Source organism: Streptomyces niphimycinicus (assembly GCF_018883605.1).
GTDB classification, from domain to species: Bacteria; Actinomycetota; Actinomycetes; order Streptomycetales; family Streptomycetaceae; genus Streptomyces; species Streptomyces niphimycinicus.
Window position 1 is genome coordinate 1 of record NZ_JAHLEM010000010.1, and the last position, 55,713, is coordinate 55,713.

Here is a 55,713-nt window from a genome sequence, read left to right on the forward strand (position 1 = left end):
GCGGGTACCGACATCCCGCTGGGCAGCCCGATCGCGGGCCGCACCGACGAGGCGCTGGACGACCTCGTGGGCTTCTTCGTCAACACCCTGGTGCTGCGCACGGACACCTCGGGCAACCCGACCTTCCGGGAGCTGCTGGCCCGCGTCCGGGACACCGATCTGGCCGCCTACGCCCACCAGGACATGCCGTTCGAACGGCTGGTGGAGGTCCTCAACCCGCCCCGCTCGCTCTCCCGCCACCCGCTCTTCCAGATCGCCCTGGCCTTCCAGAACCCCACCGTGGTCGGCCAGGAGGTCACCGGCCTCACCGTGGCCGCGGAACCGCTCGGCAACGCGGGAGCCAAGTTCGACCTGTCGATCAGCCTCGGCGACCGGCGTGACGAGGACGGTGGCCACCAGGGCATCGAGGGCCATGTCGTCTACAGCGCCGACCTGTTCGACGCGGACACCGTCACCACCCTCGTCGCCCGGCTGATCCGGCTGCTGGAGGCGGCCGTCGCCGACCCGGACCAGCCGATCGGCCGGATCGGGCTGCTCGACCCCGCCGAGCGGACCCGCATGGTGGTCACCTGGAACGACACCGCCACCGATGTCCCCGAGGTGACCCAGCCCGAGCTGTTCCAGGCCCAGGTGGCCCGCACCCCCGACGCGCCCGCGCTGGTCTTCGGCGCCGAGGAGCTGTCGTACGCCGAGCTCAACGCCCGCGCCAACCGGCTGGCCCGCCTGCTCATCGACCGCGGTGTGAGCCCGGAGCGGTTCGTCGCCGTCGCCCTGCCCCGATCGGCACACCTGGTGGTGGCCCTGCTCGCGGTGCTCAAGGCCGGCGGCGCCTATGTGCCGGTGGACCCGGCCTACCCGGCCGAGCGGATCGGGTTCATGCTCTCCGACACCGGCCCGGCGCTGCTGCTCACCGACGCCGACACCGCCGCCACGCTGCCGCAGGACACCGAGGACATCCCGCACCTCCTGCTGGACGACCCCGCCACCGGCGCGCACCTCGCCCGCTTCGACGCCACCGACCCCGACGACGGCGACCGGCTCGCACCGCTGCGCCTGGCCAACCCCGCCTATGTCATCTACACCTCGGGCTCGACCGGACGGCCCAAGGGCGTCGTCATCCAGCACACCTCGCTCACCGACTACCTGGTCTTCGCCGGGGGCGACTACGACGGGGTGCGCGGCACCGCGCTGCTGCACTCCTCGATCTCCTTCGACCTGTCGGTGACCGCCACCCATGTGCCGCTCACCGTGGGCGGCACCGTCCAGGTCGTCAGCGACCTCCAGGACCCGGACCCGGGGACCGCCGAGGCGCTGCGCACCCGCCCGTGCACCTTCCTCAAGGCCACGCCCAGCCATCTACCGGTCCTCACCACGCTGCCCGAGCAGTTCGCGCCCACCGCCGAACTGCTCCTCGGCGGTGAGCTGCTGCTGGGCGAGCGGGTCGACGCCTGGCGCGCCGACCACCCCGGCACCACCGTCCTCAACATGTACGGGCCCACCGAGACCACGGTCAATTGCAGCCAGTACCGCATCGCACCGGACACCCCGATTCCGCCGGGACCGCTGCCCATCGGCGGCCCGATGCCCAACACCCGGTTCCATGTGCTCGACGACCGCCTGGAGCTGGTGCCGCCGGGCGCGGCCGGAGAGCTGTACGTGGCGGGCGACTGCCTGGCCCGCGGCTATCTGGGCCGCCCCGATATGACGGCCGCCCGGTTCGTCCCCGATCCGTTCGGCGCCCCCGGCTCCCGGATGTACCGCACGGGAGATGTGGTGCGCTGGAACCCGGACGGCACGCTGTCCTTCCTGCGCCGGGTGGACGACCAGGTCAAGCTGCGCGGCTTCCGGATCGAGCTGGGCGAGGTCGAGGCCGTGGTCGACCGCCACCCCGCCGTCGCCGGATCCGCGGTGATCGTGCGCGAGGACCGCCCCGGCGACCAGCGCCTGGTCGCCTATGTGGTGCCCGCGCCCGGCGCCGGGCTCCCGGTCCCCGCCGAGCTGCGCCGCCACGCCGCCGCCGACCTCCCCGAGTACATGGTCCCGAACGCCTTCGTCCCGCTGGACGTACTGCCGCTGACCCCCAACCGCAAACTGGACCGCAGGGCCCTGCCCGCTCCCGAGTCCTCCGCGGTCTCCGGCGGCCGGGCGCCCCGCACCCGCCAGGAGCGGCTGCTGTGCGAGCTGTTCGCCGAGGTCCTCGGGATGGACCGGGTCTCCGTCGACGACGGCTTCTTCGACCTCGGCGGCCACTCCCTGCTGGCCACCCGGCTCATCGGCCGGGTGCGCGCCACCTTCGGGGTGGACATCGCCATCCGCACCCTCTTCGAGGCACCCACGGTGGCGGAGCTGACCGAGCGGCTCGGCACCGGGGAGGACGACGGCCAGGGCGCCTACGGAGCGTTTGATGGCCTGCTGCCGCTGCGCCGCAAGGGCGGCCGTCCGCCGCTGTTCTGCGTCCACCCGGCCAGTGGCTTCAGTTGGTCCTACGCCGGGCTGATGCGCCACCTCGGCCCCGACTACCCGATCTACGGCCTCCAGTCGCGTGGCATCGCCGAACCCGGTGAACTGCCCACCGGCATCCAGGAGATCGCCGCCGACTACCTGAAGCAGGTGCGCACCGTCCAGCCCACCGGCCCCTACCTGCTGCTCGGCTGGTCCTTCGGCGGACTGGTGGCGCACGCGATGGCCGAACAGCTCCAGCGGGCCGGTGAGCGGGTCGCCCTGCTGGCCATGCTCGACTCCTTCCCCCGGCTCCCCGCGAGCCACGGCGGCACCGTGCGGGCCGGGGAGGAGGACGCCGTCCTGTCCCAGCGGGAGTTCCTCGGCGGAATGCTCGACCTGGCCGGCTACGAGCGGGCCCAGTGGGACGGGGAGCCGCTGGAGTACGGCCGGGTGGCGGAGATCCTCCGCGGCCAGGGCGGCATCCTCGGCAGCCTGGAGGAGCGGCACGTGGCGGCCCTGTACGAGGTGTTCGAGAACAATTCACGGCTCGCACGGGGTCATGTACCCGGAACCTACGTGGGAGACCTGATCTTCTTCGAGGCGACGCTCGGCAAGCCGGGGGACGCCCCCGGGCCCGAGGTGTGGGCGCCCTTCCTGGAGGGCTCCATCGAACGCCACCCCGTCGAGTCCACCCACGACGACATGACCCAGCCGGAGCCGCTGGCCGGGATCGGCCGGATCCTCGCCGCCCGGCTCCGCGACTTCACCTGAGACCCCTCCACAGACCCTCCACGGACCCCTCCACGGACCTGTCCACGGAAGAGAGACGAGACGCGAGATGAGCAACCCCTTCGACGACGCGGACGCCATGTATCTGGTGCTGGTCAACGACGAGGGCCAGTACTCCCTGTGGCCGGTCTTCGCCGAGGTCCCGGCGGGCTGGACCGGCGTCCACGGCCCCGACGGGCGCCAGGCATGCCTGGATCACATCAACGAGAACTGGACCGACATGCGCCCCAAGAGCCTTGTCGAGGCCATGGACGCGGCCGCCTCCTGACGGCACGGCCCACGAACCACCCCCCTCGCACCACAAGAACACCCACCCGAGAAACACACCGAGAAACACACCCGAAGGAGCACACCATGTCCGAAGCGCGTGAGCAGCACCTGGACGAGCTGCGCGAGATCGTCGCCGAGGTGCTCGAGGTCGAGCCGGAGGAGATCACCGAGACCGGTTCTTTCGTGGAGGAGCACGAGGCGGACTCGCTGCGGGCGATCGAGATCCTCGCCCGGATCGAGAAGAAGTACAAGATCGACATCCCGCAGTCCGAGCTGCCGCAGATGGAGAACCTCAAGGCGGTCTACGACGTCGTGGCCAACCAGGCCGGCTGGCAGGACTGACCCCTTCGCACACCACGGCGACGACGACGTCACGAGGGAAGAAAGCGGATCACCGACATGAATGCTCCAGCTTCCCGGGACACCGGGGGACGGCAGATGGCCTGGGCCGGATACACGGCCGCGGTACTGGCCATCGTCTTCGGCCTGTTCAGCTTCTACTGGGCCGCCGGGGGCACCTTCGGCATCGACACCCTGGGCGGCGCGATCCAGCGGATGGCGGAGCGCCGGGACTCCGGCTTCCTCGCGGTCGTCTGGATCACCGGCGCGCTCAAGGTCTTGGGCGGTCTGTTCTCGTTGTCGCTCGTGCGGCCGTGGGGCCGCGTCGTCCCCCGCCCGCTGATGCTTCTCGCGGGCTGGGGCGGCGCGGTGCTGCTGACCGTCTACGGCGCCTTGCAGGTCGGCAGCCTGCTGCTGGTGGCGTTCGGCGTGCTCACCCCGTCCGACCCCGTCGAGTGGAAGCCGCTGCTGTGGCGCCTGTTCGTCTGGGACATGTCGTTCCTGGTGTGGGGAATCCTGCTCTTCCTCGCCACCCGGACCTATGTCATGAACCATCCGCGGCGCCCGGAAAGGCGCGGAGGAAATTGATGTACGACAGCGCGCAGGACCTGGTCTTCGACCATGTCTTCCTGCGGATCGATGGACTCGTCCCCGATATCCGGCTCCTGCTCAAGATCGAGGGTTTCAATCCGGCCGGTTCGATCAAACTGAAGACCGCCATCGGACTCGTCGAGGACGCCGAGCGGTGGAATCTGCTCAGACCCGGCGGCCACATCATCGAATCGTCCTCGGGCAACCTGGGAGTGGCGCTCGCCTCCGTGTGCGCCGCCAGGGGATACCGCTTCACCTGCGTCACCGACCCGAACACCTCACCCCAGAACGCGGCCCTGATCCGGGCCTTCGGGGCGACGCTGGTGGTCGTCGACAAGAAGGACGCCAACGGCGGCTATCTACAGTCGAGGATCGACCACATCCACGACCGGCTGCGGGAGGACCCCTCCCTGTTCTGGCCGAACCAGTACGCGAACGAGGCCAACCCCCGGATCCACCGGGAGCGCACCGCCGCCGCCATCCTCGAGGAGGTCCCCGAGGTCGACCACCTGTTCATCGGCGCCGGCACCACCGGCACCCTGATGGGCTGCGCGGCCTACTTCCGCGAACGCTCCCCGCACACCCGGATCGTCGCGGTGGACACCGCGGGATCCGTCACCTTCGGCTTCCCGCCCGGCAAGCGGCATCTGCCCGGGCTGGGCACCAGCCGCAAGCCCGAACTGTGCGACCCGCGGCTCGTCGACGACATCGTCATCGTCCCCGAGGCCGAGGCGATCCGCATGTGCCGCACCATCGCCAGAAGCCGGGGCATCGCCACCGGCGGCTCCACCGGCTCGGTCCTGGCGGCCGTGGCGCGCAGGGGCCCGTCGCTGCCGCCCGGATCCACCGTCGTGGCCATCGCCCCCGACACCGGGGACCGCTATCTCAACACCATCTACAACGACGCCTGGGTCGAGGAACGCTTCGGACACCAGGTCCTGGCCCCGGCGGGCGCGGACGACCATCCGGACGCCGACGGCTCACTGCTCCTGAAAGGCTGACATGTTCGACTTCCATGTCGTCAGCGGCAAAACCGCCCGCCGGGTGATCGGCCGCTCCCGGTCGAAGATCGTTGACCAGGTACGGGACACCTACCTCACCCATGACCTGGGTGACTCGGTCAATCCCAACAGCTACTTCCTGCGCTTCCCCGACAAGCCCGACAGCCGCATCATCGCCCTGCCCGCCTATCTGGGCGGTGAGCACTCGGTCGCCGGCATCAAGTGGATCGCCAGCTTCCCCGCCAATATCGAGCGCTCGGTGCCGCGCGCCTCGGCGGTCCTGCTGCTCAACGACTACGAGACCGGCTATCCGTTCGCCTGCCTCGAAGCCGCCCAGATCAGCGCCGCCCGCACCGCGGCCTCCGCCGTGCTCGCCGCCGAGACGCTGCACGGCTCCCGGACCGCCCGGCGGCTCCTGGTGATCGGCGCGGGCATCATCGCCCGCAACATCCTGGAGTTCTTCACCGACCGCGACTGGCAGTTCGACGAGGTGCTGGTGCACGACCGGGACCCGCGCTACGCCGAATCGCTCACCGAGCATGTGTCCGGCGTCCTCGGCCACCGCGCGAGCGTCGCCCCCGACCGGGACAAGGCCATCGCGGAGGCCGATCTGGTGGTGCTCGCCACCACGGCAGGAGAGCCCTACATCACCCGGCCGGGCACCTTCGCCCCCGGTCAGATCGTCCTCAACATCTCCCTGCGGGACATCGACCCGGAGATCATCGTGGGCGCCTGCAACATCCTGGACGACATCGACCACTGCCTCACGGCCAACACCTCGCCGCATCTGGCCGAGCAGAAGTTCGGCCACCGGGAGTTCATCAACGGCACCCTCGCGGATGTGCTCCGCGGCCGCCGGAAGGTGGCCACCGACCGGCCCGTGATCTTCTCGCCCTTCGGCCTCGGCGTGCTGGACCTCGCCGTGGGCGCGTTCGTGCACCGGGCCGCCCTCGAGGCGAACGAGGCCACCGCCATCGAAGGATTCTTCGGCGAGACCACCCGCTGGTGACCGCCACCTGTTGGTGACCGCCACCTGTTGGTGACCGCCACCTGTTGGTGACCGCCACCTGTTGGTGACCGCCACCTGTTGGTGACCGCCACCTGTTGGTGACCGCCACCTGTTGGTGACCGCCACCTGTTGGTGAGTGCCACCGGCTTGTGACCCGCCCTCCTCCCACCACCCACCGGCCCATATCCGGCCCCGAAGCATGAGGTAATTCCCATGTCCACACAACGCCGTGCCCTTGTCACCGGGGGATCGCGCGGTATCGGCGCGAGTGTCGCCCTCCGCCTCGCCCAGGACGGAATGGACGTCGCGTTCTGTTACCGCAGTGAGAAGGAGCGCGCCGAGGAGACCGCCGAGCGGATCCGCGAGCTGGGGGTGCGCTGCTTCCACGCGCCCTGTGACGTCGCGGACTTCGAGGCCGTGCAGTCCTTCATCAAGGAGGCCGAGGCCGACCTCGGCCCCATCGACACCCTCGTCAACTCGGCCGGCATCGTCCGCGACAACCCCCTCGTGCTGATGCCGGTGGAGGACTGGGACGCGGTCATCGACGCCAGCCTGACCGGTGTCTTCAACTTCTGCCGGTCGATGGCGTTCGGCTTCATGAAGCGCAAGCAGGGCGTCATCGTCAATGTCTCCTCGGTGGCCGGCGTCTACGGCAACAAGGCGCAGACGAACTACTCCGCCGCCAAGGCCGGTATCAACGGCATGAGCAAGGCGCTGGCCAAGGAGCTCGCCCCCTACGGCCTGCGGGTCAACGTCGTCGCCCCCGGGTTCATCGAGACCGACATGACCGCGGGCCTCACCGACAAGGTGCGCGCCCAGGCGATGGAGCTGGTCCCCATGCGCCGCTTCGGCACCCCCGAGGACGTGGCCGAACTGGTGTCGTTCCTGGTGTCCGACCGGGCCGGCTACATCACCGGGCAGATCCTCCAGGTCGACGGGGGCATCGTCCTGTGAGCCGCCGGTTCGCCGCCCCGCTCACCGCGGTCGACACGGTGGACATCGCGGACGCCCCGGACGGCGCACGGGTGGAGGCGGTCAAGCGGATCGCCGGCGAGGATCCGTATCTCGTCGGCCACTACCCGGACTTCACCATCTACCCGGGTGTGTTCACCCTCGAATCCGTCCACCAGGCCATCCGCCACTGGGCCACCGAACGGCACGGCCCGGGTGCGGTCGCCGAACTGGCCGCCATCACCTCGATCAGCTTCGCGGCCCCGCTCCTGCCCGGGGACACCCTGCGCATCGGCTGCGATCTGACGACACGCGACGACACCCCCGCGACGGTGCGGGCCAAGGTCCGCTGCCACCGCGGCGACGGCGCCCTGTCCGCCCGGATGACCCTCGAACTGCGCATCGACCGGAGGGACGGCGATGATCACGCTTGAACACGCCGACATCCGGCGCATCCTCCCGCACCGCCATCCCGTCCTGCTCGTGGACCGTGTCCTGGAGCTCGAACCGGGGTCGCGCATCGTCGCCACCAAGACCGTGACCGGCAGCGAACCCTGCTACGCCGGGCTGGAGGAGGACCTTCCCGCGTCCGCCTACGCCTATCCGGCCTCCCTGCTCGTCGAGTCGTTCGGCCAGACCGGCGCCGTGCTGTGGCTGTACTCCGCCGCCATGGCCGGGGAGCGGAGCGAGGGCACCCTCATCTTCGGCTCCGCCCGCGAGGTGACGATCACCGGCCGCGCCTACCCCGGCGATGTGCTGCGCCACACCGTCGAGATCGACCAGCTCATCGGCGACAACGCGTTCATGCGCGGTGAGACCTGGGTGGGCGACCGCCGCATCGCCACCCTCGGCTCGGTTCTCGCCGTCGTACGCGAGGGGCTCGCCGTCGGCACCGGCTCATGACCCTCCGCACACCGCCCCACCCCACCCCAGGCTGTTGCCAGCCGCCCCCGTCCCCCTGCCGAATTCAGGAGAATTCCCATGTCCGAAGCGCGTGAGAAGCATCTGGACGAGCTGCGCGAGATTGTCGCCGAGGTGCTCGAGGTCGAGCCGGAGGAGATCACCGAGACCGGTTCTTTCGTGGAGGAGCACGAGGCGGACTCGCTGCGGGCGATCGAGATCCTCGCCCGGATCGAGAAGAAGTACAAGATCGACATCCCGCAGTCCGAGCTGCCGCAGATGGAGAACCTCAAGGCCGTCTACGACGTCGTGGCCCACCAGGCCGGCTGGCAGGACTGATCAGCCATGAACCGACGAGTCGTCATCACCGGGCTCGGCCCGGTCTCCAGCATCGGCACCGGTGTCACGGCGTTCGGCCAGGCCCTGCGCGCCGGCACCAGCGGCATCTCCGCCATCTCCAGCTTCGACTCCTCCGGCTTCCCGCACTACATGGCCGGTGAGGTCCTCGACTTCGACCCCAAGGCGCTGCTGCGCACCCTCGCCACGTCCGAGTGGGGCCGCACCAGCCTGTTCGCGGCCGCGGCCGCGCGGCTGGCCGTCGAGGACGCCGGAATCGACGAGAAGGTGCTCGCGGGCGCCGCCGCCGGTTCCAGCATCGGCACCACCAGCGGAGAGTCCCAGGTCATCGAGGCGCTCACCGCCGAGTGGGTGCACAGCGGGCTGGACCAGATCACCCCGGCGTACGCGGCCCAGGTCCCGGCCTCCCGGCTGGCCGCCGCCGTCAACCAGGAACTCGGTCTCACCGGCGAGGCGGTGACCCTGTCCACCGCCTGCTCGGCCAGCAACTACGCACTTGGCTACGCGTATGACCAGATCGTCACCGGCGACGCCGACTACATGATCGCCGGTGGCGCGGATTCGGTGTGCCGCTGGGCGCACGCCGGTTTCTACCGGCTGGGCGCGCTCACCGAGAAGGTCTGCTCACCGTTCGACAAGGACCGCTCCGGCATCCTCACCGGCGAGGGCGGGGCCGCCCTCTTCCTGGAGTCCCTGGAGTCCGCCACCGAACGCGGCGCCCACATCTACGCCGAGGTGCTCGGCTACGGCCTCAACTGCGACGCCAACCACATGGTCGCCCCCGACCCGGTCAGCATCGCCGAGTGCATGCGCCGGGCCCACCACAACGCCGGTATCGCCCCCGCCGACGTCGACTACATCTGCGCCCACGGCACCGGCACCCCGGCCAACGACGCGATGGAGGCCCAGGCCGTGGTCGAGGTCTTCGGCACCCGGCCCCCGCCGATCAGCTCCATCAAGTCCATGCTCGGCCACACCATGGGCGCGGCCAGCGGATTCGGCGCCATCGCCTCCGCACTCGCCATCGACGAGGGCTTCCTGCCCCCGACCACCAACTACCGCACCCCCGACCCCGAACTGCCCGCCATCGACCCCGTGCCGAACGAAAGCCGCCCGGCACAGCCCAAGGTCGTGCAGAACAACGGCTTCGCCTTCGGCGGCAACAACGCCATCACCATCCTCGGACGGGTCGCATGAACGCCACCGCCATCACCCCGGACACCCCCGGCCACCAGGACGTCCGCGAGAACACCCTGGCCATCACCGGCTGGGGCGTCGTCACCTCCCTGGCCATCGGCGCGGATGAGTTCACCACCGCCATCGGCGAAGGCCGCAGCGGGCTGCGCGAGGTCACCGGCATGTTCGACGAAGAGCTGCCCGAGCACGAGGCGTTCGCCATGCCCGACTTCAAGGTGCGCGACCACCTCGGCCGCAAGGGCACCAGCTTCTTCGACCGCAGCACCTCCCTCGGTCTGCTGGGCTGCACTCTCGCCCTCGACGACACCGACCTGACCGTCACCGACGACAACCGCGACCGGTTCGGCATCGTCCTCGGCACCACCGCCGGCAGCATCAAGGCCACCAGCGACTACAGCCGCGAAACCCTGGAGGGCGACAAGCCGTTCCGGGTCAATCCGGTGCTGTTCCCCAACACCGTGATGAACTGCGCCGCCGGCCAGTCCGCCATCTGGCTGGGGCTCAAGGGCGTCAACGCCACCGTCGCCGGCGGCCGGCTCGCCGGGCTGAGCGCCCTGCGCTACGCCCGCAACCAGATCCGGCGCGGCTACGCGGACGCCCTGCTCGTGGGTTCCGCCGAGGAGTTCAGCCCGCACACCGCCTGGTTCAGCCACCGCCAGCACTCCGCCGAGGAGGGCCGGGTCAAGGTCGGCGAAGGCTCCGCCGTCTTCGTCGTGGAGAACGCCGAGGCGGTGCGCGCGCAGGGGCGCACCCCCGACGCCGAGGTCCTGGCCGTCGAGGTCGGCAGCTACGGGGCGCCGGGCCGGGAGCCCGACGCCGGAGCCGGGCTCGCCGACCGCATCGGCCGCGCCCTGCGCCGCGCCGCGGTGGAACCGTCCCAGGTGCGGGCGGTCGCCACCGGCGAGAGTGGAATCGCCCGCCTGGACGACATCGAGCGCCGTGGCGTCGACAGCGCGCTCGGCGGCGAGGTGTGGCGGGTGCGGGCCAGTGAGTGGGTCGGCGAGTGCCAGAGCGCCTCCGGCTCGCTCCAGCTCGCCGCCCTGCTGGCCGGCCACCGCGGCCACCCGGAGCTGGACGGCGCGGTGTCCGTGGTCACCTCGGTCTCGCCCGACGGCGGTGTCGGCGTGGCCGTCGTGAGGGGGTGGCACCGTGCACGTGGCGATCACCGGGGCTGAGCTGCTCACCTGCCACGGCGGCACCGACACCACCTTCGCCGCCCTGGCCAAGGGCGTCGACGGCAGCCAGGGCCTGCGGTTCTACGACACCGACCGCATCAACGTCACCCGCGGCTACCACGTCGACGATTCCGACGACCCCGAGCCGGAACTGCCGCTGCGGGCCGGGCGCTGGCTCGCCCGCTGTGTCCTCGGCGCGGTCCGCCAGGCCGGGGTGGACCCGGCCGTCGAGCGGGTGTCCGTCATCGTCGGCACCGGACTGCGCGAACTGCGGGCCATGGAGCGCTGGGCCGTGGACGGCGTCCCGGTGCGCCGCCGGGATCTGCACTTCACCACCGCGGTCCGGGAGGTGCTGCCCGAGGTCACCGAGGTGATCACGGTGTCCAACGCCTGCTCCGCGTCCGGCCACGCCCTCGCGCTCGCCCAGGACCTGCTCGCCGCGGGCGAGGCCGACGCGGTCGTCGCCGCGGGCTGCGACGCGATGAGCGAGTCCATGCTCACCATGATCGGCCGGGTGGCCGACGCCCCCACGCCCGCACTCAGGCCCTTCCAGGAGGGCCGCGCAGGTGTCCTGCTGGGCGAGGGCGCGGTGGCGGTCGTGCTGCGCCGGGCCGCCGACGCCGGGCCCGGCGCGCTCGCCACCGTCCTGGCCACCGGGCTTTCCTGCGACGCCCACCATGAGACCGCCCCGGACGTGGGCGGCATCGTGGCGGCCATGCGGGACGCCCACCGCCGCGCCGGGGTCTCCCCGCACGACATCGGCCTGGTCCTCGCCCATGGCACCGGCACCGCGCTCAACGACCCGACCGAGGCCGCCGCCCTGGACACGGTCTTCGCCGGTGTTGCCCCGGGCCCGCTGGTGACCGGCATCAAGGGCGCCATCGGGCACACCTCCGGCAGCGCGGCGCTGATGAGCCTGCTCGTCGCCGCCGAGGCGATGCGCTCCGGTTCGGTGCCCGCGACCGTGGGGCTGGCCGAGCCGATCGAGGCGGCCGCCGGACTGCGGCTGGTCGTCGGCGAACCCGCGCCCTGCGACGCCCGGCTGGCCCAGGTCAATGCCTTCGGATTCGGCGGAGTCAACGCCGTCAGCGTGATCGGGGTGGACCGATGACCATGAACCCCGACCGGGTGACCGTCACCGCACACGCCCTCCATGTGCCCGATCCGATCGGCGGCTTCGCGGCGACCGCGGCGGGGGACCTCTTCTCCTCCGTGGCCCCGGAACCGGCCTGCGGCCCGGACCAGGCGCACACCGTACTGGGCCGCAAGGGGCTGCTGTTCAAGGAGGACGCGACCCGGCTGGCGCTGTGCGCCGTCCACCGTGCCTTCGCACTGCCCCCGGGCAAGCTCACCGAACCGCTCCCCGGAGCGGAACACACCGCCGTCGTCGTCAGCTCCAACGTCGGCAACGCCCGCACCGTCCGCGACATCGTGGCCGAGATGCGGGCCGGCTCCGCCCACGACGTCAGCCCGCTGAACGGTCCCAGCGCCTCCAGCAATGTGATCGCCAGCACCCTCGCCATCCGCTACGGCTTCACCGGGCCCAATCTGATGGTGTGCTCCGGCGCCACCTCCGGTCTGGACGCCGTCCGGCTGGGCGCCCTGCTGCTGCGCGGCGAACGCGCCCGCCGGGTCGTGGTGGTCGGGGTCGAACCCGACGACGAGGTGGCCCGCGGGCTGGCCGCCCTACGCCCCGCCGCACCCGGCACCACGCTGCCGGTCCCGCTCCGGGCGGCCGCCGCCTGCGTCGTACTGGAGCTGGGCGGGAGCGGACCGCTCCTGGGCGATGTGCGCCGGCACACCCGTCCGGACGACATCGCCGAGGCCCTCGAGCCGCCCGCGCTGCGGCTCACCGCTCCCGGGGCCCCGGGAGCCGGTGGCGGCATCGACCTCACCGCGCATCTGGGCGAGGTCTACGGTGCCCTCGGCGTGGTCCAACTGGCCGTGGCCGCCGCCTGGCTGGGCTCCGGGCAGCCGTCCGGACCGGGCGGGGCGCTGATCACCTGCGGTGACGGCGAGGACGGCTACGCCTCGGTGCGGCTCGACCCGGCGGTCGTCCCCGCCCTCGCGGGAGGCGGGTGACATGACCGAGCCGAACGGGGCGCGCCCGGGACCCCCGCCCGTCTGGTGGACACCGGTGGCCGAGGCCGAGGCCGAGGTCCGCGGGGCGCGGGAGCGGCTGGCCGTGCTGGGGACGCCGTCCCCGGCACCGCACCCCGGCCCGCCCGTGGTGGCCCTGGTACATGGTCTCGAAGGCGGGTGGGCCGGATGGCAGCCGCTGGCCGGAGAGCTGGCGGGCCGCTGCCGGACCTACGCGCTCGACCTGCCGTGGCGCGCGGGCAACCGCTACCGCTGGCGGCACCACGGCACCCCCGCGCACTGGTTGCGCGAGGCGCTGGCCCTGGTCCCCGAGCCCGTGGACATCCTGATCGGCCACTCCTTCGGCGCCAACGCCGTCCTGGAGCACCTGGCCGACCGGGACGGCGCGCCCCAGCCGCGCGCCGCGGTGCTCCTCGCCCCGTTCTTCCGCCCCGAATCCCTCCGGGTGGACTGGCCCCTGCACGACGCGGCGCTGGCGGGCTTCCGGCAGATCATCGCCGACGGCGTACGCGTCGGACTGGGGAGGCGGGCCCAGGAGCTCGACCCCGAGGTGCTCGCCGCCATGGCAGACACCACCGTGGAGCGGATCGGCCCGGTCGGATTCCTCACCCTGTTCCTCCAGTTCACCGGCACCACCGAACTGGACCTGGGCGCCGTCACCGTGCCCACCCTCGTCCTGGCCGGACACGGTGACCCCTCGCTGTCCGATGCCCGCGCGGCGGCCCTGGCCGCCGCGATGCCCGCGGCGACGGTCCGCAGACGCCCCGGCTACACCCACTTCTGCCATGCGGAGCAGCCCGGGGACGTCGGCGCGGACATCACCGGCTTCCTGGACTTTCCTCACCGCCCTCCCGGCGGCCACCTCCCTCGCCACCACCCTTCTCACCACAAAGGAATGACCATGACGGAGCTGCTGGACGGCACCCTCACCACCCCCGTGGGCAGGCCCCGCTACGAGGGCGCCAACATCCGCACCTGGATCGGCTTCAAGCACTTCATGTATCTGACGGAGGAGGCGGTCCTCCAGTACTTCCGCGAGCGCGGGGCGGGCGCGGAGACGCTGTACCACACCTACGGCCTCGGCCTGGAGATCGTCGACCACTCGGTCAGCCTGCCCGCCACGCTCGGCATCGACGACGAGGTCACCGCCATCGTGGAGCCGGGCAAGCCCAAGCCCGGCCACGGCGCCCCGTTCAAGCTCCGGCTGACCGTCGAGCGGGACGGCGAGACCGTCACCGTCCTCACCGGCAAGGTCCGGGTCGCCCTGGTCGTCCTGAAGGACGCCCCGGCCGACATCCAGCCCGTCCCCGCGCATCTGGAGCCCTACACCGTTCCCGAGGTGGCCGCCCTCGCCGACGCCGCGGACCAGGAGCCGCGGACCGTCTCCGACAGCGAGCTGTCCGCCGTTCTCACCCCGGCCGGCTCAGGCGCCTTCCTGTGGTCCTGGCGGATCCCGTACTTCTACTGCCACTTCTCCGACCGGCTCCAGCACTCCGGCTACGTCCGGGCCTTGGAGGAGGTCGTGGACCGCTTCCTGGAGGAGCGCGGCATCTCCATCCGCACCATGCTGGTCGAGCGCGGCTGGATCCCCGTGGTGTCCCGCGCCCGGGTGCACATGCTCGCCGACGCCCTCATGGAAGAGACCCTGCACACCGTGTTCACCGTCCAGGAGATTCTCAAGGACGTGATGTACACCGCCACCTTCGACACCTATGTCCACCGCGACGGACGGCTGGTGCACACCGCCACCGGGAGCATCATGCACGGCTACGCCGTCAGCCGCGGCGAACTGGCGGGCAGCCTCGCCGAGTTCGACGACACCACCCGCGCCGCGCTGCTGGGGGACGCCCGATGAAGCGACGGCCCCGCCTCTACTTCAACCTGCGTTCCCCGTTCAGTTGGATGGGGCTCAAGCGGCTGGAGGAGCGCTTCCCGCAGGCCCCCGAGGTCATCGAGTACTACCCGTACTGGGACCCGGACGAGAAGACCCGGGCCGCGCTGGAGGAGCGTGACTCCGGCTTCCACTACACCCAGATGAGCAAGGCCAAGCACCTGTACATCCTCCAGGACACCAAGCGGCTCTCCACCCGCTACGGATACACCATGTCCTGGCCGGTGGACGTCGACCCGTGGTGGGAGCTGCCGCATCTGGCCTGGCTCAAGGCGCGCCACCTCGGCCGTGAGCGTGACTTCTACGCGGCGGTGTCCGCGGCCCGCTGGGAGCGCGGCGAGAACATCTGCGACACCGAGGTGCTGCACCGGGTGGCCGAGGCGGCCGGGTTCGACGGCGACGAGATGGTGGCCGCCGCCCACGACCCCGCACTGCGTGCCGAAGGCGTGGACGCCCTCGCCGCCGCCTACGACGACGATGTGTTCGGCATCCCGTACTTCAAGGTCGGACGCCACCGCTTCTGGGGCCTGGACCGGGTCGACGGCTTTCTCGACGAGCTGATCCCGGCGCTGCGGAAGGCCGGTGTGGACGTGGCCGAGCCGGTGCCCGAAGCCATCGACGACCCGCTGCCGGCCGCACTGCTGGAGCGGGTCGGCGCCTACGACTCCGACTCGGCCGGCGGCTGCGGCTGAGGCCAGGAGAGATCCCATGCTCATGAACCCCCTCAACGCGGCCGTCGCCCCGCGCGGCCGCACCGTACTGCTCAGCAGCGTGTCCTCGGATTCCCACACCTGGAACCTCGTCTTCCTCCAGTTGCTGCTGGAGGAGATGGGCCACCGCGTCATCAACCTCGGTGCGTGTGTGCCGGACGAACTGCTGGTGCGGGAATGCTCCGCGATCCGTCCCGACCTGGTGGTGATCAGCACGGTCAACGGTCATGGGCAGGTGGACGGCGCGCGGCTGATCGGCAAGCTCCGATCCGAGCCGCGGACCCGGGACACCCCGGTGGTGATCGGCGGAAAGCTGGGCATCACCGGGGGCGCCGAGGCGGACGGCATGGCGCGGCGGCTCGTCTCGGCGGGCTTCAGCGCCGTGTTCCAGGACGACGCGGAACCGGCCGAGATCGGCCGGTTCCTGGCCTCCCTGGACCACCCCGCACCCCGCCATCCCGTCGCCGCCTCATGAGCACATCCGGCTCCTTCGCCGGGCTGGCCGCCCGCCGGCGCGCCGCCGGGCTGCTGGTCCAGCCGCGAATGGGCTTCAGCGACCCACGATGGATGCGCGCGGGGCTGGCGGCCGTCCGGCGGGCGCGGGCGGCCACCGTCGGCACCCTCACCCTGGACAGCTATACGCGGGTCAAGGACTACGACACGGCCGAGCGCGCCCTGGCCGATGGCTATCCGCTCAACGGCTATCCGCTGGTCACCCACGGCCCGGACACCACCCGTGCCGTCCTCGACGGCATCCAGGGCCCCGGCTTCCCGGTCCAGGTCAGACATGGGTCGCCGCTGCCGGACGACATCATCGCCGCGCTCGTCACGGCCGGGCTGGACGCCACCGAGGGCGGGCCCGTCTCGTACTGCCTGCCCTACAGCCGGGTCCCGCTGCGGGAGGCCACCGCGAGCTGGGCACGCTCCTGCGAGCGGTTCGCGGAGCTGCGGGACCGGGGCGTCGAGCCCCACCTGGAGAGCTTCGGCGGGTGCATGATGGGCCAGATGTGCCCGCCCGGACTGCTCATCGCCATCACCGTGCTCGAAGGGCTCTTCTTCCACCGGCACGGGCTGCGCAGCATCTCGCTCAGCTACGCCCAGCAGACCGACGCCCGGCAGGACGAGGAGGCGGTGGCCGCGCTGCGGTCGCTGGCCACCGCGTTCCTGCCGGACGACACCGACTGGCACATCGTGGTGTACACCTACATGGGCAAGTACCCGCGTACCCACGGCGGTGCCCTCCTCGTGCTGCGCGCGGCCGCCGAACTCGCCGTGCGCACGGGTGCCACCCGGCTCATCGTCAAGACACCGGCCGAGTCGTACCGCATCCCCACCATCGAGGAGAACGTCGAGGCGCTGGAGTTCGCGGGCGCCGCCGCGGCGGCCGAAGCCACCAGGACACCCCCGGACCCCGCCCGGGTCCCGGACACCGGTATCGCCGCCGAGGCCAGGCAGCTCATCGAGGCCGTGCTCGACCTCCACCCGGACGTCGGACAGGCCCTGGTGCGCGCCTTCGCCAAGGGCTATCTCGATGTGCCGTACTGTCTGCACTCCGACAACCACGGACGTGCCCGCGGCTACATCGACGAGGCGGGGCGGCTGCGCTGGGCATCCGTCGGCTCGATGCCCATCCGGGGCATCACCGGCGGAACACGCGAACACACCGTCGGCAGCTCGGAGTTGCTGTCGGCGCTGTCATACGTCGAACGCACACACGATCTGCTGGCCCTGCGGAGCCAGGACACGAGGACAAGCGATGCACTGGACGCTGGAACGACTGCTGCCGACCTTCGACAAGCGTGAACACCACAGCCGCCGGATCGACGCCCCGCCGGAGCGGGTCTGGCGGGAACTCATGGACCTGCGGGTCGGCGAACTCGCCATCACCCTCGGCCTGATGCGGGTGCGTGGCGGCCCCAAGACCTGGGTGAACGGTGTCGACACCGGCGCCCACGAAGGCATGGACCTGCGGGTCCTGGACTCGATGGCACCCCGGGAGATGGCCGCCGACCCGCCCCATGAGGTGGTGCTCGGCGACATCGCCCGCTACACCGCGCTGCGCCCCGCCCGCCCGGACGTCGAACGCGGCGATCCGGAGGCGTTCGCACACTTCGACGAGGCGGGCTGGTCCAAGGTGGTGATGAATTTCCGCCTCATCCCCGAGGGCGACGGCACGTGGCTGTCCACCGAGACCCGGGTCCTGAACACCGACCCCGCCACCCGCCGCGCCTTCACCCTGTACTGGGGCTTCATGCGGGCGGGCAGCGGCATGATCCGCCATGACCTGCTGCGGGCCATCGCGAAGAAGGTGGCCACCACCACGGGCTAGGAAGGCCCGTCCGCCACGACCACGCAGGCGCTGAGATGCCAGGTCTCGTCCTCCTTCGCGGACAGCTCCAGATCCACCTCGCGTCCGGAGGATCCGCCGTCCAGCGGGATCCGGAGCCAGGTGAACTCCCGGCCGTCGAGCTGCTCGCTGCGGGCCCTCTCGATCCCGTCCACCCGGACGATCAGCGACCTGTTGAAGGTGTTGGGGTCGCCGGTGAGCAGATGCGCGGTGCAGCGTCCGGCGGGCAGCTTCAGCCGCAGCACGGCCGGAGCGCTGTCGCGCACGTAATCCCGGCGGACGACATCGAAGAGTCCGGTGTCCGTGGCGCCGGGCGTGTTGCCGACCCAGCCGAAGCCGGCGCCCTCGTGCCAGCCGCTCGACGGTGAGAGCCGGGTGTAGTCCTTCAGCAGCGGCGCCGAGCCGGGCCCGGCGTCCAGCGCGTGTACGCAGCGCGCGGCGGGTGGCACGACGACGGCCTTGGCCAGGCTGCGCAGCGAGGAGTCGAGCACCGGCACCGCGCCCGACCTCGGGCGCGCGTGCAGGGTGGCGAGCGCGGGCGCCGGCGGCGGCAGGACGGGCATCCTCACCGTCTCGCCCTCCCGCGAGGCCACGTAGGCGGCCACCTCCTCCGACCGCCAGCCCTCGGGCACATCCAGTGTGGTCACCGTGCGCAGCCCGGAGCCCGTCGCGTTGAGGACCTGCACCGGAAGCTCGTTGCGCTCCCCGCCGAGGAGCACGGTGTCGGCCGGGGCGACGATCGCCTGGAGCCAGGCGCGACGCTCGTCGCGGATCCGGCTCAGATCGAACCAGTAGGCCACCAGGGTGTCCCGCCACTTGGCGGCCTCGGCGACCTGCTCCCCGAACCGGCGGTGCACCTCGGCGAACCGGCGGCGGTCGACCCGGCGGCGCAGCCCCTCCCAGCCGGTGCGCATGTCCGCCACCCGCGCCGCGCCGGAGAAGTGCGTGTCGTAGATGTGCTGGATCACGGTCGTGCCGCTGTCCAGTCGGTGGGTGTACGGGACATGGTGGAGGAAGAGGAGCAGTTCCTCGGGGCAGCGCTCCAGCGACTCGTAGGTGTCCCGTGTCGCCGCCGCGTACAGCTCGGTGAAGCCGTCGCCGGTGGCGGCGGTGCGGTCGTAGCCGATGCCCGCGCGGTCCGACTTGTGGAACTGGGTGGTCGTCGTCGGGCTGGGGTCGAAGTGCCCGGTCACCGAGCCGTCCGGCGGATGGGTGAGATATCCCGTGCCCAGCGGCGAGGTGTAGTCCTCATAGGTGTGCCAGGAGTCCAGGAGCAGGGCGGAGACCGTCTCGATGACATGCGGGTCGTTGCCGAAGGTCATCCGGGTCCACTCGGCGGCCAGGTCCTGCGCGGACAGGTCCGGGTTCCAGGCCAGCCGCCCGTAGCCATGGGTGTTGGCGGCGGCCAGATGTGAGCCGGTCCAGTTCCTGGCATCGCCGAAGTTCATCACCCCGGCGAATCCGAAGTGGGTGGAGGAGTGCACCCGGCCGGTCACGACACGGGCCACGGTGCTGCCCTCGCCGGCCTTGAGCGTGTCGAAGTCCAGGACCTCCTTCCACTGCGGGACCAGATAGCACAGATGGGTGGCGTGGCCCGTGTACTCCTGTGTCACCTGGAGTTCGATCATCGAGTTGGTACGCGGCAGCGAACCGAAGAGCGGGTGGGCGGGCTCGCGGACCTGGAAGTCGATGGGCCCGTTCTTGATCTGCACCACGGTGTTGTCCGCGAACTTCCCGTCCAGCGGCGTGAAGTCGAGATAAGCCTGCCGGTCCCACTTCTCGTCGGTGTCGTGCACGAACGCCCGCCACATCACGATCCCGCCGTACGGTCTCAGCGCGCCCGCCAGCAGATTGGCCCCGTCGGCGTGGGTGCGTCCGTAGTCCAGCGGCCCGGGGCGGCCCTCGGAGTTGGCCTTCACCAGGAAGCCGCCGAAGTCCTCGATCTTGCCGTAGATCTCCTCGGCCTTCTTCGTCCACCAGTCGCGCACCCCGGGGTCGAAGGGGTCGGCGGTGTTCAGCCCGCCCAGGTCGATGGGGGCGGCGAAGTTCGCCGTGACGTACAGCGCCACGCCGTAGCGGCGCAGTACCCCGGCGAGCGCGGCCAGTTTGGTCAGGAAGGGCTCGGCGAGGTAGTCCGCCGGGGTGTTGACGTTGTTGATCACGGCGCCGTTGATGCCGAGCGAGGCCAGGACCCGTGCGTAGTCCGTGTACCGGGCGTCGAGTCGCGGCAGCTTCTCCCAGTCGAAGAAGGACCGGCCCGCATAGCCGCGTTCGATCGAACCGTCGTCGTTGTCCCAGTGGTCGGCCATGCGCAGCGGGGCTGCCGGGCGCTCGGTGAGGTCGACGTGCTCCAGCGGCCGTCGGGTCTGCACGAGCCGCAGCAGGTGGAACGCGCCGTAGAGCACACCGCGGTCGGCGTGGGCCGCCACCACGGTGAAGTCCCCGCCGCGCCGGGTGACCCGGCGGACGACATAGCCCTCGTCTCCGAGCTCGGCCAGGTCGGCCGCGGGGACGAGCTCCCGGATCAGGGCGGAACTCCCCGGGGTGCCCACCACCAGTGCCGCGTGCGAGGGAGAGCTGGTGCGTGGCGCCACGCGGGTGCCGAGCAGCCCGGTGAGCCCGCGGACCAACTCCTCCACCGCCGACTGCTGGAGCGGGCCGCCGCCCTGCCATACCAGGGTGCCCAACGCGGCCCGGTAGCCCGCCAGTTGACCGGGATCCGCCACCCGTCCGTAGCGCAGCCACAGGTCGTATCCGTCCTCGGCGGGTAACGTGGCCGCGGGCGGTTCGGCGGCGTGGAGCGGCTGTGCCGACGCCGGGACGGAGAGACCGAGCGCACCGGCTGTGCTTCCCAGAGCGGCCGCGGACAGAAGGCTGCGGCGCCGTATTCCTGAGCTCATGCGTCTCACTTCCGTTGAAGAACGAACAGTGCACATCCAGACCAGGACCGAGCTCCGCAACCGTCACACTCATCACGACATGTGTCAACACAACGAACCACAAGGGAACATGACGCCCTTGTCACCCATCAAAATCCAACAAACCTGAGCCTGGGTCAGAGCGCGTCCGCCGCGCCGGCGAGCGCCGCCGCATGGTGGTGGAAGGCGCGGCGGACCGCCGGGAAGCGGCGGGGCTCGCGGCTGAGGTGGACGCGGTTGGTGAGCAGGACGTAGTAGCGGCCTTCCGCGCCGTCCGCCCCCGGCTCCACCCACAGGCTCGTCCCCGTGAAGCCCGTGTGGCCGTACGAGGACGGGCCCATCGCCGTACCGACCGGCGAGCCCACCGCGTCCCGCCCCTGCCAGCCGAGGCAGCGGCGCAGCGGGAGGCCCTCCGTGTGGCAGGCGGTCATCCGGGCGAAACCGGGCGCGCTCAGCAGACCGTCGCCGCCCGCCGCGAGCGCCCGGCCCAGCCGGTCCACATCGGACAGCGACGCGAACAGTCCGGCGTGGCCGCAGACTCCGCCGAGCACCACCGCGTTCTCGTCATGCACCTGGCCGGTCACCAGACGGCCGCGCCAGGTGCACAGCTCCGTGGAGACCGCGCGCTCGCGGGCCGCGGGTCCCGGCGCGAACACCGTCTCGCGCATCCCGAGCGGCTCGCACACCTGCTGTGCCACCAGCTCGTCCAGGCCGGTGGCGGTGGCCCGTTCGAGGATCAGGCCGAGCAGGATGAAGCCCGCGGAGGAGTACTCCACCACCGTGCCCGGCGCCCCGCGCAGCGGCAGCTCGCGGAGGGCGGCCAGCAGCCCGTCCCGGTCGGAGTGCGCACGCCACAGTGGGGTGCCACCGGGCAGTCCGGAGGTGTGGGCGAGCAACTGGGCGAGGGTGATGTCGGCCTTGCCTGGCACGTGGCGGTACTCCGGCAGATACGCGCCGACCGCCTCGTCGAGGCGCAGCGCTCCCGCCTCCGCCAGCCGCAGGGCGGCCAGGCCCACGATCGGCTTCGTCACCGAGGCCAGGTCCCACAGCTCGGTGCCGTTCAGCTCCGCACCGCCCCAACTGCGGGTGCCCAGATGCCCATGGACCGTCCGCCCGGCCGCGGTGCCGACCGACCAGGCGGCCGCGGAGTAGATCCCGGTCCGGCGGCCGGCTGCCAGGAGCCCTTTCAGCGGCGCCGGTTCGTCCGCCGGGCGCGGTCCGGCCCTTCCCGTCCGCTCCGCCCCCGGGGTGGCCCGACCGTCCGCGGCCCCGCTCACTCCCGCCCCCGTACGATCCCCAGCGTCCCCGCGCCGCCGCGCAGCGCCGCCGACACCGCCCCGGCGGCGGCGCGCACCATCGGCCCCAGCATCGCCACGCTGCCCTCGTCCAGCGTGAACGTCAGCCCGACGATGCCGACCGCGCCGGCGACCTGGCCGCCGGGCCCCAGCACCGGGGCCGCGATGGCGCGGACGTCCTGCTCCGCGTATTCGTCGTCGACCGCGTAGCCCTGTTCGCGCACGGCGGGCAGCGCCGCGAGCACGGCCGCCGGGTCGGTCGCCGTCCGTGGCGTGCGGGCCGGGAGGGGCGCGCTGCCCAGAAGCTCCGCCGCCGTCGGCGACGGAAGGGCCGACAGCATCGCCCATCCCACCGCCGAGCAGTACAGCGGGACTTCGCCGCCCGCGGCCGGCGCCATGTGGTACGTGGACGACGGCTCCGAGTGCGTCACATGCACCGCCATGGCCCCGTCCCGTACCGAGAAGTGGGCCAGATGGCCGGTGCGCCGCCGCAGGTCGTCCAGGACCGGGCGGGCCAGCCGCAGCTCGCGGCTGGAGGCCAGCGTCGTGGCGGCGAGCCCGAGCAGACGCGGTCCGGCCTGGTAGTTGCCGCCGGGGCCCGGGACCGCGTACCCGGCGTCGGCGAAGGTCTGGAGCAGACGGTGGACGGTCGGCTTCGGCAGCCCCGTGCGGGCGGCGAGGTCGGCCAGGCGGTGCGGGGCATCGGGCTGGACCAGCGCGTCCAGCACCTCGAGTGCCTTGTCCACGGGGCCCTTTGCGGTGGTACGCGGATCCTCGCGGTGGCTCGTGGGGGTATTGACCGGCTTCGGCATGTCACTCAGCTTAACCCATCGTCGTTCCACTATCCGGAACGAATGGACGATTCAACGGAACGTCTCCTGCCGGTGCGGGCGAGCCCCCGCGCCACTACGGGCGAGCCCCCACTCGCTCATCCCGTCAGGTCCCCGTCCCGCTCGTTGGCCGCGGCGTAGTACCGGAGCTTCTCCTCGTCCACGCTCACGCCCAGCCCCGGTCCCGTGGGCACCCTCAGCCGGCCGTTCTCCAGGTGCAGCGGCTCGATGATGTCGTCGGCGTGCAGGTAGTACATGCTGTCGATGGCGCGCGAGAGCACGGGCGTACTGGAGACGACGGCCAGATGCGCCGCCGTGGCGATGCCGAGTTCGCCTCCGCTGTGCAGGTTCATGCCCAGGCCGAAGGTCTCGCAGTGCGCGGCCAGCGCCTTGGTCGCCGCGATACCGCCCCACTTGTAGACGTCACCGTGGATGACATCGACGGCGTTCAGCCGCATCGCGGGGGCGAACTCCTCGAAGCGGACGACACACATATTGGTGCACAGCGGGATGCGCACCTTCGACTTCACCTGGCTCATGCCCTCGATGCCGACGCACGGGTCCTCCAGATACTCCAGATCGAGCTCCTCCAGGGCTATCCCGGCGCGTATCGAGTCGGGGACCGGCCAGGCCGCGTTCGGGTCGACGCGCAGATTCACTTCGGGCAGCGCCTCGCGCACCGCGCGCAGGATGGCGACATCACCCGCGCAGTCCTTCGTGCCCTTGAGCTTGACGGCCTCGAAGCCGCCCTCCGCCACGACCCGCACCGCGTGCTCCGCCATCGCCCTGGGCATGCCCGCGCCGTCCGCGCCCGGCGCGTCGGCGCGGGTGATGAGCGCGGTGATCGGGACCTCGTCGCGGACGGCACCGCCCAGCAGCTCGGTGACGGACTGATCGGTGGCCTTGCCCATCGCGTCCCAGCAGGCGACATCGAGCGCGGCGATCGCCGCGTAGCCGAGATAGCCGTAGAAGAACGGCACCATGTGCTGCTTACGGTGAAAGCTCTCCAGCGCGAACGGGCTGGTCCCGATCAGATCCGGGGCCATCGACCGGACGATCGCGGCGACCGGCGCGCCCCACATCGTCTCGCCCCAGCCCTCGACACCCTCATCGGTGCGAATGCGTACCACGGTGCGCGTCTCGCCCGTCTTGGTCTCGAACGAGCTGGTGAAGGGGTTGACGAGGGGGAGGTTGACCACCCATACGTCGACGTCAGTGATCTTCATTGCTGCTCCTCGCATCATCGGGGTGACCGGCTCGCCGCGTCGAAGGCATGGACGGCCCGGGCCAGTCCGCGCGCCCGGTCCTCCAGCAGCCGGTCGCCCCGGGCGGCGTCGGCGTCGCAGGCGTCGTCCGTGGAGCCGCCGACCCGCTCCCATTCCCCATGGCGCTCCACCATCAGGCCCGGGTAGGGCGGGGTGTCGAACAGGGGCGGCGGTTCGATCGGCGCGCGGGCGGGCACGGGGGTGCGCACCAGGTCCGGGCGGGCAGCCAGCATGAGTGACGTCTCGAACCATCCGGCATGCCCCGGGGTGACATCCGGCCGCCCCGCCCCGTCCTCACCCGCGGTGAGCGTCCAGTACGAGCAGGCGGCGACCGTCACCGGGGAACGCAGCGCGAACCGCTTCACCGCCAGCCGCATGATCTCGTCGTTGCCGCCATGGCCGTTCACGACCATGATGCGGCGGTATCCGCTGGTCACGAGCGAGTCGAGGATGTCATCCAGGACCGCGCCCAAGGTCGCCGCGGAGAGCGAGACGGCCGCCGCGAACAAGTGGTGCGGACTGTGCCCGAACGGCAGCGCCGGCAGCCGCACCACGCCGGGCCCGTCCTCCCGGGCGAGCATGTCCAGCGCGCGGTCCACCACCTCCTCGACCAGGAGGGTGTCGGTGCCCATCGGAAGGTGCGAGGCGTGCTGCTCCTGCGAACCGATGGGCAGCAGAGCGATGCCCTCCTCGCCGGCCCGGCGCACCTCGCGCCAGGTGAGTTCGGTCAGTCTCGATTGGCTCACGGTGCTACCTCTCCGAAACGGGGCCATGGCAGAGTCGGCGCATGGCCCACAAACGTTCTCCGTTGCGACTGGTCCCCGAGGCCGCGCCGCAACCGGCCGCTCCCCAGGCGCCGCGGCGGCTTGGGGCCGTCGAGCTGGTCCCCGGTCGGGTCAGGGCGGCCGTACTGTCCACGGCGGGCCGGATACTGGACCGCACCGAATCGTCGTACGACGCGGCCACCGCCACCCCCGAGGACATTGACACGGCGCTGGCCGGGGCCGCCGGGGTCTTCCACGGCCATGAACTCCAGGGGATCGGGGTGGCCGCCGCCGGGCTCGTCGACCCCGTCACGGGCCTGATCATGGAGGTGAACGACGCCCCCGGACTGCACGGCTACCCCGTCACCGAGCGGCTCGGCGCGCTCACCGGGGCGAGCGTGCGGGTGGAGCATCGGGCGCGACTTCAGGTGCTCGGCGACCGCTGGTTCGGCGCCGGCCGTGGACGGCGCACCTTCGCCTCGGTCTCCACGGGCGAGGTACTCGGCGTGGGCATCCTCTACGACGGCGAGGTGATGGCCCCGCCCGGCGGGCGCAGCGGCGCCCATATGACCGTGTCGGCCAGCGGCGAGCGGTGCACCTGCGGCAACCGCGGCTGCTGGAAGACCGTGGCCACCACCGGCTGGCTCCGGGCCCGGGCCCGCGCCATGGGGCTCGGCGGCGAGACGTCCCTGGAGGCACTGGTGCACCGCGGGGACGCGCTCGCCGGGCAGGTGGTGGAGGAGTACGCGCGAAACCTCGCGCTGGGGCTGGTGAACGTGCAGCAGCTCTTCGCACCCGGCCTCTTCATCCTGCACGGCGAGGCGCGCGAGGGCGGAGAGCGGTTTCGCACCGTGGTGGAGGAGCGGCTGCGGGACGCCGTCGCCTTCTCGGGCGCCGAGCAGCCGCGGGTGCTCGTCGGCACGGCCGCCGTCGACGACGTGGCGCTGCTCGGCGGCGCCGGTCTCGTCGTCTCGCACCTGTAGCGCGCGGGCGGTCATCGGCTCTCGTCGCCCGTCAGGGACCCGCGGTCCGCGGCGCTCGTCCAGGACCCGCGCTCCGCGGCACGGCGGCCCCTGCGCGGGTCCAGGACCGGCACCGCGTCGAGCAGTTGCCGCGTATAGGGGTGCCGGGGGGTGCGCAGCACCGCGGCCGTCGCGCCCACCTCGACCAGCCGCCCCCGGCGCATCACCGCGACCCGGTCGGCCACCTGCCGTACGACGGCGAGGTTGTGCGAGACGAACACATAGGTGAGGCCCAGCCGCCCCTGGAGATCCGCCAGCAGGTCGAGGACGGTGGCCTGCACGGAGACATCCAGTGCGCTGGTGGGCTCGTCGAGCACCAGCAGACGGGGCCGGAGCGCCAGGGCCCGTGCGATCGAGACGCGCTGGCGCTGGCCGCCGGAGAACTCGTGCGGATAGCGGTCCTGGATACCCGCGTCCAGGCCCACGGCCTCCAGGAGTTCCCCGACCCGTTCCCTGGTGCGGGCCCGGGCACGCCGCCCGCGGGCCTGCGGATCGTGGGTGACCAGCGGTTCGGCGACGATGTCGGTGATGCGCATGCGCGGGTTCATGCTGGCGTACGGGTCCTGGAGGACGACCTGCATCTGGCGGCGGACGGCACGCAGCCCGGCGGGGGAGAGGGCGGTGAGGTCCTGTCCGTCGAAGCGCACGCTTCCGGCGGTGGGTTCGACGAGCCTCAGCAGCAGCCGGGTGAGGGTGGTCTTGCCGCAGCCGGACTCGCCGACCAGGGCCAGGGTCTCCCCTTCGTGGACCTCGAGCGAGACGTCGTCGACAGCCACGTTCACCGTCCTGGTGCCGAACTCCTTGCGCAGCCCGACGAGTTCCAGGAGCACCTTTCCGGCCGGGGGCGCGGGCGCAGCGGCTTCGGTGGTCATACCGCCTCCAATCGCGGGGTGGCGGCGAGCAGTTTGCGGGTGTAGTCGTCGGCCGGACGGTCGAAGACATCGAGGACGTCGCCGGTCTCGACGACCTTGCCCTGGTTCATGACCGCGACGCGGTCGGCGGTCTCCGCCACGACCGCGAGGTCATGGGTGATCAGCACGACCGCCATGCCGTGCTTGTCCTGGAGGGTGACGAGCAGGTCGAGGATCTGGCTCTGCACGGTGACGTCCAGGGCGGTGGTCGGCTCGTCGGCGATGAGCAGGCGGGGCCGTCCCACCAGCGCCGTCGCGATCATCACGCGCTGCCGCAGCCCCCCGGAGAGTTCATGCGGATACTGCCGGTAGCGCAGGGCCGGGTCGGGTATGCCGACCTCGTCCAGCGCGTCCAGCGCGGCGTCCCTGGCCTCGGCGCGGGACATCCCGGTGTGGTGCCTGAGCACCTCGGCCACCTGCGCGCCGACGCGCTGGAGCGGATCGAGGCAGGTCATCGGGTCCTGGAAGACCATGGCGATGTCGCGGCCCCGGATCCGGCCGAGTTCCCTCTCGGAGAGCGCCAGCAGATCACGTCCGTCGAAGAGGATCTCGCCGCTCGCGTAGACACACGGAGGGCTCGGGTTCAGCCGCGGGACGGACAGCGCGGTGGCGGTCTTCCCGCTGCCCGACTCGCCCACGACGGCGAGCGTCTCACCGGCCCGGACGTGGAGGGAGACGTCCCGGACGGCGTGCACGACGGAGGTCTCGAGCCTGAAGTCGACGCTGAGGCCGTTGATTTCCAGCAGCGGCCGCTCGTGCGCCGGCCGCTGGGACGGATCGGTTGTCGGTCGGTCGATGCTCATCGGCGGTAAGCCTTCGGGTCCGCGACGTCCCGCAGGGCGTCGCCGGTGATGTTGATGGCCACAGAGGTCAGCATCAGCGCGATGCCGGGGAATACGGCGACCCACCAGGAGGTGCCCAGATAGAGCTGGCCGTCGGAGAGCATGGCACCCCAGGTGACCGTCTCCTTGGGCACTCCCAGGCCCAGATAGCTCAGGGAAGCCTCGGCCACGATCGCGGCGGCGACGTGCAGCGTTCCGATGGTGGCCAGCGGCGCCATCACATTGGGCAGCAGATGACGGCGCATGATGGTGATGTCGGTGACGCCGATCGCCCGGGCCTCGGTGATGAAGTCGCGGGTGCGCAGCGACATCACCTCGGACCGCACGACGCGGGCGTAGGACACCCAGCCGGTGAAGCCGAGGACCAGGATCACGTACCACAGACCCGAGCCGAGGAAACCGACGATGGCCAGGGCCAGGAGCAGTGCGGGGAAGGCGAGCTGGACGTCGGCGAGCCGCATGAGCACCCGGTCCGCCCAGCCGCCGAAGTAGCCGGAGGCCAGCCCCACGACGGTGCCGATGACACCGGCGAGCAGGGCGGCCCCCGCGCCGACGAGCAGCGAGACCCGGGCGCCGTAGATGACGCGCGAGAGCATGTCGCGGCCCAGTTGGTCGGTGCCGAGGAGATGGGCGCCGCTGCCGCCGTCCTGCCAGGCGGGCGGCCGCAGCCGCAGGAGGAGGTTCTGCGCGTTGGGGTCGTAGGGGGCGACGAGCGGGGCGAACAGGGCGGCGACCAGCAGCACGGCGAGTACGGCGAGCGCCAGGACGGCCAGCTTGTTGCGCAGCAGCGTGCGCAGGACGACGGACCGGGAACCGCCGGCCGGTGCCGCCGCCGGGGAATGGCCGGTCGCGGCAGGTGAAATGAGGGTCATCGTGACGTCCTCACCCTCGGGTCGAGGAAGCTGTAGGAGAGGTCGACGAGCAGGTTCACCACGACGAAGGTGGCGGCGAAGAACAGGACCGTGGCCTGGACGAGCGGGAAGTCGCGGTTGGAGATCGCCTCGACGGTGAGCTGTCCGACTCCGGGCCAGGAGAAGACCCGTTCGGTGAGGATCGCCCCGCCGAGCAGGTTGCCCACTTCGAGACCGATGACGGTCACCACCGGCAGTGAGGCGTTGCGCAGCCCGTGCCGGAGCACCACCTTCAGCGGCCCGAAGCCCTTGGCGCGGGAACTGCGGATGTGGTCGGAGGACAGGACGTCGATCAGCGAGGAGCGCAGCAGCCGCGCGACGACGGCCACCGAGTAGACGGCGAGGGTGACGGCCGGCAGGACCAGGTTGGCGAAGGTGCCGTATCCGGAGGCGGGCAGGACGCGCAGCCAGACGGCGAAGACCAGGATGAGGAGGATGCCGACCCAGAACGGCGGGGTGGACTGGCCGAGCAGGACACCGGTCATCACGGTGTGGTCGGAGCGGCGGCCGCGGCGCATCGCGGCGAAGATGCCCGCCGGGATGGCGATGACGAGGGTCACCGCCAGGGCGGCGGCGGCCAGTTCGATCGTGGCGGGCAGCCGGTCGGCGAGGATCTCGCTGACGGGCCGGCCGTAGACCAGGGAGTCGCCGAGGTCGAGGCGGGGCAGTCCCCAGAGGTAGTCGAGGTACTGCGTGAACAGTGGCCGGTCCAGTCCGAGGGACGCGCGGAGCACGCTCTCCTGGTGGGCCGTGGCGTCGGGCGGCAGCAGGATCTTCACGGGGTCGCCGGAGAGCCGTACCAGGAAGAACGAGACGGTCGCCGTGCACAGCAGGACGAACAGCGCGGTGCCCATACGCCTGATGACGGTGCGCAGCAGCCGTCCCGTGTCCCGGTGGCGCGACGGAGTGTCCGCCGGGGTGGGTGGCTTGTCGAGGGTGAGGGCGCTCATCAGGAGACCTCCGCGCTCTCCATGGCGAGGACACCTGCGGAACCCGGCGTCCAGTGGGGGCGGTCGTTGCGAGCGAAGATGTTGTCGAGCTGGTAGAGGAAGACGAAGGGTGCTTCCCGGCGCATCAGCCGCTGAAGGTCGGAGAATGCCCGCTTGCGTTTCTCGGGGCTTTCGGAAAGCTCCTCGATGTCGATGAGGCGGTCGGCCTCCTTGGAGTGCCAGCGGCTCTGGCGCCGGTCGCTGCGTACGTTGGACTGGACGATGCTCTGGCCGTCCATCGTCCAGACGGTGCTGGCCGCCAGGTAGATCGGGCCGAGCGCGCCCCGGTTGTCAGAGGTGAGCCGGGCGGCGTAGGTGCCGGGGTCGAGCAGGTTGACCCGGGCCCGCACCCCTGCCCTGGCCAGCAGTCCCGACAGGGCCTCGGCGACGTTGGAGTCGACGTTGGACGCGGTGAGGGTCGTGGCGAAGCCATGCGGGTGGCCGGCCTCGGCGAGGAGGGTGCGCGCGGTCTCCAGGGAGCGGGTGAAGGGCTTGACCGTGGGATCGAAGCCGAAGGCGCCGCGCGGCACGAGGGCGGGTGTCTCGGTGGCCTTGCCGCCGAGCACGGCCTTGATCAGCAGGGGGACATCGATCGCGTGGTTGAGCGCCTGGCGCACGCGGCGGTCCTGGAGCGGGCCCCGTTCCAGGGTGTTCAGGGACAGATAGGACGTGCGGATCCCCGTGTAGCCGTCCAGCGTGACACCGGAGTAGCCGTCGAGCTGCTGAGCGGCGTCCGGGGTGAGTCCGGCGACGAGGTCCACCCCTCCGCTCTGGAGGGCGGCGAGGGAGGACGAGGCGTTGGGCGCGGGGCTGAAGACCAGGCCGTCGACGCTCGGCCGTCCGTTCCAGTGGCCGGCGTAGGCGCGCATGCGCAGCTCGTGGTCGCGCCGCCAGTTGACGAAGGTGAACGGGCCGGTGCCGACGGGGTGTTCGGCGAACGCGGCGTCGCCCGCCTGCGCGAGGTGGCGGGGCGGCAGGACCACTCCGCCGAACAGGGAGAGCTTGGCGGGCAGGATCGGGTCGTGCACGGTGGTGTGCACATCCACGGTGAGCCGGTCGACCACGGTGACGCCCTTGACGTAACGCAGTTCGACGATCGGTGACTTGGTGGCGGGGTCGAGCAGCCGCTCGATGCTGAACGCGACGGCCCGCGCGTCGCACGCCTCACCGTTGTGGAAGGTCACCCCCGGGCGGAGCGCGAAACGCCAGGTGCGCGCGCCGGTGGCCGTCCAGGAGACGGCGAGCCTGGGGTGCAACTGATTGTCGCGGCCCCGGGTGGTGAGCGTGTCGAACATGTTGATCAGCACGTTCATGGACACCATGTCGCCCTGCTTCTGCGGGTCCAGCGTCTTGGGGTCCCCGGGCTGGGAAACCCGCAGGACGTTGCCGGCCCCGTCCGCGGCGGCGTTCGTGCCGCACGCGCTCAGGAGCGCCGGAGCGCCGAGGGCCCCGAGCAGCAGACCACCGGTCCGCAGGACGCCGCGTCGGCTGGGACGGCCGTGGCCCGCCATGCGCCCCTGGTGACTTCGTTCCATTGAACAACACCTCCGTTCCGTCAGATGGAATGCGGTGGGGTTAAGTTAAGCGACGTGGCGAAGGCGGTCAACACCCGATCGGTGGGCCGGGAACGCTCGGCTCTTGGCGAATGTCGCAGGACGTGGTGCTGGCGCTGCTGGTCAAGGAACCTTCGCACGGGTACGACTTGCGCAGGCGGTTGGCGGCGGCGCTCGGACCGCTGGGTGAGACGCTGAACGCGGGTCGGATCTACGTCACGCTCACCCGGCTGGAGAAGGCCGGGCTGGTCGTCCGGGAGGGCGATGAGGTACCGCTGCGCGGCCCGCGGCGCAAGGTGTACGCGCTGACCGCGGCCGGGCAGGAGCGGGTGGCCGCGTGGCTGGCCGAGGAGGCCGGGCCCAGAGCGGATGCGGCGGAGTTCCACCTGAAGTTGGTGGCCGCCGCCGAGTCGGGTCTGGCCGATCCGCTCGCGCTCGTGGACGGACGGCGGCGGGAGCTGATGCGCAGTCTCGCCGAGGTCCAGCGTGCCGCTCTCGCTCATGACACGGATTCGGAGGCCGGGTTGCTCCTGGAGGGCGTCGGCCTCCGGTTGCAGGCCGATGTGCGCTGGCTTGCGGCGTGTGAGCGGACCTGGTCCGTGCGCGCCTCGCGTGGGGAGAAGGGCGGAAGGACCGAATGACGAGGAATGGGCTGCGGGTCAGGGGCCGGTCGCGGCGGAGGGGCGCGGACGGCAGTCCGGGCGCGGCGCCGGTCGGCCGCCAATCCGGTGCCGCGACCGCGCCGGTGCTGCGGACGGTCGGCCTGTCACGGGTGTACGGGGAGGACGAGAGCGTGGTGTGGGCCGTCGACGGGGTCGGCGAGCGGGCGCTGGCCCGGCTGCGGCGGCGCGCCGTCGGGTTCGTCTTCCAGTCCTACCACCTGATGGACGAGCTGACCGCGGCGGAGAACGTCGAACTGCCCGCACTGCTCGCCGGCGCCTCCCCACGCACCGCCCGCCGCCGTGCCACCGAACTCCTCGGCCAGGCCGGACTCGCCGGGCGGGCCCGGCATCTGCCCTCGGAGCTGTCCGGCGGGCAGCGGCAGCGGGTCGCCATCGCCCGTGCTCTGGTCAACAAGCCGCTGGTCGTCCTCGCCGTACCCGGATTGGCGGTGGGTGTCCCGACCGGGCTCGGCCTGTACTGGCTGTTCGGCAACACGGTCATGCCACCGGCGTCGTGGCTGCTCACCGCCGCACTCGTCATCCTGACGGCAGTCGGAGCACTGACCGCCCTGCCCGTGTGGATCCACACCCGCCGCCCCGCCGGGCACGCCCTCGACGCCGCACCCGTCTGACGGACCGTTCGCTCTGACGGACCGTTCGCCAAAGCCGCGAGGACCTCCCCCGGCATCGACACCATCGTCCCGGGCCCGACCCAGCCGCACCTGTACGTGACTCCCGTCGAGCAGCCCGATCAAGACAGCCGGAGGGAACGAAGAAGCGCGCGGTTTCATGGTCCTTCGGGTTGGGCCGTGGGCAGACCCACGCGTCGGGGTCAGACGTCGTGCCGTCGCGCGATGTCCCGGGCCGTGCGGGCGCCCTTCTCCGCCGTGTCGGTGAGGGCTCCGGCGGCGTCGATGGCCGCGGCGCGGAGGGCCGCTCCCACGCGGGCGACCGGCTCGGTCGGCGGATGGGGGAGACGGGCCAGGAGCAGGCGCCGCTGTTCCTGGGGTCCGCCGCGGACAGGGAGGACGCGGACACCCGGTGGCGCGGCGGAAGCGAGGGCGGCCGGCACGGTGGTCAGCCCGCAGCCGGCGGCGACGAGGTGGAGCTTGGCGAGCCAGTCGCGGGCGGTGTGGGCGATCTCGGGCCGCTCGTCCAGCCCCGGCCACACGCCCATGATCCGGTCGTCGCCCGAGGAGGAGCCGGCGATCCAGCGCTGCCCGCGCAGGTCGGCCACGTCGACGAAGTCGCCGTGGGCAAGCGGGTGGGTGGCGGGCACCGCCAGACACAGCGCGCGTTCGGTGAGTGTCTGAAGCGCGAGCGGAGGCGACTCGGCGTCGGGCGGCCGGAACGGCGGCGCCGACGCGAGCAGGGCCAGATCGAGACTGCCGGCCCGCAGGGCGCGCACCAGCGCCGGGGTGCCGCCCTCCCGGCCGACGATGCGCAGGCCGGGGTCGGTGCCGCGCAGCGCGGCCAGGGCTCGGGGCACCAGGACGGCTCCGGCACTGGGGAACCAGCCCAGCCGGACCGTCCCGGACTGTCCGGGCAGGCCGGACAGTTCCCGGGCGGTCGCGTCGATCTCGTCGAGCACGGTCGTCGCGCGGCGCATGACGATACGGCCGGCGGCGGTGAGCCGTACCCCCTCGCGCCGCCGTTCCAGCAGCTCCGCGCCGGCGGCCCGTTCGATGGCGGCGATCTGGCGGGACACCGCCGACTGGGTATAGCCCAGCGACGCGGCGGCCGCGGTGAAGGTTCCCTGTTCTGCCACGGCGCGGAAGACCCGCAGCGCGGTCAGCGACACATCCGTGAAGTCCATGACATTCACGCATACTAGCCGTGCCAAAGTTTCGTTGGACTCATGGCCGCGGCGTTTTTAGCGTGGCATGCGTGAACGCTTCCCGCATCGCCCTCGTCACGGGCGCCAATCAAGGACTCGGCCGCGCCCTCGCCGAAGGACTGGCGGCCCGCATGACCCCGGACGACCTCGTCCTGCTCACCGGACGCGGCCACCGCCGTGTGACGGACGCCGCCCGCGAGGTCACCAGGCTGCCCGGCACCCGCGCCCGCGTCGAGGGCCGGGTTCTGGACGTCACGGACACCGACGCCATCGCTCGCCTCGCCGAGGACCTCCGGGCACGGTACGGCGGTGTCGACGTCGTCGTCTCCAACGCGGTCGCCCGGCTGCTGCCCGGGGAGTCACAGGCCGAGCGGGCCGACGAGTTCATCGACGTCGCCAACACCGCCACCCACGCGATCCTGCGGTCCTTCGCCCCCGTGCTGCGCCCGGGCGGCCGCCTGCTCGTGGTGGCCAGCAGCCTCGGCACCCTGGGCCACCTCGATCCACGGCTGCACCACCTGTTCGACGGCGCGAGCCTCGAACAGGTGGAGTACGCCGTCGAGTCCTGGCGCAGCGCCATCCACACCAGGACCGCCGCTCAGGCGGGCTGGCCCACCTGGCTCAACGTGCCCTCGAAGGTCGCCCAGGTCGCCGCCGTCCGCGCGGTCGCCACCGAACGCCGCGAGCACGACCTCGCCACCGGCACCCTGATCGCCTCCGTATGCCCCGGCATGGTCGACACCGCCACCTCGCGCCCCTGGTTCAGCGACTACCGCCAGGCTCAGTCGCCGGCCCAGGCTGCCGGAGCCGTGCTCGACCTGATCTTCGCCGAGCATGTCCATCCGGCCCTGTACGGCGAGTTGGTCCGTTTCGGCAAGGTCCTGCCCTGGCACGACGGCACACCCCCGGTGGAACAGGACCGGATGCTCACACCCTGAACGCCGTCGTCCACGCTTCAGCCACAGCAAGGAGTTCACTCATGAGTGCCATCACCACCCCGTTCGGTTTCTCCAGCACGGCTGCCGAGGTCACGGAAGGGATCGACCTCACCGGCCGCCACGCGATCGTCACCGGGGCCTCCTCCGGCCTCGGGGCCGAGACGGCCCGCGCCCTGGCGATCACGGGTGCGGCGGTCACGCTCGCCGTCCGGGACGTGGCGGCGGGCGAACGCGTCGCCAAGGACATCACCGCCTCGACCGGCAACCAGGAGGTGCGTGTCGCACACCTCGACCTGGCCGACCCCGCGTCGGTCCGCGCTTTCACCGCCGGCTGGCGAGGCCCGCTGCACGTGCTCGTGAACAACGCGGGTGTCATGGCCTGCCCCGAGCAGTACACCGAACAGGGCTTGGAGTGGCAACTCGCCACCAACCACCTGGGCCACTTCGCCCTCGCCACCGGTCTGCACCACGCGCTGGCCGCCGATGGCAACGCCCGTGTCGTCGTGGTGAGTTCCACCGGCCACCAGCAGTCACCCGTCGTGTGGGACGACGTCAACTTCGCCTTCCGCCCCTACGACCCGTGGCTGGCCTACGGTCAGTCCAAGACGGCCAATGTCCTCTTCGCCGTGGAGGCCACCCGGCGCTGGGCCGACGACAACATCACGGCCAACGCCCTGATGCCGGGGGCCATTTACACCAGCCTTCAGCGCCACACCGGCGGCCGGGGCAGCGGCCGGGTCCCCGCCCACCTGATCAAGACCGTCGAGCAGGGCGCCGCGACCTCCGTGCTCCTCGCCACCTCGCCCCTCCTCGACGGCGTCGGCGGCCGCTACTTCGTCGACTGCAATGAGACCGAGGTCGTCGACCGCCGCTCCGGCACGCTGCACGGCGTCGCCCGGTACGCCATCGACCCGGACAACGCGCGACGCCTGTGGACACTGTCGCAGGACCTGCTCACACCCACCGGCTGACCGCGCGGATCAGCCTTCCCCGTGCGCGGCAACGTCTTCGTCGCTCATGGCGGGCACCTCATGCCTGGAGTTCTTCGCCCAGTGTGGCCAGCCAGTCGCTGGTGCCCTGCTCCCGCCAGCTCGGTTCCTCCCTGCCGTCGAGGAAGGTTGCCTGCTCGGTCAGGGTGAGCCGGGTGCCCTCGCCCTCGGCGGTGAGCTCGACCGTGGTCGTCGACACCGTGGCAAGGGCGTCGTCGGCAGTCAGTGTCGAGGAGTAGACGATCCGCTGATCGGGGACGATGTCGTGGTACACCGAGGCGAACGCCAGATCCTTGCCGTCCGGCGTCCGGCCACGGGTCAATTCCCGCCCGCCGGCACGGAAGTCGAGTTCATGAGTGCCCCCGGACCCGAACCAGCGGGCCTTCGCGGCCGGGTCGGCCCAGGCGGCGAACACGCGCGCCGGTTCCGCGGGGTAGACGCGTTCCAGGTCGAACGTGGTGTGCGTGACGGTCATGATGTGGTCCCTTCTGATGGGCCGGGCTCGGCGAGAAAGTCGCCGAGGTCGTCGAGCCTGGTCTCCCAGGTGGTGCGCTGTCGCCCGAGCCAGCTTTCGCCGGCCCGCAGGGCCTCCGGTTCGATCCGGCAGGTGCGGACCCGGCCGACCTTTTCCGACCGGACGATCCCGGCGGTCTCCAGCACCTGAAGGTGCTGGACGACCGCGGCGAGCGACATGGTCAGCGGCGCGGCGAGCTCGCTCACCGAGGCGGGTCCGCGAATCAGCCGCTCGACCAGCGCACGTCGAGTTGGATCACCCAGAGCCCGGAAGACCAGGTCCAGTCGCTCTTCATGGTTAAGCACATTCTTAAGTGAAGACTCGGCGGGGCGCAAAGTCAAGCAGTCGCTTAAGTAATCTCTGGTTCGCCGGGGTCGGCCTGCGCGGATCCTTTCCTGGCTTGGTTCTCCGATCGATGCCCGTTCTCTGTTCGCCCCTGAGCAGGCCGCGCTGATGGCCACGCTGCGCGGCCTGGCGTCCGCCGACTGGGGCAAGGAGGCGGTGTCGGGGTGGACCGTCCGCGATCTCGCCGCACACATCCTGGGCGACTTCTGCGGACGCCTCGCCCGGGACCGGGACGGTCACCAGGACGGCCCCGGTTTCGCGCTGGGTGAGACGCCGGAGGCGTTCATCCACCGCATCAATCATGAGTGGGTCGATGCCCACCGCCGGGTGAGCCCGGCCGCGCTCACCGACACCCTGGACCTGGTGGGCGGGAAGGTCTCCCGGTTCTTCGAGACCGCCGACCTCGAAGAACCGTCGCTGGGAGTGTCCTGGGCCGGCGTCGACCCGGCGCCAATGTGGTGGGACAGCGCGCGCGACTTCACGGAGTTCTGGACTCATCGCCAACAGATCCGCCACGCCATCGGCCAGGAGACCGACGCCGATCCGCGGTTCCTGTCCGTGGTCCTGGACGCGTTCATGCGGGCCCTGCCCCACACTCTGCGCGAGGTCACCGCGCCGGTCGGCAGGCGGGCCCAGGTGTTGATCGGCGGCCCGGCCGGGGACGCCTGGACGGCGACGGCCACCGGGTTCGGCTGGTCGCTCGCCGAGCCGGATGGCGAACGTCCCGCCGCAATCGTGCGCTTGGATGCCGAGACCGCCTGGCGCCTGTGCACTCGCGGCATCCAGCCGGACACCGCCCTGGCCCGCGTCCGCATCGACGGCGACCGTCAACTGGCCGAAGCCGTCTGCCAGATCGTGTCGATCGTTTACTGACCATGCCATTCGCGGTGGCCGTAGGGCAGGGCGGTCAGCTCGCCCCTTGGGTACCGACTCGATGTGCACACTGCTCACATCGCGGGTTACGATGGCAATGTAAGCAGCGCAAACTTGACAGGAGTGCCATGGCCAAGGCGAGCGGCTCCTACCACCACGGTGATCTGCGGGCGGCCTGTCTGCGTGCGGCGCGTGAGCTGCTGGAGGAGGACGGCGGCGGGCTTTCGCTGCGCGCGGTGGCCCGGCGGGCCGGTGTGTCGGCCACCGCTCCTTATCGGCATTTCCCCGACCGGGAGGCGTTGGTCTCCGCGGTCGCCGCGCAGGGGTATCGCGAGCTCGCGGAGCGTCTCGCCACGGCGCATCCCGCGCCCGCGACGCCGGAAGATCTCGCGGACGTCGCCGTGGCCTATGTGCAGTTCGCCCTCGCGCACCCGGCCCTGTTCCGGGCCATGTTCTCCGAGCCCTGCGATCCGGGTGACGCCGAACGAGCCGCCGCGACCGCCGCCATCTCCGCATACGTCGACGGCCTCGTCCGGCGAGCCTTCCCGGAGCACGGCATCGAAGCGGGCCCGGGTGCCGACGTGGAGGCTCTGTCCACCGCCGTCTGGGCCCTGGTGCACGGCCTTGCGTTCCTGCACCTCGACGGCAAGCTCGACGCCTCCGCACCGGAAGTCGTCGCTGACCGGGTCCGTGCCGCCGTCCACGCGAATCTCGGCGTGGCGGCCCAGAGGGCTCGGACGGAATAAAGCACTGAAGGCAGGTACATCCGATGCAGGCATACGTCATGACCCGATATGGGGATGCGGGCGCGATGGAACTGCGCGACGTCCCCGAGCCCACGCCGGGCAGCGGCGAGGTGCTCATCCGTGTGCGCGCGGCAGGTCTCAACCCTGTCGACTTCAAGATCCGCGAAGGCAAGCTGCGGTTGCTGAAACGCCTCGACCTGCCCATGGTGGCGGGCAGCGAACTGTCCGGTGTCGTCGAGGCGGTCGGCGACGGCGTCAGGCGTTTCACGGTCGGCGACCCGGTGTTCGCCAGGGTGGACAAGGGTAAGCTGGGCGCCTACGCCCCGTATGCCGTCGTCGACGAGACGTTGGTGGCGCAGATGCCGAAGTCGCTGCACTTCACCGATGCCGCCGGGCTCCCTCTCGCCGGGCTGACCGCTCTTCAGGCGCTGCGCGACGAACTGGCCGTCAAGGAAGGCGAGAGGGTGTTCATCTCCGGCGGAGCCGGAGGTGTTGGCACCCTCGCCATCCAACTCGCCGTCTGGCTGGGGGCGAAGGTGGCCACCACCGCATCACCCCGTGGCGAGGAACTGGTGCGCTCCCTCGGGGCCGAAACGGTCATCGACTACCGGACGCAGAATTTCAAGGACCGCCTCAGCGACTACGACGGCGCATTCGACCTGACCGGCGGCCAGGACCTTATCGACAGCTTCGCCATCCTCAAGCGCGGCGCCAAGACCGTCTCCGTCGCGGGCATCCCCGACGCGACCACGGCCCGTGTGGATCTGGACGCCGGCCCGCTGGTGACCGCCGCACTGACGGTGGCCAGCGCCAAGATCCGCCGCGCGGCCCGACGCAAGGGCGTCGGCTACCGGTACCTGTTCATGCACCCCAGCGGAGCGGACCTCGAGGTGCTGGCCGAACTGGTCGACAAGGGCAGGCTCGAGACGGTGACCGATCGGGTCTTCCCCTTCGAGCAGATCACCGAAGCCTTCGCCTACCTGGAACAGGGCCACGCCAAGGGCAAGGTCGTCGTCCAGATGTGAGCCCTGTGCTCCTGAACAAGGTGGACGAGGTCACCGACGAACAGTGGGAGACGCCGGACCACTCCGACGCGATCGTCTTCGGTTCGCCCACCTACATGGACACGCAGGTGCCCTGGTCCCGGACGGCATGACCCCGCGCATGTACCCGAGGCTATGCGCCCTGCGCTGACTGCCGAATGATCAGGTCGGTCAGCAGGGCCAGCGGAGGCCAGTTGTCGCGACCCCGACGGGCGACGGCGAAGGCGCGCAGGACAACGTCCGGCGCGGTGAGCGGCACCAGATGGACACCGGGCCGCGTGGAGGTGCCCATCGGGAGCAGCCCCACGCCCATTCCCGCCGCGATCATGCCCTGTACGAGGTCGAGGTTGTCCGCCCGGTGGGTGAGGTGGGGGGTGAAGCCGGCCATGGAGGCGAGTGTCCGGATGACGGTCTCGTCACCGGTGTTGCGCGAGTTGCCGATCCAGTCCGCCGTGCGGAACCAGCGGAAGACCTCCGGAGCGCCCGGTGCCGAGGGACGGGCGACGTTGTCAGGAATGCCCAGACCCCAGGGAGCGGTCCACAACGGGGTGATCGCGACCGCGGGGTCCGGCTCGGCCGGTGCCAGGTTGTAGTCGTAGGTGAGCGCGAGGTCGGCCTCGTCGTTGGCCAGCAGATTGAGGGCTTCGGCGGGTTCGTGCTCACGGACCAGGATGCTGAGCCGAGGATGGCTGGTGGACAAACCGCTGATGATGGGCAGCAGTTGGGCTCGGATGGCGGTGGCGAAGCCTGCCACGCGCACCGTACCGGTCGGCGGCGCGTCGGGGCTCAGGTCCCGCTGTGCGGCCTCGACCGCCGCGAGGATCGTCACGGCGTGTTCCGCCAGACGGCGGCCCGCCGGCGTGAGCCTGACCCTGCGCCCATGCGGCTCGATCAGTGCCGTGCCCATGTCCTGGGCCAAGGCGGCGACCTGCTGGGAAACCGTCGAGGTGGTAGTGCCGGTGGCCTCGGCCACGGCGCGCATCGAGCCTCGCCGGGCCAGCTCGGCCAGCATGTGCAGACGGCGCGTTTCCATCCCTCCATTGTCCATGAATGTCGAACGAATCATTCAGGATCGGCACGTGGACGTGAACGGTGTCGAGGATCTGTACTGGGCCCATGAACGCTCCCGAACCGCCTGAGGCTCTTCCTTCCCCTCGCTCGCGCCATACCGGCGCCGCCTCCGGTTTGCTCATGGCTGCCACCTCGATGTGCACCGTGCAGCTCGGATCGGCTCTGACGGTTCCGCTGTTCGGACAGCTCGGCGCGCTGGGAACCGCGGGGCTGCGTCTGGGCTGGGCGGGGCTGATTCTGCTGGTCGCCGTCCGCCCACGGCCCCGTGACTTCAGCCCCCGGGATCTTCCTGCCTGCATGGTGCTCGGTCTGGTGACCGCCGGAATGATGGTCTTCTTCATGCAGGCCATCGCCCGTCTCCCGCTGGGGACCGCGAGCGCACTGGATTTCCTGGGACCGCTCACCGTCTCCCTCTTCGGCCCGAGGAAGGGACGCCTCGTCTGGGCGGCCGCGGCGGCGACGGGCGTCGTGCTGCTGACCGAACCCTGGCATGGCGGCGCCGACCTTGTGGGGGTGGGGAGCGCGCTGCTCGCCGCGGGGTGCTGGGCCGTGTACATACTGCTGACCCAACGGGTCGGTGATCGCGTCACCGGGCTGAAGGGGCTGGCTGTCTCCATGCCGGTGGCAGCGGTGCTGGGGCTGGCGCTCGCCGCCCCGGACCTCGCTGGACGCCTCACGGGGTCAGCGCTGTGGACCATGCTGGTTCTGGCGGTGCTGAGCCCCGTCATCCCCTTCGCTCTCGAGTTTCTCGCCCTGCGTCGTCTGACCGCGTCCGCGTTCGGCACTCTGATGAGCCTTGAGCCCGCCATCGCCCTCCTGGTCGGTCTGCTCGTTCTCGGCCAGCGGCCCGGGACGGCTGCGACACTTGGCCTGGTTCTCGTGGTCGTGGCCAGTGTCGGTGCCACCCGCGCCGGTGCCCGTCCCATGGCATCCGCCAAAGAGGCACTGGCTTCCTCGGCCTGCGTCTGATCACCCGGCCGGGAACATGCTTTTGCCCCTTCAGAGAAAAACTCAGAGGAAAACGCGAGCGATATCAAGCCATTTCTGCGCATCCTGGCCGACCGCCGTGAGGTCGGTCTCGGCTCGGGACCTGCGCTGGGTCACTCGAAGGCAGAAGTCGAGGGCACTGCCCTGAATCCGCTGCATGGCATCTTCCGGACCCCATGCCCAGGGCCGGCCGTCGGGACCGGTCAGCTCGACACGGAACGGCTCTTCCGGAACAGGCAACTGGGCAGCATAGAAGGACAGCGCTCGCCCCATCACTCCCAACGAGGCCACATGGTGAAGCCGGCCCGTGGGACGGCGTGAGACACCCAGCGCATCGAAGATATCCTGCCCATGAGCCCACGTTTCCATCAGCCGAAGCGGCACCATGAGCGCCGCGGTGAGCTGTGAGCCGTACCATGGAAACCCGTGGTCCAGTGGAATGTCGCGCAGCGCCGCCGCCACCTCGGTTCGGCCGGTGCGCCATTGTTCCAGCAGTGCTGATCGCGGTGTGGCCGCTCCCGCGGCAGCATCGAGATCGGCGTATTGGCTGCCCGCGGCCGCTGCCTGCTTCAGCACGGCGTCGAACGCATCCGGGGTGCGTATGGCGATGAGAACGTTCGCATCCGCGGAAGCGAGATGAGCGATCTGGTGGGCGATCGTCCACCCCGCTGCCGGGGTGGGCTCGGTCCAGTCGGTCTGCGCCGATACCAGGGCGTCGAGTTCATCTCCTTCGGCCACCAAGTCGGGCAGAGCAAGGTCGTGCTCTACGCTGGACATGTCAAGGCCGTAGTCCAACATCACTGTCACCTTCACACATTGACGGCAACGGGTCCGTCCCGTTGGGAGGGGCGAAGTTGATCTCGTGTGATCAGGCTACCTGAGGTTGATTCCTGTCAACTTCTGTCCGCCATCCGCTGTTTCGCTTGGAGGGGACCATGTCCACATCCATCGGCATGCCCGCCGATCCGACGTTGAGCTACCGGGCTATCGAGAACTTGATCGCACGTTACGCCGAGCTCGTGGACGACGGTGATTTCGCGGGACTCGGAATGCTTCTCGCCCAAGCCACCTTCACGGGCACGGGCGAGCCGGTGAGCGGGCGCGACGCGATCGAGAAGATGTTCCAGGACACTCTGATCGTCTACGCCGACGGCACGCCGCGAACCCAGCATGTCACCACCAACGTTGCCATCGAGGTCGACGAACAGGCGGGCACGGCGGTCTCGCGTTCGTATGTCACCGTGTTCCAGACGCTGCCCGATCTGCCGCTGCAACCCATCGCCGCCGGTCGGTACCGTGACCGCTTCGAGCGCCATGAGGGGCAGTGGCGCTTCGCGGAGCGACGGGTCCGCATCAACCTGATCGGCGATGTGAGCCGCCATGCGCACCAGGCTGCCGCACGGCGGTAGCCGCTTGAAGGGGCCGCGCCCCCGGACAACGGGGTCGCGGCCCCCGCTCACCTCGATGGGCCGCCCAGCTCGCGTCGCCTCAGATCATGAGCAGCAGCCGCGTGTGCGGTACCAGCTTCCGGTTCACGCTGGTGCTCTGCACGAATATCGTGAAGTCGTTGTTGTGGTCCGGCTTCACGCGAACTTCCGTGTCCGGCAGACCCAGCAGGGATCGGGCCTCCGGCCCCGTGTACACCCGGTCCGTCTTCTTCTCCAGCACCGCGATCTGCTTCCGCGCCTGGATCTTCTCCGATTTACTCAGTTGATAGAACGCGCCACCGGTGCGGTAGGTGTGCCCGCATTCGATGACCCATTCCCGGATCGCCGCTTCGCGAGCCACCGGAATGAGCTGATACTCCGACGGATTCACCGGGGTGAGACCGGCTGCTTTGATGGTCTCCTTGTTGACCGCCTCCGCACCAGTGGAGAATACCGCGCGCGATCCCCGGATGCCCTGGGCCCGGCCCATCATAAAGTTCTCGGTGGCCTGCTGGATAACCTGCCCTGCCTCTTCCAGGCCCTGTGTGCTCGTGGCGTCCCAGATGGCGATATTGTCCTTCGGGAAGCCGCACTGCATGGCCTCGCGCTTGCCCATCTGGTCCGGCACAAGGACGGCCAGTGTCCAGTTGTCCTCCTGCGTCTGCATCAGGCTGGCCACGGCCTGGATGAGTTCGCGTGGGTTTTTGGTAGGGGCGTCCGGGCAGCGATGGCTTGCGTTCTCCTGGCCGTCCGTCAATACGAACGTCAGGAAGCTGTGGTCGCCGTACAGTTGGGCGGTCTGCGCAAGCTCCCGCTGCGACTTGAGCGTGGCCGCCAGCAGCGCCGTCATTCCACCGACCCGGTAAAGCTGCTTCAGGGACGGCATACGCAGCACGTCCTTGTCGTAGATGACGCACTCCACCTTGTCCGCGAAGACGTAGACCGTGACGCGGGTTTCCTGGTCCAGTTCCTTCGATCGTCGGGCCAGATACGCAATCTGCTGGTCGGCGACTTCAACGACCTTGCCGCTCAAATGTGACATGGACGAACTCGCATCCAGCACAAGAGCAACGTGATTGATGTAGTTCTGGTTTCCGGACATGGACGCTCCCCTTTTTCCTTCTCGATGCTTCTACCTTCTCACCCACCACTGACAATCGATGTGGAGCACAGGCCCGTGCGGGCGGGTGGAGCGGTGTCAGGAGGAGAAGCGCACGTAGTCGAAGCGTGCGGTCACTCCCGCACCGGCCAGGGAGACGAGGCCGATGCGCGGTTCGGAGCCGGCGGGCAGATGCCAGACCCCACCCCAGATGTAGTGCTTCCCGTCCCGGCTCGTGGCCGGCTGGAACCTGTGCTCGCCGGTCGTCGGATCGACGGTATGGCGCAGCCGCAGCCACATGGTGTCGGCCGACGGGCCCAACTGCATCTCCGGCCAGCTATCGCGGTCCCGGCCGATCCACAGGAAAGCCTGCCGCGATGGGCCGGTCCGGGTCGGAGCCAGATGGATCGAGTCCTCGGGGCTCTGGAAGGCGATCAGCCCAGCCTGGCTGCGCCCGTCGGGGGCGTCGGTGATCGGGAAGTGCAGCTTGGTCTCGACCGTGTAGGTGCCGGTCGGAGCGTCACGAAGCAGCGCCGATGCCATGGTCCCCTTGCCGGAGAAGTCGGCATCCTGTGTCGGCCACACATACTGGCCGTCGGTGACCTTTCCGTCGGCGGGGCCGAACCACGTCCACCCGTCCAACTGGTTGTCGTCGAAGTCCTCGTCGTACTCCGGCAGTCGGGCTCCGATCCGGGGGTCCGGCTGTTTGACGGTCACCGGCGTGTAGAGCCGGGTCACCCCGACGTTGTCGGCCTCGCCCGCACCGCGCGTCGAGGCGACACCGCCACGGCGCCAGTTCTTGGGTACGTCCACTGTCAGTTCGGCCAGCGGCATGTCGAGCATGGCCGAGCCGGCTTGTACCTGCGCCGCCCCGTCGCGGATCTCGGCCGTGAGCGAGTGCCAGGTCCGCGGGTCGGCGTTCGCGGGCAGCCGAGCGGTGCGCTTGCGCACCACCTTCCCGTCCCGGGTGACCTCGACGGACAGTGTGCCGGTGGAGTCCAGCCAGGCCACGACGTGGTTGAACCGGCCCGCGGATGCCAGGACAAGGCCGACCCGGCCCTTGTCGTCGCGCGGCCGGACGTCGGCCTCGATCCTCACATCGCCGTCCGGGGCTTGTCGCGGCAGCAGCAGTTGCGGGACCGCGGCCCGGGACCGGCCACGGGCGTACCGCCCCGAGTCCTGATCCGAACCCGTGGTCCAGGACCCGTACCCGGCGGTGTCGAAGCCGCCGAGCCCGTCGTCGAAGGTGCTGCCCGCGCCCCATCTGCTCGTCGGTGCGGTCTGCCGGTCCTCGCTGGTCCAGGCGCCCGCGCGCACCGTCGGCCAGCCGTCGATCCAGTCGAGCCGGTCCATCATGGTCGGCCGTCCACCCCAGTTGGGGTCGCTCTCGTGGCGGTCGAAACCGTTGGTGAGGATCCAGTCCTGGCCGGACTTGTCCACGACGTTCGCCGAGTGGCCGGTCGCGACCCACTTGTTGCCGTTCGGCGCGTTGACGATCGTGCCGCCGACGTGCAGGTCGGCCAGGCCGACGCCGTCGGCGTCCTTGAACGGGCCCATCGGGTCCTTGGCCCGCCCGACGAACACCGGATAGGCGCCCTTGTCCCGGGCGCAGCAGCCCAGGCCGGAGTAGAAGAGGTAGTACCAGCCATCGCGCTTGACCACGTACGCGGCTTCGCCGCGCCGGGCGCCGACCACCTGCACCGGATCGCCGACCGGCGCGGTGCCCTCCTCGTTCAGGCGCACCGCCTGGATTCCGCCGTCGCGGAACGAGCCGTAGTAGAGGTACTTCCGGCCGTCGGAGTCGACGAACACCGCGGGATCGATCTGATTGACCGCCGTCCCGTACGGCAGCACGGGATGGCCGATGTCCTTCCACGGACCTGCCGGATGGTCCGACGTGGCCAGCGCGATGGTGTTCTTGTCGCCGCCGGCGACCGAGTAGTAGAGGTAGTACTTCCCGTTGAGGTAGCGGATGTCGGGTGCCCAGTAGTAAGTGGTCGCGAAGTCGCGCCACTGCGGGTGGTTGTCGGGCCCGAAGACATCACCGACGTAGGTCCAGTTGACGAGGTCGGCCGAGCGCGTGATCGGCATGAAGTGCTGGGACTCCCAAGGACCTCCCTGGTTGTCCCGGCGCATGCTGGTCTGGGTCGCGTACGCGTACCAGTAGCCGTCCTTGCCCCGGATGATCGACGGGTCGGAGAAGGCGTCCGCGACGTTGTCCATCACGGGGTTCTGGTACGTGCCGGGCGGATCGGCGGGATCGGCCGCGGCCGGTCCGGGATGCGCACTGCCCAGGCCGAGGACCATGAGCAGGGCGAGAAGGACGGTGCCGGGTCTGCCCCGGACCGCGCGGAATCGTGCTGACGTCGAAGCCATGTCGGGAGCTCTCCTTTGTGGATGCCGGATATGGCGGAGATATCGCGGAGGCCGGGTCGCGGGCCGCGCCCGGAAGAACGGATGGCTGTACGGCGCGGGGGTGGTCTCAGACGATGACCAGGGCCGCGATGCGCCAGAGGCCGTTCAGCTTCGAACCGGTGATCTCCAGGTCGGCGGTGCGCCCGTCCGCTCCACCGTCGAGTCCGAAGGAGAACCAGACGAAGGCACGGCCCGGCAGGCTGTCGTCGCCGGAGCGTCCGAGGACCGTGCCGTCCTCGGAGATGGTGGTGACACCCGAATCGGTGAGGGAGTCGCCGGTCAGCACTCATACCGTGTGCTTGCCGGCCGGCACCGGGACGCGCAGGACGGTGGGCTCGCCCCTCTGCATGACGATGTCGCGGCGCAGGTCGTCGGCGTTGCCCCGGTCACGGGTGTTCGGCCGGTCGCCGATCCAGCCGAAGCCGCGGTCGCCGGTGTAGTCGTCCTCGGGCGAGAGCCTGGTGTACCCGGTCAGCAGCGGGCTGGACGGCGGGCCCGCGTCGAATGCCATGGCCGCGTCTTCGGGGTGTGGCGTGGTGACCACGGACACCGACCGGCCGCGCTCGATCTCCTCATCACCACTGGTGAGCCGGATCTCGACGGTGGCGAATCCCGGAGTGGACACCGGGGTTCCGGTGACGGTCAGCTCCCGCTCGGCTCCGGCGGCGACCGACAGGGTCCGCTCGGTACCGGACCAGCCGTCGGGGGTGACGAGGCGGGCGGTGACATCGCGGTCCTTTGTGCCGGTGTTGCGCACCAGCACCGTGACCGGGTTGGCCCGGCCCGCCCACCACACCGGATCCGCCGCCGCCCGCATGACGACGAGGGACGGCACCGGGGCGCCGGGGTCCGTGACGGCGAACGCGGACAGCCGCCAGGGGCCGCCCACCCCCGTGAACGTGATGTCCGTGGCGCGGCCGGTGGCACCTCCGTCGAGGGGGAGCTCCAGCCAGGTGAAGGTTCCGCCGGGCTGCTTCGGACTGGTGGCGACGGTGGCGCCGTCCACCGCGACCCGGGTCGGCGAGGCCGTGGCACCGGTGTCACCGACCAGCAGGTACCCGGTGTGCCTGCCCGCCGGTAGGGCGACGCGCAGCACCCGGGACGAGTTGTGCCACAGGTGGTCGCGCAACAGGGGCTCGCCACCGCGGTCCCTGGCCGAGGGGGCGGCGCCGACCCAGCCGTGGCCGGCCGACGCGGACCAGGCCGACTCGGGGGTCAGCGCGTCGTAGCCGGGCGTCGAAGTCCCGTTCCGCGGACCGGCGTTGAGCGCGACGAGGCAGCGGCTGCCCTCGGGGGCGACGATCAGGGAGGGCGGCCGGCCGTCGAGCCGGGTGAGCTTCGGCGCCACGTCCAGGTTCAGGGCGGTGACGGTGCCCGACAACGGGGGTGTGACCGGCAGTTCGAGGTGCGCGGTCGCGGCGCCGGCGGCGGTCCGTTCGGCGGGCTCGGTGCGCCAGTTGGCCGACGGTGGCCGCAGTGCGACCGTGAGGTCGCGGTCCCGCGCGGAGGCGTTGGTGACGGCGATCGGCAGCAGGTTCGGCCGACCGCCGAGCAGCACCCGCGGCCCGTTCAGCGCCGCTTGCAGCCATTCCCGCCGCGCGTCGACGATGCGGCTCTTGTCGAAGAAGAATCCGACCAGTGTCGCGCCAGAACCTCGCATGCTCCCGCTGGGCCTCGAAGCCCGCCTTGACGGCGGCGTGGCGCTGCCGGTCGATCTTCCCGGACAGTTCGCCCCACCCGGCGAGGAACCCCTCGATGCGGTCGACCCCGGTGAAATGCGTATCGTAGATGTGCTGGATGACCGTCTTGCCCGAGCGCAGCCGATGGTCGTACGGCACCCAGTGCATGAACAGCAGCAGCTCGTCGGGGCAGGTCGCCACGGACTCGTAGTGCTTGTGCCACGGCCGCGGATAGAGCCCGGTGAAGCCGCTGCCGGTCGCCTCGGTGCGGTCGAAGCCGGTGCCCTCGGCCGTGGAGTGGTGTGACTGGAAGAGGGTGCCCAGCGGGCTCGGGTCCAGATGGTCGCCCCCGGGGTCGGTGAGATAGCCCATCCCCAGCGGTGAGGTGTAGTCCTCGTACATCCGGCGCGAGTGCGTCAGGATGTCGGCCACGACCTCGGTGACCGCGTCGTCGTGGCCGAAGGCCAGCCCGGCCCACTCCGCGGCCAGGTCCCGGGGATCGGCGTCCGGGTTCCAGCACATCCTGCCGAAGGCGTAGGTGTTCGCCGCTCCCAGCAGATGTCCGGTCCAGTCGCGGGCGTTGCCGAAGTTGCTGACCCCGGCGATGCCCGCCCGCGGCATACGGTCCTTGCCGTCCGCGAGGATGTCGGCGACGGTCGGACCGGCGCCGGGCCCCCGCGTCGGAAAGGTCAGCACCTCCCGCCACAGCGGAGCCAGATAGGTGGTGTGGATCTGGTGGCCCGTGTACTCCTGGGTGAGCTGGAGCTCCAGCATCTGGTTCGTCCGGCGCATCGCGCCGAACAGGGGGTGTACGGGCTCGCGGATCTGGAAGTCGATCGGTCCGTACTTGGTCTGGAGGATGACGTTGTCGTCGAACGCGCCGTCCAGCGGGGCGAACACCCGGTACTGGTACTCCGCCCAGTCGCTGAAATCCTCGTGGACGAAGCTGCGCCAGATGATCTGCCCGTCATGCGGTGCGACCGTGCGGGCCAGCATGTTCGCGCCCTCGGCATGGGTGCGTCCGTAGTCGAGTGGGCCGGGCTGCCCCTCCGAGTTCGCCTTCACCAGGAACCCGCCGAATCCGGGCAGGCTCTTGAAGATTTCGGCGCTCTTGTCGCGCCACCACTGCTGGACCCGCCGATCGGCGGGATCGGCCGTCGTGATCGGATCGGCGTCGTCGGCGATGGATGCCATGGACCGCGCATAGTCGACCACCCGGCCGGAGATGTCCGGCAGCTTGTCCCACTCGAAGAGCGAAGTACCCGCGTAGCCACGCTCGATCGACCCGTCGAAGTTGTCCCAGTGATTCATCATGCGCAGCGCGGTACCCGGCTTCTCCACGACGGACAGCTTGTGCAGCGGCTGCTCGAGCTGGAGCAGACGGATGAGATGGAAGACCCCGGCCAGCACCCCCCGATCACTGCGGGCCCCGATGACCAGCCGCCGCCTGCCCGGCGGGCCGGTCATCTCGATCACGAACCCCTGCCGGCCGATCCGGGCCGGCCGGTCGGGGCTCATCCGGGATCGCACGATCGGTGACTCGTCCACCGTGCCGATGACGACCGAGGCTCGATCGGCGGGAACCCGGACCGGTGCGCTGCCGGTGAGGCCCTGGGCGGCCCGCCGCAGTTCCCGCTCGGCGTTGGCCATGACCGGGCCCTCGCCCTGACGGGCCAGGCCGGTCAGGGCCTTGCGATACTCGGCGAGCCGCCGGGGATCGATGGTGGGGCGGTAGCGCAGCCAGAGATCGTAGCCGTCCTCGTCGGGGATGCCCGCCGGTGCGGCGAAGCCGGCCACCGTGCCCCACGGGCTCAGCACGGTGGCGAAGGCGAGAGCGGATGCCTGGAGCACTCGGCGACGGCCGTACTCGTACTCGGATCGGGCCATTGCGGTTTCTCCTCTGCGCGAGAACGAAGGGAATTGCGCCGAGCCCTCAGGTGGTGGCCAGACTATGCACGGGGCCGGGTGAGAATCGCGCGCAGTTCGGCCACGGGGATCTTCGGTTGGCGGTCCGGTGTGAGCAGGCCGTTGGTCTCCTGTTCGGTGTCGGTGAACTGGGTGTAGCAGAAGCCCGCGAGCCCGGAGTCCACCGCGGCGGCCACCAGGTCGGCGAGGCGTTCGGCGAAGTCCTCCTTCGTGGCCACGGTGTCGTAGCCGAACCACTCGGCGCCCTCGGCCGGTTCGAAGGTCGCGCCGCCGAACTCGCTGAGGACGACGGGCTGCCCCTGATGGCGGACGCCGTCCAGGGTCAGCCGTTTGGCGCCGGGCCACTGCTCGGCGAGCTCGCCCTGCCGCAGCGAGGCGTGGCCGTAGCGCTTGCGCAGCACGTCCCCGTGCTGGGTGTAGTCGTGGACGCCCCAGATGTCGGCGGCGGAGATCTCCCAGCCGTCGTTGGAGACGGCGGGGCGGGACGGGTCCAGGGCCTTGGTCAGGTGGTAGAGGGCGTCCATGAAGTGGCGCTGCGCGGGGACGAGCGCCGGGTTCGGCACGGACCAGGACTCGTTGACCGGGACCCAGGCGACGATCGAGGGGTGGCCGAGGTCGCGGGAGACGGCTTCGGTCCACTCGGCGACCACGCGCTCGAGGGTCTGCGCGCCGAAGGTGTACGCCGAGGGCATCTCCTCCCAGAGCAGCAGCCCGAGCCGGTCGGCCCAGTACAGGAAGCGCGGGTCCTCGATCTTCTGGTGGACACGCAGCCCGTTGAGGCCGATCTCCTTCGCCCGTTCGACATCGCGGCGCAATTCATCGGCCGAGGCCGACAGATGCGATGCGGGCCAGTAGCCCTGCTGGAGCGCGAACCGGAGGAAGTACGGCTTGTGGTTGAGCAGGAAGACTCCGTCGTCCCAGCCGATGTCGCGCAGGCCCAGGTAGGACGCCACACGGTCGACCGGAGTGTCCTCGGCCGCATCGCGCAACTCCACTACCGCGTCGATGAGTTGCGGCCGTTCCGGGTTCCACAGCAGATCGTCGAGGTCCTGCCCGTGGCGCAGGGCGGGCACCGCGATATCGAACTCCGCCTCCTGGCCCTCGAGCAGCGTCCGCTGCTCGGCGAGCACCCGCTCGCCCCGGGTGAGGCGCACCGTCACGGTGAGCGGGCGCCGCGGCCAGTGGCCGAGACGCAGCCGGCAGCGGACGCGGGCGTGGGCGACCTCGGGGGTCCAGTGCAGAAGCGTGATGTGCTCGGCCGGGACCTCCTCCAGCCACACCGGCTGCCAGATCCCGGAGGTGCGGTGGTACCAGATGACATGTGGATCCCGGCGCCAGTCCTGCTTGCCGCGGGGCTGCGCTACGTCGAGCGGCTGGTCCTCGGCGCGGACGACGACGGTCTGCTCGCCGTCCCGGTCGATGGCGTCGGTCAGATCGCAGGTGAAGCCGGTGTGCCCGCCCTCGTGCTGTCCCACCGGGCGGCCGTTCAGCCAGACCTCGGCCCGGTGGTCGACCGCGCCGAAGTGCAGCAGGAGCCGCCGCCCGGCGGCAGGCCGGGCCATGTCGATCGTGCGCCGGTACCAGAGCACGGGGTGGAACGCGGTGTCGGCCACGCCCGAGGCCGCGGACTCGGGCGGATAGGGCACGGTGACGGTGCCGGTGAACGGTGCGGAGGTCGCCGGGTCCATCCAGCGGCCGGCGCGGCCGCGGTCCTCGTCGTCGTGGGCGAACTCCCAGGGACCGCCGAGGTCGTGCCAGTCGGGATCGCGGATGAGCTGCGGCCTCGGATGGCCTGCGGCGTCCAGGTGCGGGTGGGGCATGCGTGAACTCCGATGGTGTGGTGCGTGCGTGGGGGATGGGAGGTGGCGCGCCGCGATTCAGTTCTCCTGGGCGTCCGCGGGGGAGCGGAGGTCCACGACCGTGGCGGCGAACGCCAGCGGACCCGGCAGGAGCGGCACCAGCAGCGGAATCGACCAGGCCAGGAGCCCGCTGAGGATCGCGGCACCGGCCAGCAGGAGACTGCCGCGCGGGTCCGCGGCCGAGCGGACCAGCGCCTCGCGTGCGGACAGCACATGCGGTGTCTCCAGCGCGGTCGCCCGCAGCGCCACGACCGTGGCGCCCAGGACGAGCAGCGCGAGGGCGGGCGCCAGGACGGCCGCTCCGGGCAGCGCGGCCCGCATCAGCGCGGCATCGACCAGGACGACCACCGCGAGCAGCGGCGGCACCAGACCGAGGGCCGCCGACCGCGCGGAGAGATGGGCACGCAGATGAGCGCCGTACGTACCGGCCCTTACCTGGACGCCGCTGCCCGCGGCCTGTCGCAGTGTCGCGGACGCGGCGGCGAACGCGGCCGGGGCCGTGACGACCGGCAGACAGGCGAGGCTGGTGAGCAGGCCGATGAGCAGCATGTCGGCGAAGAGGGTGAAGCCGGAGCCGAAGACCTCGCCGGGTTCCCGGCGCTCGCGCGGGGGTGCGATCGGTGCGTGGGCCATGGTGTGCCTCACCCCTTCAGTCCGGACGTGGCCATGCCCTGCACCAGGTAGCGCTGGAAGACGAAGAAGAACAGCACGATCGGCAGTACCGAGATCACCGACATGGCGAACATGGGCCCGTATGCGGAGGTGCTGGACTGGTCGACGAAGCTGCTCAGGGCGAGTGTGATGGTGTACTTCTCCGGCGCGAAAAGATAGATCATCTGGGTGAAGAAGTCGTTCCACGTCCAGATGAAGGTGAAGATGGCCGTGGTGATCAGCGCGGGCCGGGCCAGCGGCAGCGTGATCGACCAGTACGTACGGAAGGGACCGCAGCCGTCGATCCGCGCGGACTCCTCCAGCTCGCGCGGCAGGCCCCGCATGAACTGGACGATGAGGAAGACGAAGAACGCCTCGGTGGCCAGGAACTTCGGCAGGATCAGCGGCCAGAAACTGTCCACCAGACCAAGCCGGTTGAAGATGATGTACTGCGGGATCAGTACGACATGGTGCGGCAGCATCAGCGTCGCCACCATGAAGGCGAACATCACCTTGCTCATCCGGAAGCGCAGCCGGGCGAAGGCGTAGGCGGCCAGCGAGCAGGACAGCACGTTGCCGAGGACGGCGCCCCCCGCGATCAGCAGCGTGTTGCCGAGCAGATGGGTGACGGTGACACCCGAGACCCCGTCCAGGGCGGTCGTGTAGTTCGACCACTCCAGATGGCTGGGCCACAGATCGAGGCTCGTCATCACCTCGTCGGCCGGCTTCAGCGAGGTGGCGAGCAGCCAGGCCAGCGGATACAGCAGGACGAGCAGCGCGGCGGCCGAGACCGTGTGCGGCAGCCACCGCTTCGTGGCGATGTTCATCGGCCCTCCTCATCCGCGTAGAACACCCAGGACCGGGAGGTCCGGAACAGGATCAGGGTGATCGCGCCGACGGCGATCAGCAGCAGCCAGGCCATCGCCGCCGCGTATCCCATATGCGAGGCCGTGAAGCCGCGCTCGTACAGGTACAGCGTGTAGAACATCGTGGAGTCGGCGGGTCCGCCGTCGCCGCCGCTGATGGCGAAGGCCGGGGTGAAGACCTGGAAGGAGTTGATGACCTCCAGGACCAGGTTGAAGAAGACGACCGGGGACAGCATCGGCACGGTGATGGACATGAACTGCCGCCGGCGGCCCGCGCCGTCGAGTGCCGCTGCCTCGTAGAGGTCGGGCGAGATCTGCTGGAGGCCCGCCAGGAAGATCACCATGGGCGCGCCGAACTGCCACACCGTCAGCAGGACGACCCCGTACACCGCGAGATGCGGGTTGCCGACCCAGCCGCCGGTGTGGATACCGACCGCGTCCAGGACGCCTGCGACGGTGCCGCCGTCGTTGAACAGCGCCTTCCACACCAGGGCGATGGACATGCTCGCGCCGAGCAGCGACGGCGCGTAGAACGCGGAGCGGTAGAAGCCCCGGCCCCGGCTGAGGCTCTTCAGCAGCATCGCCACGCCGAGGGCGAGGCCCAGCTTCAGCGGGACGGCCACGACGACGTACAGCATCGTGGTGCCGACCGACCGCCAGTAGCGGGGGTCCTCGGTCAGCATCTCCCGGTAGTTGCGCAGGCCCACCCAGTGCGGCGGGTCGAACAGGTTGTAGTCCGTGAACGACAGGTACAGGGACACGGCCATCGGCACGAGGGTCAGCACGACCGCGCCGATCATCCACGGGGAGAGAAACACATAGGCGGGCCACTGCCGTTCCCGCACCGGGCGCCGCTTGCTCCTGCGCGGGCGCGGATCCGTTGTGCGGACGGTGCGCGCGGGCGCCCTCGTGGTCGAGACCGTGCTCATGACCTCAGCTCCCGGTTCGCCTCGTCGATGAATTCACGGGCGGCCTCGCGCGGGGTGGCCATCCCGTAGATCATGCGCTGGTGGATGCGCTTGAACGCCGTCTGGATCGCGAGATCGCCGGGCGGCGGTGCGGTCGGCGGGATGTCCAGGCCGTACTTCTCCATCGTCTGCGCGTAGTCGTAGATCTCCCGCTCCGCTCCCTCGAGCGTCTTGGCGACCCGGGCGGCGATCTTGCGGTTGGGCGGGGTGGACCGGGAGAAGCCGAGGATGTCGCCCGCCCGTGGGTCGTTCAGGAGGAAGTCGATCAACTGGGCCGCCTCCTTGGGGTGCTTGCTCCGCGAGCCGATGCCGAGGAGCATGCTCGGCTTGAAGTACGTGCCCTGGTGGCCGCCGGTCGTGGGCACGGGCGCGAAGTGGATGTTCTCGCCGAGCAGGGCCGTGTACCCGGGGAACGGCGCGTCCCAGGTGAAGTCGGCGGCCCCGAGGCGGCGGCCGATGGGGCTGGTCTCGGTGCTCTTGGCCTGCACGGTGTCCCGGGCCTGGGCGATGGCGCCTTCTTCGCGGAGTGTGTTGAGGAACGACCAGAAGGCGGTTAGGTCGTCCTCGGTGAAGCCGAGTTTCGTCTGGTCCGCGTAGAGGTTCTTGCCGCGGCCGCGCAGCCAGGTCTCGAAGACGTCCTCGTTGCCACCGCCGTCGTTGGCGCCGGTGAAGTGGCGTCCGTCGGGCGACTTCATGCCCAGGGCGGCGATCTTCTTGTTGGCCTTCGCCCAGTCCTGCCAGGTCCAACTCGGCTGGGGCGTCGGGATACCGGCCTGTCTGTAGACGGCGGAGTCGTAGGCGTATCCGGTGATGCCACGCCCCATGGGCAGGGCGAACTGCCGGCCCTGGTAGGTGCCGGTGCGCAGGAAGTCCTTGTCCATATCGGACGTGCGGATCGTGCGGTCCTCGATGACACCGTCCAGCGGCATGATCGCCTTGCCGCCCGCGTACTGGGAAATCTGCCGGTAGTCGAGCTGGACCACATCGGGCACACCGCCACCGGCGGCCTGCGTTGCCAGCTTCTGGAGATACGAGGTGAAGTCGCCGTTCGATGTGCGCACGGTGACACCGGGGTGTTCCTTCTCGAAGAGGCGGATCGCCTTCTCGGTGCGCGCGGCACGGTCGTCGTTGCCCCACCAGGAGAATCGGAGGGTGATGCCGGAGGTGTCGCCGCTCGCGGCGGAGCACGCGGAGAGCGTGCCGGTCAGGGCGGTGCTGAGGCCGACGGCGGCGACCGCCAGGACGGCCCGGCGGCTCGGGCGCGGGGGTCGGCCGCCCTTGTCGCGCGGCCGGGACACGCCGACCGCCGCATGCGTCGTGCTCACCATGTCTGCCTGCCCAGGTGGGCGGTGACCTGCTCGCGGTCCCAGGCGCCGTCGGCGACGGTGACCCGGTAGCCGCGGGAGAGGGTGTCGCCGGGGGCGAGGACGAGCTCCTCATGGAACGCCC

The 55,713-nt window shown here is 70.7% G+C and carries 55 protein-coding genes and 1 pseudogene (1 of these 56 only partly in view); 30 read left to right on the forward strand and 26 right to left on the reverse strand.

Translation table 11 applies throughout. From position 1 onward, the window contains the following. From KN815_RS00720 to KN815_RS00810, 19 genes are all read left to right on the forward strand, one after another. Positions 1-3,213 (forward strand): non-ribosomal peptide synthetase (locus KN815_RS00720; protein WP_216339123.1); only part of this gene is annotated, 3,213 nt, incomplete at its 5' end. 67 nt (positions 3,214-3,280) lie between these two features. Beyond that, entirely contained in the window at positions 3,281-3,499 is a 219-nt protein-coding gene (locus KN815_RS00725) for an MbtH family protein (protein WP_211127855.1), read from the forward strand. Positions 3,500-3,585: 86 nt separating this feature from the next. Beyond that, positions 3,586-3,843, forward strand: a complete 258-nt coding sequence (locus tag KN815_RS00730) for an acyl carrier protein (protein WP_078638234.1) — start codon at positions 3,586-3,588, stop codon at positions 3,841-3,843. A gap of 57 nt (positions 3,844-3,900) precedes the next feature. Continuing rightward, positions 3,901-4,428: a DUF3995 domain-containing protein gene (locus KN815_RS00735; protein ID WP_216339125.1), complete on the forward strand. Its 528-nt coding sequence runs from the start codon at positions 3,901-3,903 to the stop codon at positions 4,426-4,428. Next, positions 4,428-5,432, forward strand: coding sequence for a 2,3-diaminopropionate biosynthesis protein SbnA (gene sbnA, locus KN815_RS00740; protein ID WP_216339128.1), 1,005 nt, complete (start codon positions 4,428-4,430; stop codon positions 5,430-5,432). Before KN815_RS00735 ends, sbnA begins: the two co-directional genes overlap by 1 nt. A 1-nt stretch (position 5,433) precedes the next feature. Next, positions 5,434-6,441 (forward strand): 2,3-diaminopropionate biosynthesis protein SbnB, encoded by a 1,008-nt coding sequence (sbnB, locus tag KN815_RS00745; protein WP_216339131.1) that lies wholly within the window; start codon positions 5,434-5,436, stop codon positions 6,439-6,441. Positions 6,442-6,654: 213 nt separating this feature from the next. Then, the gene (gene fabG, locus KN815_RS00750) at positions 6,655-7,395 is read left to right on the forward strand and encodes a 3-oxoacyl-[acyl-carrier-protein] reductase (RefSeq protein ID WP_078638230.1); all 741 of its coding nucleotides are present in this window, start codon (positions 6,655-6,657) and stop codon (positions 7,393-7,395) included. Continuing rightward, positions 7,392-7,826, forward strand: coding sequence for a 3-hydroxyacyl-ACP dehydratase FabZ family protein (locus KN815_RS00755; protein WP_216339133.1), 435 nt, complete (start codon positions 7,392-7,394; stop codon positions 7,824-7,826). The genes fabG and KN815_RS00755 overlap by 4 nt, the downstream gene beginning before the upstream one ends. After that, complete coding sequence (locus KN815_RS00760; RefSeq protein ID WP_216339135.1) at positions 7,813-8,295, forward strand: 3-hydroxyacyl-ACP dehydratase FabZ family protein; 483 nt, start codon at positions 7,813-7,815, stop codon at positions 8,293-8,295. Before KN815_RS00755 ends, KN815_RS00760 begins: the two co-directional genes overlap by 14 nt. Positions 8,296-8,373: 78 nt before the next feature. Continuing rightward, positions 8,374-8,631, forward strand: coding sequence for an acyl carrier protein (locus KN815_RS00765; protein ID WP_216339137.1), 258 nt, complete (start codon positions 8,374-8,376; stop codon positions 8,629-8,631). Positions 8,632-8,637: 6 nt separating this feature from the next. Beyond that, positions 8,638-9,846 (forward strand): beta-ketoacyl-[acyl-carrier-protein] synthase family protein, encoded by a 1,209-nt coding sequence (locus KN815_RS00770; RefSeq protein WP_216339139.1) that lies wholly within the window; start codon positions 8,638-8,640, stop codon positions 9,844-9,846. Beyond that, on the forward strand, positions 9,843-11,021 hold the full coding sequence (locus tag KN815_RS00775) for a beta-ketoacyl synthase N-terminal-like domain-containing protein (RefSeq protein WP_216339141.1): 1,179 nt from the start codon (positions 9,843-9,845) through the stop codon (positions 11,019-11,021). The genes KN815_RS00770 and KN815_RS00775 overlap by 4 nt, the downstream gene beginning before the upstream one ends. Beyond that, complete coding sequence (locus tag KN815_RS00780) at positions 10,996-12,132, forward strand: beta-ketoacyl synthase N-terminal-like domain-containing protein (RefSeq protein WP_216339143.1); 1,137 nt, start codon at positions 10,996-10,998, stop codon at positions 12,130-12,132. Before KN815_RS00775 ends, KN815_RS00780 begins: the two co-directional genes overlap by 26 nt. Further along, positions 12,129-13,103, forward strand: a complete 975-nt coding sequence (locus KN815_RS00785; RefSeq protein ID WP_216339145.1) for a beta-ketoacyl synthase N-terminal-like domain-containing protein — start codon at positions 12,129-12,131, stop codon at positions 13,101-13,103. The genes KN815_RS00780 and KN815_RS00785 overlap by 4 nt, the downstream gene beginning before the upstream one ends. Position 13,104: 1 nt before the next feature. After that, the gene (locus tag KN815_RS00790; RefSeq protein WP_216339146.1) at positions 13,105-14,976 is read left to right on the forward strand and encodes an alpha/beta fold hydrolase; all 1,872 of its coding nucleotides are present in this window, start codon (positions 13,105-13,107) and stop codon (positions 14,974-14,976) included. Continuing rightward, complete coding sequence (locus KN815_RS00795) at positions 14,973-15,704, forward strand: 2-hydroxychromene-2-carboxylate isomerase (RefSeq protein WP_216339148.1); 732 nt, start codon at positions 14,973-14,975, stop codon at positions 15,702-15,704. Before KN815_RS00790 ends, KN815_RS00795 begins: the two co-directional genes overlap by 4 nt. 16 nt (positions 15,705-15,720) lie before the next feature. Further along, complete coding sequence (locus tag KN815_RS00800) at positions 15,721-16,197, forward strand: cobalamin B12-binding domain-containing protein (protein WP_216339150.1); 477 nt, start codon at positions 15,721-15,723, stop codon at positions 16,195-16,197. Continuing rightward, entirely contained in the window at positions 16,194-17,525 is a 1,332-nt protein-coding gene (locus tag KN815_RS00805; RefSeq protein ID WP_216339153.1) for a methylaspartate mutase, read from the forward strand. The genes KN815_RS00800 and KN815_RS00805 overlap by 4 nt, the downstream gene beginning before the upstream one ends. Further along, positions 17,479-18,051 carry a hypothetical protein gene (locus tag KN815_RS00810; protein ID WP_216339155.1) on the forward strand — a complete coding sequence of 191 codons (573 nt, stop codon included), beginning with the start codon at positions 17,479-17,481 and terminating at the stop codon, positions 18,049-18,051. The genes KN815_RS00805 and KN815_RS00810 overlap by 47 nt, the downstream gene beginning before the upstream one ends. Here KN815_RS00810 and KN815_RS00815 read toward each other — a convergent pair. From KN815_RS00815 to KN815_RS00835, 5 genes are all read right to left on the reverse strand, one after another. Beyond that, positions 18,048-20,969, reverse strand: coding sequence for an alpha-glucuronidase family glycosyl hydrolase (locus tag KN815_RS00815; RefSeq protein ID WP_216339157.1), 2,922 nt, complete (start codon positions 20,967-20,969; stop codon positions 18,048-18,050). The two genes, KN815_RS00810 and KN815_RS00815, sit on opposite strands and share 4 nt — an antisense overlap. Before the next feature lie 155 nt (positions 20,970-21,124). Next, on the reverse strand, positions 21,125-22,264 hold the full coding sequence (locus KN815_RS00820) for a serine hydrolase domain-containing protein (RefSeq protein WP_372458218.1): 1,140 nt from the start codon (positions 22,262-22,264) through the stop codon (positions 21,125-21,127). Then, positions 22,261-23,094, reverse strand: a complete 834-nt coding sequence (locus KN815_RS00825; RefSeq protein ID WP_216339158.1) for an IclR family transcriptional regulator — start codon at positions 23,092-23,094, stop codon at positions 22,261-22,263. The genes KN815_RS00820 and KN815_RS00825 overlap by 4 nt, the downstream gene beginning before the upstream one ends. 116 nt (positions 23,095-23,210) lie before the next feature. Continuing rightward, positions 23,211-24,338 carry a mandelate racemase/muconate lactonizing enzyme family protein gene (locus KN815_RS00830; RefSeq protein ID WP_216339160.1) on the reverse strand — a complete coding sequence of 376 codons (1,128 nt, stop codon included), beginning with the start codon at positions 24,336-24,338 and terminating at the stop codon, positions 23,211-23,213. 14 nt (positions 24,339-24,352) lie between these two features. Continuing rightward, the gene (locus KN815_RS00835) at positions 24,353-25,123 is read right to left on the reverse strand and encodes a creatininase family protein (RefSeq protein ID WP_216339162.1); all 771 of its coding nucleotides are present in this window, start codon (positions 25,121-25,123) and stop codon (positions 24,353-24,355) included. A 41-nt stretch (positions 25,124-25,164) separates the two neighbouring features. Between KN815_RS00835 and KN815_RS00840 the strand changes: the two genes are divergently transcribed. Next, on the forward strand, positions 25,165-26,124 hold the full coding sequence (locus tag KN815_RS00840) for an ROK family protein (RefSeq protein WP_216339163.1): 960 nt from the start codon (positions 25,165-25,167) through the stop codon (positions 26,122-26,124). Between the two features lie 11 nt (positions 26,125-26,135). Here KN815_RS00840 and KN815_RS00845 read toward each other — a convergent pair whose 3' ends face one another. The 5 genes from KN815_RS00845 to KN815_RS00865 are packed head-to-tail and all read right to left on the reverse strand — an operon-like array spanning position 26,136 to position 31,351. Beyond that, positions 26,136-27,035 carry an ATP-binding cassette domain-containing protein gene (locus KN815_RS00845; protein WP_216339165.1) on the reverse strand — a complete coding sequence of 300 codons (900 nt, stop codon included), beginning with the start codon at positions 27,033-27,035 and terminating at the stop codon, positions 26,136-26,138. Next, positions 27,032-27,877 carry an ATP-binding cassette domain-containing protein gene (locus tag KN815_RS00850; RefSeq protein WP_216339167.1) on the reverse strand — a complete coding sequence of 282 codons (846 nt, stop codon included), beginning with the start codon at positions 27,875-27,877 and terminating at the stop codon, positions 27,032-27,034. Before KN815_RS00850 ends, KN815_RS00845 begins: the two co-directional genes overlap by 4 nt. Next, the gene (locus KN815_RS00855) at positions 27,874-28,788 is read right to left on the reverse strand and encodes an ABC transporter permease (protein ID WP_216339169.1); all 915 of its coding nucleotides are present in this window, start codon (positions 28,786-28,788) and stop codon (positions 27,874-27,876) included. The genes KN815_RS00850 and KN815_RS00855 overlap by 4 nt, the downstream gene beginning before the upstream one ends. Next, positions 28,785-29,777, reverse strand: coding sequence for an ABC transporter permease (locus KN815_RS00860; protein WP_216339171.1), 993 nt, complete (start codon positions 29,775-29,777; stop codon positions 28,785-28,787). The genes KN815_RS00855 and KN815_RS00860 overlap by 4 nt, the downstream gene beginning before the upstream one ends. After that, on the reverse strand, positions 29,777-31,351 hold the full coding sequence (locus tag KN815_RS00865; protein ID WP_216339172.1) for an ABC transporter substrate-binding protein: 1,575 nt from the start codon (positions 31,349-31,351) through the stop codon (positions 29,777-29,779). The genes KN815_RS00860 and KN815_RS00865 overlap by 1 nt, the downstream gene beginning before the upstream one ends. Positions 31,352-31,461: 110 nt before the next feature. On the opposite strand from KN815_RS00865, the gene KN815_RS00870 reads away from it, so the two are divergent. Both KN815_RS00870 and KN815_RS00875 read left to right on the forward strand, forming a co-directional pair. Beyond that, positions 31,462-32,010: a PadR family transcriptional regulator gene (locus tag KN815_RS00870; protein WP_216339176.1), complete on the forward strand. Its 549-nt coding sequence runs from the start codon at positions 31,462-31,464 to the stop codon at positions 32,008-32,010. After that, positions 32,007-32,663 carry an ATP-binding cassette domain-containing protein gene (locus KN815_RS00875; protein WP_253208657.1) on the forward strand — a complete coding sequence of 219 codons (657 nt, stop codon included), beginning with the start codon at positions 32,007-32,009 and terminating at the stop codon, positions 32,661-32,663. The genes KN815_RS00870 and KN815_RS00875 overlap by 4 nt, the downstream gene beginning before the upstream one ends. Positions 32,664-32,863: 200 nt before the next feature. Here KN815_RS00875 and KN815_RS00880 read toward each other — a convergent pair whose 3' ends face one another. Continuing rightward, a complete protein-coding gene (locus tag KN815_RS00880) occupies positions 32,864-33,847 on the reverse strand; it encodes a LysR family transcriptional regulator (protein WP_216339178.1) in 984 nt (327 codons plus the stop codon). A gap of 71 nt (positions 33,848-33,918) precedes the next feature. Between KN815_RS00880 and KN815_RS00885 the strand changes: the two genes are divergently transcribed. Together KN815_RS00885 and KN815_RS00890 are read left to right on the forward strand one after the other, a co-directional pair. Next, entirely contained in the window at positions 33,919-34,806 is an 888-nt protein-coding gene (locus KN815_RS00885) for an SDR family NAD(P)-dependent oxidoreductase (RefSeq protein ID WP_216339180.1), read from the forward strand. Positions 34,807-34,847: 41 nt separating this feature from the next. Continuing rightward, positions 34,848-35,777, forward strand: coding sequence for an SDR family NAD(P)-dependent oxidoreductase (locus KN815_RS00890; RefSeq protein ID WP_216339182.1), 930 nt, complete (start codon positions 34,848-34,850; stop codon positions 35,775-35,777). Positions 35,778-35,835: 58 nt separating this feature from the next. Here the strand turns inward: KN815_RS00890 and KN815_RS00895 are convergent, their stop codons facing one another. Next, positions 35,836-36,270, reverse strand: coding sequence for an SRPBCC domain-containing protein (locus KN815_RS00895; RefSeq protein ID WP_216339184.1), 435 nt, complete (start codon positions 36,268-36,270; stop codon positions 35,836-35,838). After that, entirely contained in the window at positions 36,267-36,614 is a 348-nt protein-coding gene (locus tag KN815_RS00900) for an ArsR/SmtB family transcription factor (RefSeq protein WP_253208658.1), read from the reverse strand. Before KN815_RS00900 ends, KN815_RS00895 begins: the two co-directional genes overlap by 4 nt. Before the next feature lie 55 nt (positions 36,615-36,669). Here KN815_RS00900 and KN815_RS00905 point away from each other — a divergent pair, with 55 nt between their 5' ends. The 4 genes and pseudogenes from KN815_RS00905 to KN815_RS00920 form a co-directional block, all read left to right on the forward strand. Further along, entirely contained in the window at positions 36,670-37,527 is an 858-nt protein-coding gene (locus KN815_RS00905; protein ID WP_216339240.1) for a maleylpyruvate isomerase family mycothiol-dependent enzyme, read from the forward strand. A 128-nt stretch (positions 37,528-37,655) separates the two neighbouring features. Beyond that, entirely contained in the window at positions 37,656-38,273 is a 618-nt protein-coding gene (locus KN815_RS00910) for a TetR/AcrR family transcriptional regulator (RefSeq protein WP_216339186.1), read from the forward strand. A 38-nt stretch (positions 38,274-38,311) separates the two neighbouring features. Beyond that, positions 38,312-39,298 (forward strand): NADP-dependent oxidoreductase, encoded by a 987-nt coding sequence (locus KN815_RS00915; protein ID WP_216339188.1) that lies wholly within the window; start codon positions 38,312-38,314, stop codon positions 39,296-39,298. A 5-nt stretch (positions 39,299-39,303) separates the two neighbouring features. Beyond that, positions 39,304-39,402: pseudogene (locus KN815_RS00920) on the forward strand (NADPH-dependent FMN reductase); the annotation flags it as partial. A 47-nt stretch (positions 39,403-39,449) separates the two neighbouring features. On the opposite strand, the gene KN815_RS00925 reads toward KN815_RS00920, so the two are convergent. Continuing rightward, entirely contained in the window at positions 39,450-40,349 is a 900-nt protein-coding gene (locus KN815_RS00925; RefSeq protein WP_216339190.1) for a LysR family transcriptional regulator, read from the reverse strand. Between the two features lie 158 nt (positions 40,350-40,507). Between KN815_RS00925 and KN815_RS00930 the strand changes: the two genes are divergently transcribed. Next, positions 40,508-41,356 carry an EamA family transporter gene (locus KN815_RS00930; RefSeq protein ID WP_216339192.1) on the forward strand — a complete coding sequence of 283 codons (849 nt, stop codon included), beginning with the start codon at positions 40,508-40,510 and terminating at the stop codon, positions 41,354-41,356. Positions 41,357-41,398: 42 nt separating this feature from the next. Here the strand turns inward: KN815_RS00930 and KN815_RS00935 are convergent, their stop codons facing one another. Then, positions 41,399-42,172, reverse strand: coding sequence for a TIGR03084 family metal-binding protein (locus KN815_RS00935; RefSeq protein WP_216339194.1), 774 nt, complete (start codon positions 42,170-42,172; stop codon positions 41,399-41,401). A 137-nt stretch (positions 42,173-42,309) separates the two neighbouring features. Here KN815_RS00935 and KN815_RS00940 point away from each other — a divergent pair, with 137 nt between their 5' ends. Then, complete coding sequence (locus KN815_RS00940; protein WP_216339197.1) at positions 42,310-42,783, forward strand: nuclear transport factor 2 family protein; 474 nt, start codon at positions 42,310-42,312, stop codon at positions 42,781-42,783. A 79-nt stretch (positions 42,784-42,862) separates the two neighbouring features. Here KN815_RS00940 and KN815_RS00945 read toward each other — a convergent pair whose 3' ends face one another. From KN815_RS00945 to KN815_RS00995, 11 genes are all read right to left on the reverse strand, one after another. Beyond that, positions 42,863-43,903 carry a vWA domain-containing protein gene (locus tag KN815_RS00945; RefSeq protein WP_216339199.1) on the reverse strand — a complete coding sequence of 347 codons (1,041 nt, stop codon included), beginning with the start codon at positions 43,901-43,903 and terminating at the stop codon, positions 42,863-42,865. A 96-nt stretch (positions 43,904-43,999) separates the two neighbouring features. Further along, positions 44,000-46,276, reverse strand: coding sequence for a glycoside hydrolase family 43 protein (locus tag KN815_RS00950; protein ID WP_216339200.1), 2,277 nt, complete (start codon positions 46,274-46,276; stop codon positions 44,000-44,002). Between the two features lie 106 nt (positions 46,277-46,382). After that, positions 46,383-46,601: a hypothetical protein gene (locus KN815_RS00955; RefSeq protein ID WP_216339203.1), complete on the reverse strand. Its 219-nt coding sequence runs from the start codon at positions 46,599-46,601 to the stop codon at positions 46,383-46,385. After that, complete coding sequence (locus tag KN815_RS00960; protein WP_216339205.1) at positions 46,602-47,444, reverse strand: COG1470 family protein; 843 nt, start codon at positions 47,442-47,444, stop codon at positions 46,602-46,604. Beyond that, a complete protein-coding gene (locus KN815_RS00965) occupies positions 47,356-49,881 on the reverse strand; it encodes an alpha-glucuronidase family glycosyl hydrolase (RefSeq protein ID WP_216339206.1) in 2,526 nt (841 codons plus the stop codon). The genes KN815_RS00960 and KN815_RS00965 overlap by 89 nt, the downstream gene beginning before the upstream one ends. A 62-nt stretch (positions 49,882-49,943) precedes the next feature. Continuing rightward, positions 49,944-51,740: a glycoside hydrolase family 2 TIM barrel-domain containing protein gene (locus tag KN815_RS00970; RefSeq protein WP_216339208.1), complete on the reverse strand. Its 1,797-nt coding sequence runs from the start codon at positions 51,738-51,740 to the stop codon at positions 49,944-49,946. 57 nt (positions 51,741-51,797) lie between these two features. Next, positions 51,798-52,412, reverse strand: a complete 615-nt coding sequence (locus KN815_RS00975) for a hypothetical protein (RefSeq protein ID WP_216339210.1) — start codon at positions 52,410-52,412, stop codon at positions 51,798-51,800. Between the two features lie 8 nt (positions 52,413-52,420). Beyond that, positions 52,421-53,257: a carbohydrate ABC transporter permease gene (locus tag KN815_RS00980; protein ID WP_216339212.1), complete on the reverse strand. Its 837-nt coding sequence runs from the start codon at positions 53,255-53,257 to the stop codon at positions 52,421-52,423. Further along, a complete protein-coding gene (locus tag KN815_RS00985; RefSeq protein ID WP_216339214.1) occupies positions 53,254-54,225 on the reverse strand; it encodes a carbohydrate ABC transporter permease in 972 nt (323 codons plus the stop codon). The genes KN815_RS00980 and KN815_RS00985 overlap by 4 nt, the downstream gene beginning before the upstream one ends. Beyond that, a complete protein-coding gene (locus KN815_RS00990) occupies positions 54,222-55,592 on the reverse strand; it encodes an ABC transporter substrate-binding protein (protein WP_216339216.1) in 1,371 nt (456 codons plus the stop codon). Before KN815_RS00990 ends, KN815_RS00985 begins: the two co-directional genes overlap by 4 nt. Beyond that, a protein-coding gene (locus tag KN815_RS00995) for a DUF6807 domain-containing protein (RefSeq protein WP_216339218.1) crosses the window boundary here: on the reverse strand, positions 55,586-55,713 show its 3' portion. Its footprint extends 796 nt past the window's final position; the window shows 128 of its 924 coding nt (coding positions 797-924); its start codon lies off the right edge, out of view; its stop codon occupies positions 55,586-55,588. The genes KN815_RS00990 and KN815_RS00995 overlap by 7 nt, the downstream gene beginning before the upstream one ends.

What these genes read in the sequence shown, in the direction of transcription:
- KN815_RS00940 (WP_216339197.1), top strand. Translation starts at nt 42,310, where the DNA reads ATGTCCACATCCATCGGCATGCCCGCCGATCCGACGTTGAGCTACCGG.
- KN815_RS00770 (WP_216339139.1), top strand. Translation starts at nt 8,638, where the DNA reads ATGAACCGACGAGTCGTCATCACCGGGCTCGGCCCGGTCTCCAGCATC.
- KN815_RS00930 (WP_216339192.1), top strand. Translation starts at nt 40,508, where the DNA reads ATGGCTGCCACCTCGATGTGCACCGTGCAGCTCGGATCGGCTCTGACG.
- KN815_RS00815 (WP_216339157.1), bottom strand. Translation starts at nt 20,969, where the DNA reads ATGAGCTCAGGAATACGGCGCCGCAGCCTTCTGTCCGCGGCCGCTCTG.
- KN815_RS00990 (WP_216339216.1), bottom strand. Translation starts at nt 55,592, where the DNA reads ATGGTGAGCACGACGCATGCGGCGGTCGGCGTGTCCCGGCCGCGCGAC.
- KN815_RS00850 (WP_216339167.1), bottom strand. Translation starts at nt 27,877, where the DNA reads ATGAGCATCGACCGACCGACAACCGATCCGTCCCAGCGGCCGGCGCAC.
- KN815_RS00860 (WP_216339171.1), bottom strand. Translation starts at nt 29,777, where the DNA reads ATGAGCGCCCTCACCCTCGACAAGCCACCCACCCCGGCGGACACTCCG.
- KN815_RS00790 (WP_216339146.1), top strand. Translation starts at nt 13,105, where the DNA reads ATGACCGAGCCGAACGGGGCGCGCCCGGGACCCCCGCCCGTCTGGTGG.
- KN815_RS00765 (WP_216339137.1), top strand. Translation starts at nt 8,374, where the DNA reads ATGTCCGAAGCGCGTGAGAAGCATCTGGACGAGCTGCGCGAGATTGTC.
- KN815_RS00830 (WP_216339160.1), bottom strand. Translation starts at nt 24,338, where the DNA reads ATGAAGATCACTGACGTCGACGTATGGGTGGTCAACCTCCCCCTCGTC.
- KN815_RS00945 (WP_216339199.1), bottom strand. Translation starts at nt 43,903, where the DNA reads ATGTCCGGAAACCAGAACTACATCAATCACGTTGCTCTTGTGCTGGAT.
- KN815_RS00970 (WP_216339208.1), bottom strand. Translation starts at nt 51,740, where the DNA reads ATGCCCCACCCGCACCTGGACGCCGCAGGCCATCCGAGGCCGCAGCTC.
- KN815_RS00980 (WP_216339212.1), bottom strand. Translation starts at nt 53,257, where the DNA reads ATGAACATCGCCACGAAGCGGTGGCTGCCGCACACGGTCTCGGCCGCC.
- KN815_RS00890 (WP_216339182.1), top strand. Translation starts at nt 34,848, where the DNA reads ATGAGTGCCATCACCACCCCGTTCGGTTTCTCCAGCACGGCTGCCGAG.
- KN815_RS00880 (WP_216339178.1), bottom strand. Translation starts at nt 33,847, where the DNA reads ATGGACTTCACGGATGTGTCGCTGACCGCGCTGCGGGTCTTCCGCGCC.
- KN815_RS00800 (WP_216339150.1), top strand. Translation starts at nt 15,721, where the DNA reads ATGCTCATGAACCCCCTCAACGCGGCCGTCGCCCCGCGCGGCCGCACC.
- KN815_RS00795 (WP_216339148.1), top strand. Translation starts at nt 14,973, where the DNA reads ATGAAGCGACGGCCCCGCCTCTACTTCAACCTGCGTTCCCCGTTCAGT.
- KN815_RS00915 (WP_216339188.1), top strand. Translation starts at nt 38,312, where the DNA reads ATGACCCGATATGGGGATGCGGGCGCGATGGAACTGCGCGACGTCCCC.
- KN815_RS00870 (WP_216339176.1), top strand. Translation starts at nt 31,462, where the DNA reads ATGTCGCAGGACGTGGTGCTGGCGCTGCTGGTCAAGGAACCTTCGCAC.
- KN815_RS00805 (WP_216339153.1), top strand. Translation starts at nt 16,194, where the DNA reads ATGAGCACATCCGGCTCCTTCGCCGGGCTGGCCGCCCGCCGGCGCGCC.
- KN815_RS00840 (WP_216339163.1), top strand. Translation starts at nt 25,165, where the DNA reads ATGGCCCACAAACGTTCTCCGTTGCGACTGGTCCCCGAGGCCGCGCCG.
- KN815_RS00825 (WP_216339158.1), bottom strand. Translation starts at nt 23,094, where the DNA reads ATGCCGAAGCCGGTCAATACCCCCACGAGCCACCGCGAGGATCCGCGT.
- KN815_RS00910 (WP_216339186.1), top strand. Translation starts at nt 37,656, where the DNA reads ATGGCCAAGGCGAGCGGCTCCTACCACCACGGTGATCTGCGGGCGGCC.
- KN815_RS00935 (WP_216339194.1), bottom strand. Translation starts at nt 42,172, where the DNA reads ATGTTGGACTACGGCCTTGACATGTCCAGCGTAGAGCACGACCTTGCT.
- KN815_RS00895 (WP_216339184.1), bottom strand. Translation starts at nt 36,270, where the DNA reads ATGACCGTCACGCACACCACGTTCGACCTGGAACGCGTCTACCCCGCG.
- KN815_RS00865 (WP_216339172.1), bottom strand. Translation starts at nt 31,351, where the DNA reads ATGGAACGAAGTCACCAGGGGCGCATGGCGGGCCACGGCCGTCCCAGC.
- KN815_RS00975 (WP_216339210.1), bottom strand. Translation starts at nt 52,412, where the DNA reads ATGGCCCACGCACCGATCGCACCCCCGCGCGAGCGCCGGGAACCCGGC.
- KN815_RS00735 (WP_216339125.1), top strand. Translation starts at nt 3,901, where the DNA reads ATGAATGCTCCAGCTTCCCGGGACACCGGGGGACGGCAGATGGCCTGG.
- KN815_RS00730 (WP_078638234.1), top strand. Translation starts at nt 3,586, where the DNA reads ATGTCCGAAGCGCGTGAGCAGCACCTGGACGAGCTGCGCGAGATCGTC.
- KN815_RS00875 (WP_253208657.1), top strand. Translation starts at nt 32,007, where the DNA reads ATGACGAGGAATGGGCTGCGGGTCAGGGGCCGGTCGCGGCGGAGGGGC.
- KN815_RS00775 (WP_216339141.1), top strand. Translation starts at nt 9,843, where the DNA reads ATGAACGCCACCGCCATCACCCCGGACACCCCCGGCCACCAGGACGTC.
- KN815_RS00785 (WP_216339145.1), top strand. Translation starts at nt 12,129, where the DNA reads ATGACCATGAACCCCGACCGGGTGACCGTCACCGCACACGCCCTCCAT.
- sbnB (WP_216339131.1), top strand. Translation starts at nt 5,434, where the DNA reads ATGTTCGACTTCCATGTCGTCAGCGGCAAAACCGCCCGCCGGGTGATC.
- sbnA (WP_216339128.1), top strand. Translation starts at nt 4,428, where the DNA reads ATGTACGACAGCGCGCAGGACCTGGTCTTCGACCATGTCTTCCTGCGG.
- KN815_RS00985 (WP_216339214.1), bottom strand. Translation starts at nt 54,225, where the DNA reads ATGAGCACGGTCTCGACCACGAGGGCGCCCGCGCGCACCGTCCGCACA.
- KN815_RS00760 (WP_216339135.1), top strand. Translation starts at nt 7,813, where the DNA reads ATGATCACGCTTGAACACGCCGACATCCGGCGCATCCTCCCGCACCGC.
- KN815_RS00965 (WP_216339206.1), bottom strand. Translation starts at nt 49,881, where the DNA reads ATGGCCCGATCCGAGTACGAGTACGGCCGTCGCCGAGTGCTCCAGGCA.
- KN815_RS00845 (WP_216339165.1), bottom strand. Translation starts at nt 27,035, where the DNA reads ATGACCACCGAAGCCGCTGCGCCCGCGCCCCCGGCCGGAAAGGTGCTC.
- KN815_RS00950 (WP_216339200.1), bottom strand. Translation starts at nt 46,276, where the DNA reads ATGGCTTCGACGTCAGCACGATTCCGCGCGGTCCGGGGCAGACCCGGC.
- fabG (WP_078638230.1), top strand. Translation starts at nt 6,655, where the DNA reads ATGTCCACACAACGCCGTGCCCTTGTCACCGGGGGATCGCGCGGTATC.
- KN815_RS00925 (WP_216339190.1), bottom strand. Translation starts at nt 40,349, where the DNA reads ATGGAAACGCGCCGTCTGCACATGCTGGCCGAGCTGGCCCGGCGAGGC.
- KN815_RS00855 (WP_216339169.1), bottom strand. Translation starts at nt 28,788, where the DNA reads ATGACCCTCATTTCACCTGCCGCGACCGGCCATTCCCCGGCGGCGGCA.
- KN815_RS00810 (WP_216339155.1), top strand. Translation starts at nt 17,479, where the DNA reads ATGCACTGGACGCTGGAACGACTGCTGCCGACCTTCGACAAGCGTGAA.
- KN815_RS00725 (WP_211127855.1), top strand. Translation starts at nt 3,281, where the DNA reads ATGAGCAACCCCTTCGACGACGCGGACGCCATGTATCTGGTGCTGGTC.